Raw genomic sequence first — 57671 nt, 5'->3', positions numbered from 1 at the left:
TCTACGAGGTGCAAAAGAACCTGATGCAGGGCATCCCGTTCAGTGTGCGACTGAGCGAACTGGAGGCTCGAAAAGCGTCGCAGGAGCCTATTACAGCCGCCGAGCTGAAAGGAATAGAGAGTGACTTGCAAGCCCTCAATATTCGGCTTTACCAACTACAGCATGGGTTACCTGATAGTTGATTACTCTGTGTTACGCAATATTTTGCGCACGATATGGAGTGTTTAACTATAGGTGCAACATTTGGCAGGGAAATTGCTAAGTTTGCGCAATTCCTTGCTAACAGCCCACCCTGTTGTTTATCGAAAAATGGTAACTGGCTGATTTTATTTGGTTAATTTTACCGATGCTGAATGGCATAGCCTGTGCTGTGGCCTGTTCTGTTTATTCGTTGTTTATCAAAAGTCCCTGTGCCCGGAGCGTTTCACCGGCTGTCACAGGGGCAGAGGGAGGATGCCGTTGCGTCTCCCCGCTCATATGGAGAATGACTATGTGTCCCGCTATCGCACTGCTCGGTGACATTGGCACCGACCACGATGGCTTTCCACCGACCCCGGTGATAGCTGCCAGTCCTGACGTGTTCCTCGATGGCAAGCCTGTGGCCCGTCAGGGTGATCCACTGGCACCCCACGACAAGCCCAACAATCCACCTCACCCGCGCAGCATCGCCGGAGGCGTAGGGTCTGTGCTGGTCAATGGCAAACCTATCGCTATAACCGGCACCGCGGTGGATTGTGGTGGCGTAGTGATTGGTTCCGGTAGCGGACAGGCCGGTTAGAGAGTGCTGTCACTGTTTTGATCGGTTATGAGGTAAGGCCGTCAATGATGGCTTTATCTCATCATCGAACCACCAAGTAGCGCGCCGCGGGCGTGCGGTAGCTATGGAGAAGGCACAAGATGGCCAATAGCACAGGATTACAATTTACCGCCAAGGTGGGGGCGCTGCCCGAGAGCACCTTCGTGGTGGCCAGTTTCCAGCTGGATGAGGGGCTGAACCGGCCGTTCAATCTGCAGCTGGAGGTGGCCAGCAGCCAGCCTGATGTCGACTTTGGCGCCGTGCTGGACCAGCCGAGCGAGCTGATGGTGTGGTACAACGGCGAGTTGCAGCGTCGGGTGTGCGGGGTGGTCAGTGACTTCGCGCAGGGTGACAGCGGCTTTCGCCGTACCCGTTACAGCCTGCAAGTCAAACCGGCCCTGTGGCGACTGGGGCTGCGCCAGAACTCCCGCATTTTTCAGGCGCAGAAGCCTGACGAAATCCTCAGTATCCTGCTGCAAGAGCACGGCATCACCGATTACGCCTTTGCCCTGAAAAACGAGCATGCCCAGCGGGAATACTGCGTCCAGTACCGCGAAACAGACCTCGATTTCGTGAACCGCCTCGCTGCTGAAGAGGGCTTGTTCTACTTCCACGAATTTGAAGCGGGCAAACACCGTATCGTCTTTGCCGATGACGCGGCAGCCCTGACTGCTGGCCCCGAGCTCTTTTTCAACCTTGGCAACCGCTCGCTGGAACAAGGGCCTTACGTGCGCCAGTTCCACTACCGCGAGGCGGTGCGCCCCTCGGATGTGGAGCTGAAAGATTACAGCTTCAAGACGCCGGCTTATGGCCTCTCCCACAAAAAGCAGGGTAGCGATCTCGAGCATCAGCGCGATACCTATCAGCATTTTGACTACCCGGGTCGCTACAAGCAGGACGGCAGCGGCAAGGCCTTTGCCCAGCACCGGCTCGATGCCCTGCGCAACGATGCGGTGGCGGGCAGTGGCAAATCCAACAGCGCCGCATTGCTGCCGGGTCAGCACTTCTCGCTGACCGAACACCCCAACGGCAGCCTCAACACCGACTGGCAAATCGTCCATATTCGCCACACCGGTGAGCAACCGCAGGCGCTGGAGGAAGAGGGCGGCAGTGGCCCGACCGTCTACCACAACGAATTTGGCGTAGTGAAGGCGAGCACCACCTGGCGCGCCCGTATCGGCAGTCCCGAGGCACCCCACAAGCCGATGGTGGACGGCCCGCAAATCGCTATCGTGGTTGGCCCCGAGGGCGAAGAGATTTACTGCGACGAGCATGGCCGGGTCAAGCTGCAATTCCCGTGGGACAGATATGGCAGCTCCAACGGCCAGAGCTCCTGCTGGGTGCGAGTGAGTCAGGGCTGGGCCGGTGGCCAATATGGCATGATGGCCATCCCGCGCATCGGCCACGAGGTGATTGTCTCGTTTTTGGAAGGGGACCCCGACCAGCCCATCGTGACGGGTCGCACCTTCCATGCCACCAACCGGCCACCTTACGACTTACCGGCCAACAAGACCCGCACCGTGCTGCGTACCGAAACCCACAAGGGCAAGGGCTTCAACGAGCTGCGTTTTGAAGACCAGGCTGGGCAGGAAGAGATTTATATCCACGGTCAGAAAGACCTGAACGTCCTTATCGAAAATGATGCGGCCTGGCACATCAAGCACGACGAGCACCGCGATATCGACAACGAGCGGGTGACCCGTATCAAGGCCAACGACCACCTGACGGTGGAGGGTGAGAAGCGTGACCAGATCAAGGCGGACTATTCGCTGACGGTGGATGCCTCCATGCATCAGAAGCTGGGTCAATCCCTGCTGGTTGATGCAGGTCAGGAGGTGCATCACAAGGCTGGTATGAAGATCGTGATGGAGGCCGGCGCCGAGTTGACCCTCAAGGTGGGCGGCAGCTTTGTGAAGCTCGATGCCGGTGGCGTCACGCTAAGCGGTGGATCCATCAAGATGAACTCCGGCGGTAGCCCGGGCTCTGGCTCCGGTTGGGCTGGGCAGATGCCGATCCAGCCCGGTGCGGTTGAGGTTGTTGCTCCCCCTGTGCCTATGGATCCGGTGCGCCAGATTGCAACGCTCAAATCGGCAGAGCCGGTCTGCGAGATTTGTGAACAACTGGCCAAGGGGGAGAGCCAGTAATGGTTTTGCCAGAGCTTGATTTGGCCAAAGGGGTGCATCTCTATCTGTTGCTAGATGGCGGGCAGATCCCCGAGCTTGAACGGCAGTTGTTTGAGTTAACCGATAGCCCTGTTTACCAGCCAATTTATCTCTACGCCCCATGGGATAGTCTGCGGGAGGTCTCGCCCTGTCTGGTTGAGGCCAGCGAGCTCTTGCTCGGCTGGTTCAAGAGCCTGCCCGCCAATGCCGGATGGCTGCTTGCCTCGCCTTTGACGTTATTGCCGCTGGCTGACCAGTTGCGCCAGCTTATCGAGGTCGAAAGTCCCTATGGCAGCCGCATTTTGCTCAAACTGGCAGCGCCAGAAACCATGGCATGTCTATTGGTGGATGCGGATCCTTGGTATTGGCGAGGGATCACACAGGTCTGGCTGCCAACCCGTACAGGTTGGCTCCATTGGCAGGTCAAAGAGGCACTTGCCGAGCCGATTGGCGATACATGCAGACTGACCGATGCACAGTGGGCACGTTTGAGTGACGTGAGCTGGCAAAACCAGCTGGATGCAACTTATCACCACATGGCGCACTGGTTTCCTGCCCGATTGGAGCAGCAGCCCGATCCGCAGAACTGGATTGCCCGCTGGGCCGAGCAGGCCTATCAACTTGGATTTCAGACCGAACGCGACCTGCTGCTGTTTTTCAATGTGCTCGGATTTATCGGCGAGGAATGGTGGCAGGGGGATGGCTATCCGACGCTGACCAAACTGCTGACAGCGCCTTCGGCACAGACCCCGTCACAACGTGTTGAACAAGCTGCCAGCTGGGCAGAGCAGCACGTCATTGCACAGGAAAGAACCTCATGAGCACCCCGAATCAAGCAGCTGGCGCTGCCGGCAACAAGGATTGCAAAAGCCCGGTTGGCACTTGCCCTTTTAAAAACAAAGAAATTGCTCTGGTGCCGGTGCGTTATGCCCTGGATGAGCTCTTTGACGCGCCAGCTAAACAACCTCATCCCTTGCCATCGAAAGGGTTTAAAGGTGCTCTGGCTCTAAAGGCAACTCCCTACACTTTGCGCCAACTGCGCGATGGCTGGCTCTATGTCTTTGATGAAAAAACAAAAATGCTCGATGAGTATGAGGTCAAAGGCAGCCAATTTATTCACGAGAGCAAGGGAAGCAAGGGGCATCTGCTTTATCCGGCCAACCACAAGGTGGCGATGGCCTTCTCCCATCAGCGCTGGACCGAGCGGCTGAAAAAGGCGTATCGCAAAGAGAGCGGCCTGCGCAGCAAAGGGATGCGCTCTTTCAATCTGCTCTCGCTGGCCAGCAAGATGGGGGGCGAGCATGCGGGATTGCTCGATCTGCTCTCTACTCACGTAGCCGACATGGGCTTGCCTAACAAGGGATTCGTTAACAGCTGTGCCCCCCTCAAGGCTCCCGCGGGTGTTGAACCCGGCAAGCTGTGGCACGACAAACCCGCAGGCTCACCGGAGGCTAGCAAGGCTGGCATACCAGATTTGAAGAGTGCTCTGGTAGTGGCACTCGATGACCACATCTCGGATATGCACGATGTGACCGAGCGCCTGAGCGACATCATCCTTCGCTATGAACATCCCTTTAATGACGACAACACCCGCCACCGCTGGACCATGGCCGGTATCACCGAGATGCTGGCTCTGCCACAGCTTGATGAGAGCAGTTTGCCGGTCTCAGCCAGGGGCGACCGTCTGGCGACCTTCAAGCTCAAGAAGCAGTTGCAGTCATATCTGGTTGCCAAACATGACTACAAAGAGCGTCAAGGGAGTGGTAATCACTACATTGACCTCGGTGCCGAGCAGCGCCTGATGGCGCAGCATGCTGAACTCAAGCTGCTGGGCCTCAACCCCGACAAGTGGGCCAGCTGGCCCGGGGTGCGTTTTGATGATGAGGTGAACTGGTCTGGGTTGGAAGGGATTATCCAGCAATACGCGCAAGGGGTGGATGCTCTGCGTCCGCGCTGGTTGGCGACCTATGACGATGCCCTGCAGCTATTGCAGGCGTTACCGACCTCCCCTTTGCTGTTGGGGTTTGATAGCCAGACGGAGGATGCCCAGACCTTCTTGCTGGCCAGCAGTAGTCAATGGCTCTTTAGCCTGTTTTTTGTCCCCGATACCCAACGGGGGGCCGCATTGACCAAGGCATTGAAAAAGGGGGCGCTGCCCGCGCTGGCACACTACGGCTTTGATATCGAAGTTAAAAAAGAGCTCGAGAACAATCCCGGTTGGATTGGGGTGGGCAATATTACCGGTGTCGCCAATGCGCTGGCGGCGATGGAAGCGATAGCCAGTAACCATCTTCTGAGCGATAGCAAGCTGTTTGGCGGGTTCCATGAGGCGGCCAAGGCGACCATGAGCGCACTCAAAGCGGCCATCGCCGGGGCGGCCATCAAGCCATGGCAACAGCTCAGCGAGTTGCTGCATCCCCATCTGCTCAGCGGTGAAAAACTTGGCCGCACTCTGAGTCTGGTGGTACTCGAATCCATTCACACCGGCCAGCAGGTGCGCATCAACTCCGCGTTTGTGGCCGAGAGCAAAGCCTTTGTGGCTCAGGTGCAGGGCAACCTGCTCGGCAAGTTGGCAACGCCCGGCAAGATAACAGAGGGCCACCTTGGCCGGATGAAGGCAGCAGGCGCCGAGTGGTCGCAGCTGAAATGGCCCCGCCTGCTATTGCTGGAAGGTGGTTTGCAGCAGGATTTTGAGCGCAAGATGGCAAGCTACCTCAATTTGCAGCGGCAAGGGGCGAAAGGGGCGCAAGCGGCTGTCAAGGTGTGGCAAGAGTGGGGCAACTTTGGCGGGTTGGCGGCCCTGCTCAATATCGCCAACCTGACGGTGGCGCTGCAAGGGTATGACGAGAGCGCGCGCAAACTGCAGGGCAACCCTGCCGCCCAGCTGGAGCTGAACCGCAATCTGGCCTATACCGCCGCCTGGACTGGCAGCGCCATGGTGGCCATCAAGCAGGGGCAGGTGGTGGTGCCTTCACACTTACTTAATCAACCCTTGGCGGATGCAAGAGCAACAAACCCCGCTCTGGTGCGTCGCTTTACCCTTACCACCGGCTGGATGACCGGGCTGGGGCTGCTGGCGGCGGGGCTGGAAGCGTGGGAGACCGGCATCAAGCTACTGGATGATACCAACTCCGATATTGAAAAGGTTGGTTACGGGTTAAAGCTGGGTGGCTTGGGGGCGCAGGGGTTTGCTATGGGACGCTCTCTTATGCTGTTGGGTCGAGGTGCATCACTAGGTGCAATCTGGGCCCCTTGGATGGTTGCCGCTATCGGTATCGGCAGCCTGCTCTATCTGGCCGCCACCGTGATATTGGCCCGCTACAGTCGCCTGCCTATTGAGCGCTGGCTGTTGCAATCCACCTGGGGTACCAAACCGGCCGGGTGGCCAGCGGCTGAAGAGCTGCTTCAGTATGAACGGGTTGCCTGTCAGCCGACGGTGGAGCTCAAGGAGGGGATGTTAACCGTTGCGCTGCCGCCGCACCTGCGCACTATCACCTTACAGTTGTCGATAAAGCAGCTTGGCTATCAACTTGCCAAGCAGAGCTATCCTGCCTCCGTGCTAACTCCGGTGCTGGGCCCTGCGCAAGAGGCCGCCATCAAGGTGACCAGCCAAGAGGCAGGACAGGTGACACTGGCGGTCGCCGCCAATCAGGGAGATGAACTGCGGTTGCAGATAGGTTACCCGGCAGCGGAGAGTTTAAGTGGCCAGCCCTTGCGCTTTATGGCCCGTGGCACCCTGGCCAAAGGGGTGGTTTTGACCGCTGAAATCGATGATAAACTGCCCGCCCAGGGCACCTTGATAGAGTTGAAATAAGATGAGTGACACCACAGAGCACAAGCAGAACGCAGAGAGTGCAGAAGCTGATGGCGCCAACCACTACTACAGCGAGCAATACCTTGAATTGCAAAAGGAGCCTGTTTTATATGAGTGGCATATTGACCATGCCCCGCGAGCAGCATGGTCATCGTCACTGTTAATGGGTGGTGTGTGTTGGCTAATTGCATTAATGGTTTTTATTAATAGCGATAGTCAGAACCCCTGGCCGTTAATTTGGGTGCTTTTAATACTGGGTGTGTGGGGTGTTATTTTTTCGCGGTACTTAACTGACCCCAACCAGCTCTATCACTACCGAATGACTGCCAAGGGGATCTACTACACCCAGCAGGACAAGATCCCGGAAGTGGCTTACACCATTGCACGCGGGATTGGTGGCTTGTTGATTGTGGGTAGCATCATTGCTGTCGGCTTGGTGGGGCCGCTGGCATTGGCCGGTGCAGGTGCGGGTGCATTTCTGGCCTTTAAAATTACCAATATGAAACCAAGAGTGTTTCATAGTGGCTGTCAGTTCAAAGGTTTTGGTGGTCTTTCCATATTTAGAGATGTTTATGGGATCAAAATTATAGAGATGCCAAGAGAGACGGGGCAGTACGGCATTGTGTTAACACACAAGGAAGATTATGAACGCGTGCTAAATGATTTAGCTCGTTCACTCCCTGACTATCAAATTACCGAAGCCAAGTCGCGCAAAGAGTTCGGTTATTAAGCCATGGGGCAGAGAGGCTGCAATTCAGCTTATCTGCCCTTTGATTGACCAATAATGGTGCCACCTGCAGGCGCAGCGCTTTGTGGCAAGAGCAACCTTTACCAGTGGAGTGGTCTTGACCGTAGAATCTGATATCACACTGCCAGTGAAAGGCACCATCATAAGGTTGCAATAACATGAGTGAAACAACAGAACAGTCTCAGAACGCAGAGGCTGATGGCGCCAACCACTACTACAGCGAGCAATACCTTGAATTGCAAAAGGAGCCTGTTTTATATGAGTGGCAGATTGACCATACCCCGCGAGCTGCATGGTCATCGTCACTGTTAATGGGGGGCGTGTTTTGGCTTATTGCGTTAGTGACTTTCATCAATGGCAATAGTCATAATGCGTGGTCTTCACTTTGGTTTTTTTTTGGTCTTTGGGGTTATATCTGTTTTTTACTGTCGATATTTAACTGACCCCAATCAACTCTATCACTACCGAATGACAGCCAAGGGGATCTACTACACCCAGCAGGACAAGATCCCGGAAGTGGCTTACACCATTGCACGCGGGATTGGTGGCTTGCTGATTGTGGGTAGCATCATCGCAGTAGGCTTGGTTGGCCCGCTGGCGCTTGCCGGTGCAGGTGCAGGTGCATTTCTGGCTTTTAAAATCACCAATATGAGGCCGGAAATAAAGTATTTAGGTGCACTTTATACCGCAGAAGGAACATTGAAGTCATATAGAAAGGATAATGCGTTCATTATTGAAAGTTCACCTTTTAAATTAATTAATCACATAGTGATTAACTGCAATGATGGTGATTTTGACAATGTTTACAAAATAGCCAGGCAGTTCACCCCGAATCATAATGAAAGAGAAGTCTTTACGTATCGTGAGTTCAGAGGGTGAACAGGTAGAGAGGCTGTGTTGATACGGCCTCTCTACCTGCTCAGAGGCCAAATAAAGAGTTGAAATAAGATGTGCGACGCCACAGAACGGCAGAGCGTAGAGAGTGCAGAGGCTGATGGCGCCAACCACTACTACAGCGAGCAATACCTTGAGTTGCAAAAGGAGCCGGTTTTATATGAGTGGCAGATTGATCATCGGCAGAGGTTGGTGAGAGAGATGGCTGCGGGTTTATGCGGTTTACTTTGGTTTAATGATTTTTATTAACGGTGATAATGAGCATGACTGGCAAATAACCCTCATGTTTCTGGTGTTTGGTGTATTAGGAGCACTTCAAGGACGTTATATTTTTTCACCTAATCAACTCTATCACTACCGAATGACCGCCAAGGGGATCTACTACACCCAGCAGGACAATATCCCGGAAGTGGCTTATACCATTTCTCGCGGCATTGGTGGTTTGTTGATTGTGGGCAGCATCATCGCTGTGGGTCTGGTGGGGCCGCTGGCACTGGCCGGTGCAGGTGTCGGTGCATTTCTGGCCTTTAAAATAACCAATATGAAACCTCAAATAAATCATTATGGTTGTAAGTTTTCCAAAAAAGCTGACATCACCATTTATAGAGGTGTATATGGCATTGATATATTTGGTCGGCCATTTGACTCTGAGGGGCATGCAACCATATTCACTAACGCGCAAAAATACGAAAACGTATTGAATGATATTATTGGTTTCTTACCTGAACATAAATTGATAGAGGTTTCGACGCGCAAAGAGTTCGGTTATTAATTCAGGGCGAAGAGGCTGTAATTCAGCTTCTTTGCCCTTTGATTGACCAATAACGGTGCAATTTGCAATAGCGCCTGTTTTATTCTCATTTTTTCACTCTGCGAAGGATTTCCCATGACATATCGAGTCTTATGCCTGGCAGTGGCAGTCAGTGTGCTTGCAGCCTGTTCTTCCACTGCCCCACGTACTGACGCCGAGCTATCCCAAGCTGCAAAGCAGGGGGATGGCCGCGCCCAATATGAGCTGGCCAGACGGCTGGCAACCCAACCCGATTACCCCAATGCCATGCACTGGATGCAGCAAGCGGCTGAGCAGTCGGGCCCCTTGGCTGCCGATCAGCAGATCCGCGCCAACGCTGCGTGGCAAGTGGGTGACTGGTATCAGGCCGGGCTCGGTGAGCCCAAAAATCCGGCGCTCGCTACCCAGTGGTGGCAACGCTCTGCGCGGCTTGGCAACACCCATGCCAGTTATCGACTGGGCGTGATGTGCCAGGAGCAGCATCAAGGCAAACTGGTGAGTTACTGCCTCGACTGGTTCGAGCAGGCCGCCAAGCGGGATCATGCTGACGCTCAGCTGGTACTGGCCCGCTGGTACAGCACCCAACCGGGGGCCGATACGGATGCCGTCAAGTGGCTTGAACGGTCCGCAGAGCTTGGCAACCGTGATGCCCAGTACCTGCTGGGCGAGCGCTATGCGCAAGGTAAAGGGGTCGCCAAACGGCCGGATCTTGCGCAGCGCTGGAACGACAAGGCAGCAGCCCAGCAGCAACCGGACGCTTTGCTAAAGCAAGCCAGACAGGCCGCCCCTATCCATGGGTTCGCTGCCTATCAACGGGCTGCCAATGCCGGTTCTGCTGAAGCCGAGCTCTGGCTTGGCCAGGCTTATCTAGCCGGGGAGTTGGTATCAGCAGACCCTGCTTTGGGCCGTTACTGGCTGGAGCTGGCCGCTGCACACGGTTCCCATGAGGCCGAATATCAATTGAGTTTGCAGCAGGTAGACCGGGAGCAGCAGATCCACTGGTTAATGCGTGCTGCTGACGGTGGTGTGACCAGGGCATGGTTCGATCTGGCAGCACTGCAGCAGGAGCAAGGTGAACTGGAGCAGGCCAGAGCCAGCTATGCCAAGGCCGCCCGGAAAGGGAATAGGGCTGCACTCTATGCCTACGGTGAAATGCTGCGTTTGGGGCAAGGGGGTAAAGAAGATTACGCGTTGGCACTCAAGCAGTATCGGCAGGCGGCCCAACAGGGTGATCGTATGGCGCAATACCGGATGGGAACCATGCGTGAAGAGGGACTGGGGGCTCCGCGTAACCGGGTACATGCCTATGCCTGGCTGTCATTGGCAGCAACAGAAGGGATGCCGGAGGCGGTGCAGGCTCGCGACGAGCTGGAAGCAGCGATGACCAAGCCGGAGGTCAAACAGGCGCAGAAACTGTCGGAGCACTGGTTTGGCAAGATGCCATCACCGGTGGGGAAAAGCTAAACAGCGTAGCTGCGGGCTCCGGCCTGTTTCTGAATCGAGGTCAGAACGATACGATTGCGGCCCCTCTTCAGCGGGAAGAGGGGCCGCAATAGTGTTCCCAGGCGGGCCGAGTTAGCCGAGGCTGGCCCAGGCCAACCGCAGTTTCAGTCCCGGGCCCGAGCTCCAGCCAGTGGTGGTGCTCACCACTTTACCCTGCTTGATGATGAGGAAGCTGGGGGTGACGCTCACCTGCCAGCGGGCGGCAAGGTCGCCATGCTCATCATTGTGGGTCGGGAAGGTCAGCCCCTTCCTGGCTATCCCCTGCTGCAACCTGGCTGGGTCGCCGGAGCGCAGCGCCACTGTCAGCACGTTTTCGCCGTCTCGCCATAGCTGCTCCACTGTCGGTGTGGTAACACGGCAGACTGCACACCAGCTGGCCCAGTAATAGATCAGCAGTGGTCTGTCCCGGCTCATTGTCTGCAGGTCGGCCAGAGTGCCATCTTGCAGCAGCAGTTTAGGCAGCGGGCTTCCCTCTGGCAGCGCTGGACTGCGCCAGAGGTCCAGCGCTGTCGAGATAATCACCGCCAACAGCAGCAGCCAGAGGGCTTCCTTGCTCCAGCGGCGCAGACGGAGGATCCGGGATGATGTTGCTGTCATGACTGCCCCTTGATGACCAGTGCGTTTTTGACGTTGCCCCCGAGCGCTATATGAGGGAGAGCAGCCGATTGCCGATAATTTCCCCCTTGCGCTGCGGGTATGCCCCGCTCTTCCGGCTGGGTCTGTATGAGCAGGAGATACCTCATCTTGTTTCTCCTTGAACAGGGGCGTGCGCAGCTTGCTCCAGAGTGGCCAGCAGAGTTGCACGATCCAGCAGCGGAGAGAGGATCGCGCCACCTGGTAGCCCGGGGCCATAGATTTGGTTGAAAGGAATGGCCACACTGCCGCGTTGGCGCAAGAAGCCGGCGATGCTGTCGGAGGGACGGCTCCAGTCCCCGCGCAAGGCCACCACATCGGGGGCACTCAGGGCTCGTTGCACATCATCGCGCAGCAGCACGTTGAATTTGTTGGCTTTGCAGGTGATGCACCAGTCGGCGGTCACATCGACGAAGACCCGCTTGTGTTGTGCCAGGGCGTCCTGGATGGCCAGCTCCGAGAGAGGCTGCCAGTTGACGTTATCCTGTGGTGGTTTGCCCTCCATGGTGAAGGCGCTGCCGAGCAGCAGGGCGGCGACCAGCAAGCAGCCCAGCGCCAGCCCCAGGGTTACACCGCGAATACCGTGGCGCCATACGACCGCCAGCAGCAGGGCCACCAATATCAGCACCATCAGGATCACTACCCTGTTATGACCGATATGGTTGCCAAGCAGGCTGAGCAGCCAGAGGCTGGAGCACAGCATCATCAGGCCGAGCAGGATGCGCAGGCGCCCCATCCAGCGTCCCGGTTTTGGCAGCCAAAGCGCGAGACGGGGCAGGGCGGCGATGAGCAGCCATGGCAGGCTCATGCCAATCCCCAGTGCGGTAAAGACAAGCCAGAGTTGACCGGATGGTGCCCCGAGCGCAAAGGCGACTGCGGTGCCAAGGAAAGGGGCGGAGCAGGGTGTTGCCAGCAGAGTGGCAAAGCAGCCCTGCAGAAAGTGACCGGCCATGCCGTTGCCACCTGCGGTTGCCAGGCGGGTGTTGACATTGCTGGATAACCTGATCTCGAACAGCCCCAGCAGGTTGGCACAGAACAGCAAGGTCACCACGACCATGAAGCCGATAAACCAGACGCTCTGGAACTGGATACCCCAGCCGACGGCCCCCTGGGTGGCGCGCAGCAGGGTGCTCATCAGTGCCAGCGTCCAAAAGGAGACCAGGATACCTGCGCTTGCCGCCAGGAACTGCAAGCGAACCGGGCGACGCTCACGGGTCTCCAGTTGCAGTACTGATCCCAGCTTGAGGGCCAGCACCGGCAACACACAGGGCATCAGGTTGAGAATAAGCCCACCAAGCAGTGCAGCCCCCAGGATCCAGCGCAGCGAGTGGCCACCAGCGGGTAGTGGCAGGGGATCACCTATGGTGACCTGGCGCTGCCAGGCTTCATCACCATTGACCAGTACCACGCCCAATTGCTGATGACGGATATCCGGTGCATCCCCTTGCCAGCCATCGCTGACCGGAATGCGGGCAATCAGGGTATTGCCCTGCACCTCCAGGCTGGGCTCGCCAAACTCGACCCCCTCCAGCTGCTGGAGGAAAATCTGCGGAGCCCGCCACCCCTCTTGCTGCTTAGCGCTCAGCTGTAGCCGGTTTTGCTGGTAGCCAGCCTGGAGGTTGACGCTCTTGGGCATGGCTTGTGGCAGCTTGCTCATCGCCTGTGCATAGGTAAGATCGAACCCGTCCGGTGCCGTACCATCCAGAGCAAGGGCAAAAGGGTAGTCGGTCAGGATGCAGACGTTGCTGCAGGTTGAAAGGCGTAATGTGCCGGTCAACTCTTTGCGGTTGCCATGCCCAAGGCTGATGGGAAAGGTGACGGCCTGCTGATACCCCTGGGTCGACATGCCGCTGACCGCGAATCGCTCTGGCACTGGCCAGTGCCATTGTTGAGTGAGTTGGGGGTCATCCCAAAGAATTTCAGGGGCAATCCCCCCTTCACCCGGGTTTTGCCAATAGGTTTTCCAGCCGGACTCGAGTGCCAGACTGAGCAGCACCCGGGGCTGTGCCGGATCCCGGCTATCTGCTTGCAGCCGGATTTGTGCGTGATCGTTGCGGGGGCTGGTGAGCCAGCCGGTATCGCTGGCCAATCCGATGGATTGCCACAGCAGGCTGCCCAGCAAGAGGGCAGTCTTGAAGATGTTTGACATGGTGTTGTCTCTTGAAAATGAAAGTCAGGGTTGTTTAAGCCGCGACTGACTCATTCTCGCCAGACACAAAGGGTGAGATGAAGCCGCCGTTCTGGCGGAGAGATATTTCTGGGTGGGGGGAGGGGGGGCGAGCAACGGGGCAGTGGTGCCAGCAGGCCGATCAGGAATGCGATGGCAAAGAAGATCTGTTCGGCGCATTGCAGGCTGGCGGCACTGAGCCACTTGCCGTTGAGCTGGCAACTGCCGGGTTGCGGCGTTGCGACGCGGCCATCCTCATCGACATCGATGGCGGAGGATGGGGCGGTCAGCATATGGCAGCCAGCGGCTATCTCCAGCTGAGCCAGCCTGGTCAGCGGCTGGAGTGCACAATTGAGCAGCAGAATGCAGACCAGCAGCAGGAGTCTTGTCGCCACGCGTTGTCGCAAAATCATGTTGCTCCTGCCTTCTTGGAATGGGGCACATCCTATCGATCAATCACAGTCCGGGCAAGCCGGTCGGATGGAACCCCGTTTCTTGCAACCGGTGAGTTGCCACGCAGCCCTCGTAACTGGCCGAGAACCGAGCGTGCTGGCCAGATCAGTCTGCCAATGCTCCGGACAAGGGCAATCGCTCAGCTACCAACAGTCAGTGATGTGCCGCGCATGCAGGCAGTCAGTGTAAAGAGAACCCGTCGAGTACTGAATGGACATTGGGATATGGGGATCCATGCCGAGACGAGAGAAAGGCCAGGCTGAAGATGGTTCATTTGGCGCAAAATAATCTCTTTTGGTCGCCAAATATTGAAAGCGTTTTCAGAAATCCTTTTCAATTGTGATCCGCTTCAAAGCTTTTTAATACGTCAACCTCTAGCATTGGCCCCACGAATTAGGGGCTAGCGCTCCGATTTTCCCGCTGTGGGAGGTAACCGGATGATCCGGCTATTTCCTTCGTTACTTTCGACGGTCATCACGGATGGCCGTTTTTTTTTTGAGTTATTTCACGGTAAAGGGTCGAGTGGCTGACGCTTTCCCGTTAAAATTCCGCTTTTGCATCTGCCCGTGAGTCTTGATGTCTGCCTCCACCCTCTCCCCGGATAGTTATCTGCTGCTCAGTGCCTTGCAACTGCAGCGTGTCGCCAGTACCCGTCTGTTACAAGATACGCTGGGGGCGGGCCATGAGCTCGCCAGCCACCTGACCCGGCTCCATGACGCCGGCCTTGTCAGATTGCGCGGGGAGCAGCAGTGGAGCCTGACTGCAGAGGGGACGCTTGCGCTGATCCTGGGGGTGCGGGCTGGGCTTTGTGCTGCCCCTGACTGGAGCCGGGTCTCCTCGGTGACCGGCCAGGATCTGGTTCACGGGCTGGTGCGCGAGCTTTGCAGGGGCAAGGCGGGCGAGATCCCGGCTTTCTTCTCTCCCGGTGATCTGCTCACACTGCTCGATACCGCAGATGCCCATCTGCTGCTGGCGGGTTCCAGCCCCGCCTGGCAGCAACTGTTGCTGGAGCACTTCTCGCTGCAGCTGCTGCTCGATGCCCCTTATGAAGAGCGCTGGCCGCTGGCCAATGCGCTAGTGCGCTGTGCCCCCGAGGTGCAGGCGCAAGGTAAGGCGTTTGAGGCGGAGTGGCGCTGGCTCTGTGGGGATGGCGAAAGCACCGATTCCAGCCTGTTGTGGCCTGCCCTGCAGGCGGTTGCCTCGCAGGGGGAGTGTGGCCCTCTGGGTGAGCGGTTGCTCACAGCTCTGGGCCAGTGGCAGGCCGAGGGTCATGAGGGGCAGTGGCCGCGTGCCTTCAGTGCTTTGCTCTGGCTCGGCTGGTTGCAGCAGGCAGACCCCGTCATTGCCAGCGAGCAGCGCAAGAAGTGGCAGCGCAGCCTTGGCGGACAATTTCCGCTGCTGGCCGATCTGCTCAGCCAGTGGGCCGGTGAGCGGCATGGGCAGGCGGTCGGGCTGTTCGATACCCTGCAACTGCCGGTGGAGGAGCTGCACTGGGGCTATCTCTGGCTCGATCTCTGCGCGCTGGCCCGTCACGGCGCCCAGAGCGCGCAGGTGGCCATGCTGCACAAGTGGGATCTCTCCCACCTGCTTGACGCCGAACCCCATCATCGGCTGATGGCGTTTTGTCAGGATCTGCTGCGCCTGCTGCTGGGAGAGGGGGCCAAAGGGGCGCCACTCTGCCAGCTGCGCAACAGCGAGGCCGAAGACGAAGAGCCAGAAGAGGAAGGCGGCGAGGAGAAGGGGGCTGCCTCCGCCAGCTGGCTCAACTGGCTGCAGGGGCTGGGACGTGCCAGCGGTGTGCGCAAGCCGCAGGAGCGGCTGGTGTGGCTGCTTCACGCCGATGGCCCCGAGCTGGAGTGCAAGATCCAGAAACTCAGCACCAAGGGGGAGTGGACGGCGGGCCGCCGGGTCGATCCCACCCTGCTCTCCACCCAGTATGCGGCGCTGCTCGATGAGCACGACTGGGCTGTGGTGCGCACCCTGCCGCGGGTGATGGGACGCTTGCCCCGGGATGTCTGGGCGCCGCTGGCCGATCACCCCCGCCTGTTCAACGCCAAGGGGCAGAAGCTGCAGCTCGCCATCACGGCGCCGCTGCTGCAGATTATCGCGACCGAAGAGGGGATGAGTGCCTTGCTGATCCCAGATGCAGCCGCCCGCGGGGCCCATATCATGCCGCTGGCGCAGGATCTGTGGCAGCTCATCCTCACCCCGCAGCCGCTGCTCGACCGCTTGCCAGCGCTCGAATCCATCCCGCTGCTGCCCGCCGAGGGGATGAGCGAGTTGCAGCGCACTCTGGACGGGATCGCCGATCTGCCTTGGCACAGCCAGGTTGAGGGATTGCACGGCAATGCCGAACTGGCCCCCTGGCCGGGCATTCCTTCGGTGCAGCTCGATTGGCAGGATGGCCAGCTGGCGGTCAAGCTGGTGACCCGTTTTGACGAGTTGCCTCCCCTGCCTCTGGGCAAGGGGGAGAGCATCATCCGTCAAGGGATCAAGGGTAACCACTATTGGCAGCGGGATCTCGGGGCCGAGAAGGGGCAGGCCCAACTGCTGCGCAATCAGCTTCCCATCGATCTGCCCGGCAGCGAGTGGCGCCTTGAAGGAGAGCAGGCACTGGCATTGGTCAATGCCCTGCCGGAGCTGGTGGATACCGGTGTGGTCATTCACTGGCATCAGGACAGCACCCGCCTCAAGAGCCTCGATGAAGCGGCACTGAGCCTGCGCATCGAGCGGCGGCAGGACTGGTTCCAGGTCGAAGGGGCGCTGGCCCTCGATGAGCATCAGATCCTCGATTTGCGCCTGATCCTGCGTCAGCTGACCCCGGGTCAGCGCACCGTCCAGCTCGACGAAAAGACCAGCCTGATGCTGAGCGACAAGCTGGTGGAGCGGCTTTCCATGCTGGGGGCCATGCTCGACTACGAGCAGCGGATCAACCACAAGCTGGCCTATCCGCTTACCCGTCTGCTCTCGGTCATCACCACCGAGGGGGATACGGCATGGCAATCTCTGCAGCAGGAGTGGCAGCAGGAGGTATCCTGCCCGCCGGAGCTGCTCACCGCGCTGCGGGATTACCAGAAGGAGGGGGTGCGCTGGATGGCGACCCTGGCCCATCACGGTTTTGGCGCCTGTCTGGCCGATGACATGGGTCTTGGCAAGACGTTGCAGGCGCTTATCGTGCTGCGCATGCGCCAGCACCTTGGCCCTGCGCTGGTAGTGGTGCCCAAGTCGGTAGTCACCAACTGGCAGGAGGAGGTGGCCCGTTTCGCCCCCGAGCTGGAGGTGGTGATCTTTGACAATCCCGCCGAGCGCGAGCGCATTATTCGCGATGCCAAAGCGGGGCAGGTGATCATCATCAACTACGGTATGCTCGGCAGTCTGGCGGAGGCGCTCAAGGGGCGTCGCTGGCCCTCCATGGTGCTCGATGAGGCACAACAGATCAAAAACGCCGGTACCCAGCGCGCCAAGTTGTTGTTCCAGCTGGAAGGGGATTTTCGCCTCGCCCTCTCCGGCACGCCCATCGAGAACCATCTGGGGGAGTTGTGGAGCCTCTTTACCTTTATCAACCCGGGGTTGCTCGGCAGCCTTGGCGAGTTCAAGCGCCGCTTTGGCAAGGCGGTCAAGGATCCCCAGCATATGGCGTTGCTGCGGGCGGTGATCAGCCCCTTCATCCTCCGTCGTCTCAAGCAGGAGGTGTTGACCGAGCTGCCAGACAAGACCGAGATCATTCACCACATCAGCCTCTCCCCCGAAGAGCGTCAGCTCTACGAGGCGACCCGGCGTGAAGTGGTGCAGCAGGTGCAAAGTGCCGATGGTCGTGCCCTGATGCACGTGTTGAGCGGGTTAACCCGACTGCGCCGGCTCTGCTGTTCGCCGGAGCTGGTGATGCCCGAGTGGTCGCAGACCAGCAGCAAGCTGGATGAGGCGATGGCGCTGCTGGAGGAGGCGATCGATGGCGGCCATCGGGTGCTGGTGTTCAGCCAGTTTGTCGATCTGCTGAGCCTGCTGCGGGCCCGCATCGAGCAGAAGTCCTGGGACTACTGCTATCTGGATGGCGGCTGTTCGGCCAAGGCGCGGCAGGACTCCATCCTGCGTTTTCGCCACGAGGCGGTGCCGCTGTTTCTCATCAGCCTCAAGGCGGGGGGCACCGGTCTCAACCTCACCCAGGCTGATACCGTGCTGCACCTCGATCCCTGGTGGAACCCGGCGGTGGAAGATCAGGCGAGCGATCGTGCGCACCGGATGGGCCAGACCCAGCCAGTGACCGTCTATCGCCTGGTGTGCGAGCAGACGGTGGAGGAGAAGATTGTCGCCCTGCACGACGAGAAGCGGGCGCTGGCCGATGGTCTGCTGAGCGGCCAGTCCGAGGTGCGCGGGCTGGATGTGGAGAGCTTGCGGGCCCTGCTGATGAGCTGATCCGCTGTAGCACCAGCGACATGGCCATGCCATATGAAAGAGGGGAGCACATCTTGCCGATGTGCTCCCCTCTGTCGTTTCTGCGTGCCGGTTTTAGCTGGCTCGTCGCGTTAGCCCTGATAGAGGTAGAGATGCAGCCGCTCGATGATGGGCTCGCCACCAATCTTGCGATCTCGCCGCGCCTGCCGGCTCTTGGGGGGATAGTTGCCCAGATGGGTGACTGCAGGCGGGGTATCCGAGCAGAGCAGCAGCGGCAGGCTCGCCTTGATCTGCTGCTTGCGCGGGGTGCGCTCCAGCCAGAGCAGGTTGATCATCGGGTGGGTCTTGACCGGGCGGCGGATCCGCAGCTCGGCATCGGCGGGCAGACGGCGAATGTCGTACACCTCCTGATCCACCATCTTGCTCCACTCCTCGTTGTTGGAGAGGGCCGGTATGTAGCGGCGGCTGCGCTCCAGCATCTCCAGCACCTGCTCGCGACTGAGGCGATTGATGGTCTGCTTGTCAGCCCAGGTAAAGCCGAGGGATTGCAGCTCCCCCGCCAACAGGGTCAGCTTGCGGTAGACCTGCAGGGTGATCACCCCGGGCAGGGCGGTATGTACCAGCTCGAACTTCTCATCCCGTCCCCCCGCCTGCTGCACCAGCCCCTTGAAATCAAGCTTGCGCTGGTTTATCTCCTCAACCAGCGGCTGGATCTGCGGGGCGGCGGCGGCAGGAAAGCGCAACCAGCCAGGCAGCCGGTGAGTCGCCTTGGTGGAGCAGCCGGGGCGGGCGCTGTGGTCCCGATAAGCGGCGAGGGTGGCCGCCAGTGCGGCTTCACCGTTGAGATAGCCCACCTCAATTTGCTCGATCGGGTCGTGCTCTTCTCCCTGCGCCACCGGGGGGAGGGGATAGACATGGGCCTCCTGCAGCTCGAGCTGGTCAAGCAGATCGGCCAGCTGGTTGAGAGAGGTTTCAATGGCGGCCATCTGTTGACGCAGGGCGGCGGTAGGGGTAAAGGTATCCATCGATGATCCTGTGGTCTGACCCGCTGTTGACGACATCAGGTATGACATCTGCTGCGGGTAGCAAAACTACTGTATAAATAAACATACCAGCATGCGGTTGGAGTGCCAAGAGGCACTTTGGGGAGGAGGCAATGTGCGCCTCTGAATGGGGATGCAGTAAGGGTTTTATTTATGTTTCAGTATGTTAAATAAAGATCGCCGCAAGATCATTGAATTAACAATCATGTGTAACTCCGCTGTTGCCCGCTGTTCACACCTTGTCCATCCCTGCATATGTAAAGCAGTAAAATGCATATATAGATGGGGGCCATGCAGCACAATATGCTGTGCGACTCTGCTGGCCAACCATGAAGATAATTAGTTGTTTAAAATCAGGGTGTTAAAATTAAATCCTGCCGTTTTTAGACATTAGATTTACTAATGCAACGTATCAAAATTCGTCAATTGAGTCGGTCTGACTCCCTGACTAAGCTTTGCGCATCAAATTGAAGCCCAGTGCGTAAACAAATATTCAGAGGAGCCACATCATGGCCAACATGACTTATACCGAAACCGGTTACCAGCATTCCAGCCAATTGAATCTGGTTGCTCGCGTTAAAATGACTGTTCTGACCTGGCTGGAGCGCAGCCGCAGCCGTCGCCAGCTCTCCGAGCTGCCCGAGTACCTGCTCAAAGACATCGGCCTGAATGAAGCTGACCGTTATCAAGAGACCACCAAGCCGTTTTGGCGTGGTTGATCAGCCGGGCATGGATGCCTCGTTTATCTGCTGATACTTGTATGCTGACTGCCGGGTGACATCAGGTCACCCCGTCAACCCTGCTGTTGTTTGCACCGTTATTGCTCTCTCATCCCCGCTTTCATATCCCTTTGTTGCTCCGCCCATTGCTGCCGTTTTACCTTGCCGCTGTTTGTATCGTTAATGTTTGAATTTGTTTAAAAATCGGTTTTAAGCCGCAACGCCTTGCGTATAATCCGGCCATAGTATTCCAGCGCAAGAGGGTGAGACGGATGATTCCCCAGCACGATTTTTTGGCCATGACCCGCAGCCACGAGTGGCAGCTCGATCCCTTTGATTTTGCGCTGCCGGGTGGCACGCAAGTCAGCGTCTGGGATACCGGTGTCATCTGTCTGGAGCCTGCCAGCGGAGCGAGCGGCCAGCCGGGGGGGCGCAAGGATATCGTCCTCTCCTGCGGTATTCACGGCAACGAGACCGCCCCCATCGAGATCTGCAACCAGCTGCTGAGCCGTCTGCTCTCTGGCGAGCTGAGCGCCCGCCATCGGGTGCTGTTCCTGTTTGGCAATCCGGCGGCGATGAACCTCGGGCTGCGGGAGGTGGAGGAGAACATGAACCGGCTCTTCTCTGGCGCCCACAGCAAGGGGGAGGGGCTCTGCAATCGGGAGCGGATCCGCGCCATGCGTCTCGAGCAGTATGTGAGCCGCTTCTTTGCCGATCCGGCTCGTCCGCGTTACCACTACGATCTGCACACCGCCATTCGCGGTTCGCGCCACGAGAAGTTCGCCGTCTACCCCTTTCCCCACGAGCGGCCCCACTGCCGCGAGCAGGTGCAGTTCCTCGGCGCCTGCGGGGTGCGCACCATTCTACTCTCCGCCAGCCCGACCACTACTTTCAGCTACTACAGCTCACGCCAGCATGGGGCCCACGCCTTTACGGTGGAGCTGGGCAAGGTCCGGCCATTTGGTGAGAACGACATGACCCGCTTTATCGAAACCCGCCAAGCGCTGCAGGAGCTGGTCACTCAGGATGAGGTGGTGCTGGAGCCGTGGCGGGCGGATGATTTCACTCTGTTTGTTATCGATCGGGTGATCACCAAAAAATCAGCGGACTTTCGCTTCCTGTTCGCCAGCGATGTGGACAATTTCACCGAATTCCCCCAAGGGTTCGTGCTGGCCGAGGATGGTGAGCTGCGCTACACGGTGGAAAAGCCGCGTGAGGCGGTGGTCTTCCCCAATGCCAATGTGGCGATCGGCCAGCGCACTGTGTTGCTGGTTGTGCCGACAAGGCTCTGGGAATAGCGGTGATAGTTTTGCCTGCAGAGTGATGATGCATCCGCAGGCGGCGCCAAGTCATTGTTTTAGTCGGTGGCTCAGACACAGCAGCGGTTAGCCGCAGTAATAAAAAACGGGGCCAGTCATCTGACTGGCCCCGTTTTTTATCGGGTTCAAGCGGTGAGGCTTAGCTGTTGTTCTTCACAAACAGGGTCAGCTCCTGGCCGGGCTTAAGGTAATCCCCTTTATCCAGCTGGTTCCAGCGCATCACATCGTTGATGGCCACCTGGAAGCGAGCCGCGATGGAGGAGATGGAGTCGCCACGGCGAACCTGATACACCATCGATTTGTCGCTCTTCTTCCCTTGCTTGGGATAGACCACCAGCTTCATGCCTGGCTTGAGCGCCGACTTGGCATTCAGACCATTCCACTTGGCGAGCTCTTCGTGGGAGACGCCGTGTGCCTGGCTGATACTCCACAGGTTGTCACCCGAGCGCACCTTGTAACTGACCTTGGCCTTCTGGCTGCTGCCACGGCTTGCCAGCTGCTGCGGTTTGCTGGCGGAACTGGCCTTGCTGCTGACCTGACCGTGGGTCGGGATCACCAGTTGCTGACCGCGACGCAGGTTGTTGCTGCGCAGATTGTTGGCCAGCTTCAGCTCACTCACGCTGACGCCATGATTCTGGGCGATGCGTGACAGGGTATCGCCACTGGTGACCTGATAGGAGCGGGTACGAATACGCTCGCTCTTGGGCAGATCGGCCAGTGCCAGCTCCAGGGTATCGGCATATTCTACCGGTACCAGCAGGCGGTAAGGGCCACGGGGCGACATCACGCCACGGCTCAGGGCTGGATTAACCTCCTTGAGCTGTGACGTGCGCAGACCTGCCAGTTGGGCGGCCACGTTCAGATCGATCTGGCTGCCGGTCTCCACCACTCGCAGCTTCGGCTCGTTGGCGAGCACCGGCAACTGGATATTGTACTTGTCCGCATTGCTGATCATGTCAGCCATGGCGAGGATCTTGGGCACATACATCCGGGTTTCGCGGGGCAGATCGAGTGACCAGTAGTCGGTCGGTTTGCCTGCGCGCTGGTTACGCTGGATGGCGTTGCGCACCCGTCCTTCACCGGCATTGTAGGCGGCCAGCGTTTGCAGCCAGTCGCCGTCAAAGAAGCGGTTCAGGTATTCCAGATAGTCGAGCGCCGCATTGGTGGAGGCCAGCACATCACGCCGTCCGTCATACCAGTTGTCGTGGCGCAGACCGAAGTTTCTGCCTGTCGCTGGCACAAACTGCCACAGACCGACGGCATTGCTGCGGGATCGGGCATGGGGATCAAACATGCTCTCGATCATCGGGACAGTAATAAGCTCCATTGGCAGCTCACGCCGTTCAATCTCCTCTACCATCAGATAGAGGTAGGGTTCAGCCCGGCTGGCAATGGTCGCCAGATGCTTATCATTGCGCAACAGCCACTCACGTTGCTGGCGGATGCGCGGGTTGTCCGGAGTTTCCAGTTGCATATCATCGCTGATACGCACCCACAGATTGTCCGTCTCTTCCATTTCATCCAGCTGTTCATCGCCAAACAGGAAATGGGCAGAGTGTTTTTTATGCGCTTTTTTCTTGACCTGGGGGGACTTGATCGGCTCGATTGCCGTTAGCGCCCGGTCATCCTGATGGCTCAGGTTTTGGCAGCCGCTGAGCAACAGCGCTGCCAATAAGGCCGTTCGTACCTTCATCTCGTTCCGGTCATTTTTAAGAAAAACAGCCGGCATCATAAGGGGCAATCCCCTCCTGATCAAGGTTTGTTCAAAAAACATCCTTCCATTGACGCAAGATCGTAAAGGTATCTACCGGATTTTCCACGCATTTTAGCCCCTTCTTTTCAGCAGAAAATTTTACCGAATCGAGCTCGCAGCGCAGAAAAACATTAAACTTGCGCTCATCCTCCAGCCGGGTGGGCAGGCTTGGCAGCCCTTGTTGCCGCAGTTTGCTGATCAGTCCGATCTGATCACGGATCGCCGGATTGTCCGGTTCAACTGCATAGGCAAAGCGCAGGTTGGAGAGTGTGTACTCATGGGCGCAGTAGATCAGGGTCTCGTCGGGCAGGGCGGCAAGGCGCTGTAACGAGTGGTACATCTGTTCCGGTGTCCCTTCGAACAGACGGCCACAACCGGCCGAGAAGAGGGTGTCACCACAAAAAAGCATGCCGTTGCCATGGTAAGCGATATGGCCACGGGTGTGGCCGGGCACATGGATCACCTCGAGGGCGAGGCCGTGCCAGTTAATCTGATCGCCATCTTCCAGCCACTGACCGTGATGATCCGGCATGGGGTCAAGTTTGGGGCCATATAGCCGGGCATGGGGAAAGTGGCTGAGCAGGCCGGTGACGCCCCCGACATGGTCGTGATGGTGATGGGTGAGCAGGATGGCGTCGAGCACCAGACCCAATGCCTCGAGCCGCTCCAGCACGGGGGCGGCATCACCCGGATCGACCACCAGACAGTGATTTTCGTGGCGGATCAACCAGATGTAGTTGTCATTAAAGGCTGGAACTGTGATCACTGGATACATGAGTCTGCTTCTCTTTAGGGAGGGTATCTTATATAACAGGATGGCGTTCGAAACCGCGAGTTGAACCCTATTATGCAGGTGGCACGTACCGAACAACAAATCGAGATCCCGACCAGCTGGTCAGCGCTGCCTATGGGTGACTGGGTGGCGGCCGAAATTCAGGAGCGGCTCGACAGCTGGTGCCCCAACTTGTTCGGATATCACTTGCTCAAGGTAGGAGCTCTGAGCGCGGAGCTCTCCTGCAAATGTTCATCCATTCGTCATCAGGTGGGCGTCTCGCCCGAGGGGCGACTGCTGGACATTTATGGCGATCCCCTCGAGCTGCCGGTGCGAACCGGTAGCGTCGATGCCTGTCTGCTGGCTCACTGCCTCGATTTTTCAGCCGATCCCCATCAGGTATTGCGTGAAGCCGAAAGGGTACTGACCGATGATGGCTGGCTGATTATCAGTGGTTACAATCCGGTGAGTTTGGTGGGGATTGGCCACTGTATCCCTTTTTTACGGCGCAAGTTGCCCTGGTCGGCGCGGATGTTTACCCCCGGGCGAGTCATCGACTGGCTCCATTTACTAGGGTGTGAAGTGATGTTCGACGAGCGTTTCGGTTACTCGTTTATGGGTAAACAGAGCTGGCACAGCTGGTGGCGGGAGAGTATCGGGCGGGACTATTGCAGAGCGTTTGCATCGGTATACGTTATTGCTGCCCGCAAACGGCGCTTTCCACTGATCCCGGTGCGGCGTCGCTGGCAACTGCCCAAATCTCTCGCCACACCGGGCATGGCCCGTCAGGGCTGGTAGCCGGTATCTTCGGCCAGATCCTTGCCGCATGCGGCATCTCTGGCCAGCTCGTCGCACCGTTCGTTCTCCGGGTGGCCGGAATGCCCTTTGACCCATAGCCACTCGATCTGATGACGACCCACTTCCGCATCCAGCGCTTTCCAGAGGTCGACATTTTTGACCGGTTGACGATTGGCGGTCATCCACCCCTTCTTTTTCCAGCCGATGATCCACTGGGTGATCCCCTGGCGCACATATTGGCTATCAGTGGTGAGGCGCACCTTGCACGGTTCGTTGAGGGTTCGAAGCCCCATGATGGCGGCCATCAGCTCCATCCGGTTATTGGTGGTCAGTTTGAAGCCGGCTGAAATTTCCTTGCGGTGTTTGCCATAAACCATGACTGCGCCATAGCCACCCGGGCCCGGGTTGCCAAGGCAGGAGCCATCCGTGAATAAATCAATCTGTTTTAACATGAGCAATCAATCTGTTTTAGCCAGAGGCTTGGGGTAAACTAGCGAGTAAAGCCGAAGTTTGACATAGATTGGATCATGAACACACCCCAACTGAATCGCCAGATCATTCTGGATACCGAAACCACAGGTATGAATACCGGTGGTGGCCCCGTTTACCTTGGCCATCGCATCATCGAAATCGGCTGTGTGGAGGTGATCAACCGCAAGCTGACCGGTAACCACTATCACGTTTATATAAAACCTGATCGTCCGGTCGACCCGGAAGCGGTACAGGTGCATGGTATCACCGACGAGTTTCTGCGGGACAAGCCGTCGTTTAGCCAGATTGCCGACGAGTTCCTCGAGTTTATCCGGGGCGCCGAACTGATCGCCCATAACGCACCGTTTGACGTGAGCTTTATGGACTACGAGTTCAGCAAGCTCGGACTCAACTTCAAGACGGCGGATATCTGTACTATCACAGATACCCTGGCGATGGCCCGGGATCTCTTCCCCGGAAAGCGCAACAACCTGGATGTGCTGTGTGATCGCTACGGTATCGACAACTCTCACCGTACTCTGCACGGGGCCTTGCTTGATGCGGAGATCCTGGCTGACGTCTATCTGTTGATGACCGGTGGCCAGACCAAACTCAATCTGGCTACAGAAAGCAGTGAAAACGAGAGCAATCAGGACACCAGCATTCGCCGGCTGGAGAGCAACCGGCCTGCGCTCAAGGTGATCCGTGCCAGTGCCGAGGTTCAGGCCCAGCACGAGGCTCGACTCGACCTGGTACAGAAGAAGGGAGGGAGCTGTCTGTGGCGGCAATGAGCAAGTGGTGGGCTTCCCTGTTGTTGTTGATGTCGCTTGGGGCTATGGCGACCGAGGTGTTCGCACCTTCTGACATTCCCATGCTCGATAACCGCTTTCGCATCGATTACGGTGTGAAGGAGATCACCTTCATTATCAAACGCAAAGCGGGCACTCCTTCGGTGATCCTGGTGCGTCCCGATGGCAGCAAGCTTTACGTGGGAAAGGCCAAACCCGCCGATGTGGGTTGGCTGGCCCTGCCGGAACATGATCTTATTACCCTGCGCAATCCGATGCCGGGCCCCTGGCAGGCGATTGGGGAGGTAGATCCCGACAATCGGGTTCGTATCCTCTCCGATATCCGGCTCGATATCGCCGCCTTGCCGATGCAGCTCTATCAGGGAGAGGTGGTCAAGCTCAAGTCATGGTTGCTGATCAATGGCCAGCCACCGCAAGATAAATACTACCTCTCTGACCTGGGGATGACGGTCAAGCTGCAATCATTCAGTGATGCTGCTCAGCAACAGGTGGTGCTGGATCAGGAGCTTGGCCGTTACCACGATGATGGAAAGGGGCTCGATGAGGTGCCGGGTGACGGTATCATGACTGCAGAGGCGACGCTGCAAGATATTCCCGCTGGCAAATACCGCGCCATGTTCAGCACCGGTAATCAGGTGTTTGTCCGTGCCCGCTATCAGGATGTGCTGCTTTATCCCTATCCGTTCAGCTATAACCTGGCGCCGCCTTCGGAAGAGCTGGGTGCCAAGCTCTCACTGCTAATCGACCGTGATGAGCTGGATCCCGCCTCCGTGGTGATCAAGGGGAGTGTGACCAGCAATGTGGGCGGCCTCTACGAGTTCAGCGAGACCGCCAGCGCCCCCAAGCTTGATATTGATCTCTCTGTCATCAAAGAGGTGGGGCAACATGAGGTGAAAGCGACCCTCTATGGCACCACTCGCCTGGGGCGCGAGCTGAAAATCGAATTACCGGTAAAGACCTTCAATATCTTCCCGCCTCCACCGCCTCCCGCAGAGGTGGCGTCGGCAGCTGCTCCGATTTCCAGCGCCGAGTCAGTCGAGGCTTTGCCTGAAGAGGGAATGGGATGGCTGCTTTGGCTACTGGTTGGGGGCGGGGTTCTACTGGTGTTGCTGGGGGGCGCCGGTTTTGTGGTGATGCAAAAACGGCGTGCCTTTAAACGTGCGCTGGCAGCCGCTCAGGCTGAAAATCAACAAAATGGCCAACCGACAGCCAAGCTGGATCTCAACTTGCCAGAGCAGTAGCCCGGACTCGGGAAAAACAATACACCAAATAAAAGAAACCGCCCTTGATATGCAGGGCGGTTTTTTTAGCTCGAACCCTTGGGATAAGGGGCCTGACGCCCTCAGTGATCGCCGATATAGACATCCTTGTTCTGCTCACGGATTTCGAGGAACCTGTCCAGATTGGCCATCATCAACTCGACCAGTTGGGGATCAAAATGTTGTCCCTTCTCCTCCTCAATCAGCCCAAGCACCTTGTCCAGCGGCCAGGCTTTTTTGTAGCAACGATCCGAACCAAGTGCATCGAACACATCGGCCAGTGCAACAATCCGTCCTTCCAGTGGAATATCGGCTCCTTTCAAACCTCGGGGATAACCGCTGCCATTCCACTTCTCATGGTGATTGCCTGCAATGGTGGCGCCAATCTGGAACAGCGCCAGATCGCTGCCGGAGAGCATATCCTGACCGAGTTGGGCATGGGTTTTCATGATCTCCCACTCTTCCGGGGTCAGCTTGCCCGGTTTGTGCAAAATGGCATCGGGAATACCTACCTTGCCAATGTCGTGCAGTGGTGAGGCGCGTTTAACCAGCTCGCTCTGCTCTTCGCTCATCCCCAGCAGGTGGCAGAAAAGCTCGGTATAGAGGGCTACCCGTTTGACGTGTAAACCCGACTCCTTGGAGCGGGTTTCGACCAGTTCGCCGATGCGATAGATGATCTCCCGCTGGTTGTCGGCGATCACCTCGTTGAGCCGGATATTTTCCAGCGCCACTATGATGTTTTCGGTAAACAGGGTAAGCAGGCTGGTATCGATCTGACTGAGCTGGCGAGTGGTCTCGATATGAAACAGCAGGTGGTGGCGCTGATTTTGGCAGTAGAGCGCCATCTGGTTGGTGTTGTAGATATTGCAGCCCCTGGTCATGGCTTGACGCAGTATCTCGGGCGCCTCTGTCAACCGCACGGGAGGATGACCTGGCAGCAGGGGCTCCAGCAGTTGATCCTTCACCTCGTAGGCATATTGTTTTACATCGTAAATCTGGGTCTCTCCCAGATGGAGCAGGGCGCTCAGCTGCTCCTGGGCACCTTCGACAAACTGACGCAGTGCCCGTTTCTCAAAGATCCCCTTGGAGGCCTCAATGACTTTTTCCAGTCCTTGCCGATTGCTCTCCAGAGTACGGATATCGCGATAGGAGCGCAGGCTGGCACGTAGCAGGGTGCGCAGCTTCTGGGAGGTGAGCTCGGTTTTATCCTTGTAGTCGTTGATGTCGTAGTTGGTGACCACGTCATCTTCCGGTGCCTGGCCGGGTTGGCCGGTACGCAGCACGATGCGTACCATCTTGTTTTGCAGCTCTTCCCGGACATATTTGACGACATCGAGGCCAGCGTGATCGACCTCCATCACCACGTCCAGCAGCAGTAGTGCAATGTCCGGGGTGGTGGCCAGCAATTTTTTTGCCTCTGCTGCCGAATAGGCATGCAGAAACTCGATGGGACGATTGTCAAACTCGAATTTGTTCAAGGTGATCTTGGTGATGCGATGTACTTCGGGTTCATCGTCAACGATCATTACCTTCCAGCCCGCTTGCTGTGCGTCGGGGAGGGAGAGCTCGTCATCATCAATAATCAGGATCTGGTCATCCATCATACAATCCTGTTTGGCATCCTGTGCTTACATTAACTGCTTCACTAAGGATAGGAAACTTATTGAGAAATAAAATTTGATCTCGAAAAACTATGGTCGAAATAGGCAAATGGAACCCTTCGAGACAGTGTTGTTGTCCGGCTGCTTTCTTTGCCCAATCATGGGGCTAGCGTGCATAAAGCCCGTTTTTCTGTTCGGGCATTGGTGGTAGTGGCAGGGGATGCTTGAATCCGGCTAACACCTATTAGGCGAGAAATAATCTTATTTGATAGTGATTCCTATTTACGTGTAGCATGGGCGACACACTCAACGAGGAGCCCCATCGTGTCCCCATCTCTGCCTCCCAATCGTCCCCGTCTACTGACCGTCAAAGCCATTACCCGGATCACCCCCCATTTGCGTCGCATCACCTTTGGTGGCAGCGAGTTGGCTGATTATCCCTTTACCTGCGGCGGGGCCCATATCAAGGTGATGTTGGCACAGCCTCATCAGGTAGAGCCGGTGCTGCCTGCCATGACCCCGAGTGGCCCGCGCTGGAGTGACCCGGCTGACAAGCCGGTGATCCGCACCTACACCATCCGCGCGTTTCGCCGTGATGAGCAGGAAATTGATATCGACTTTGTGCTGCACGGTGATAGTGGGCCCGCCAGCGCCTTTGCTACCCATGCCAAGCCGGGAGAGAAGGTGATCCTCTCCGGGCCGGGGGGGCCCAACCCCATGCTGCAACCGGCCGAGCATTACTGCCTGGTAGGGGATCTCACCGCCTTACCCGCCATCATGGCGATGTGTGAGGTGATGCCTGCCGAGGCCAGAGGGGAAATTGCGATTCTGGTGCCGGATCAGGCCGATGCCCAGCCGTTGACGCTGCCGGTCGGGGTGCGCTGTCACTGGTTTGTCGGCGAGCCCGAGTCCAGCGGTCTGCTGGAGCACGTGATTACTCTGCCGCTGGTGCGCGATGGCGGCTTCTTCTGGCTGGGTGGGGAAGAGGCGCTGGTGCTGCCGCTGCGCCGTCATTTTCGCTCTGTGCTCGAGGTGGATCGCCAGTCGCTCTACGCCGTGCCGTACTGGCGGCGGGGCAAGAGTGAAGAGGTCTATCATCAGGCCCGTCACGATGTGATGGATAATTAAGCGGATACGAAAGAATACCTGATTTACGCTTGCAAATAAAAATGATTTGCATTTAGTATTGCGCCGTCCCGATGTCAGTCGGTACGGCGCTTTTGTTATTGATGGCTGCGCGTGGCATAGCACAACGCAGGGCCTGCCGTAATCCACTGATGTTCGGGGTGATGGGGCATGGACGACTGTTCATGCCAATGAACTCCATCACTTTGCACCGGGTCTGGCGAGGTCAGACAGGGATGTCGGTGGGGTTGGCCTTGGTTGTTTTATCTGGAGTGTTGATGATGCGTACATCATCCCGACGATTTGCAGTGCATCCGCTGGTGTTGTCCCTTTTTGCCCTGCCAGTTCTGGCCCAGGGGACTGCGCCTGCCGCCGCTCATGAAACCATGGTCGTGACGGCGACCAAAACCCGGCACAGCGAGCTGACCGCCCCGGCCAGCGTCTCTGTGGTGACTCGGGCCGAGCTCGACAAGCTCAATGTCAATGATCTGACCGGCGCCCTGAAACAGCTGCCGGGGGTCAATATCAGCCCTGCTACCAGTTATGGCCGCAGCGAGATCAAGTTGCGCGGGCTGGAGGGGGATTACACCCTGTTGCTGGTCAATGGCCGGCGTATCAGCTCCCGCGACGCCCTTACCTCCGGTTATGGCAATGATTTCGATCTCTCCGCCATCCCCATGGCGGCCATCGAGCGTATCGAAGTGATCCGTGGCCCCATCTCCTCCCTCTACGGCGCAGATGCGCTGGGCGGGGTGGTCAACGTCATCTTGCGTCAACCCGCGGAGAAGACCGAAGCGGCGGCCACCTATACCTTCAGTGACCCCACCGACGGTCAGGGGGGGACTATCAACAAGGCGAGCGCCTATGTGGGCGGGGCACTGATCGACAACAAACTGCTGGCCAACCTGGTGGTGGAAGGGAACCACAGAGATGCCTGGCAGAGCGAGCAGAGCATCAACCCCAAGGCTGATGCTATCGAGCAGCGTGAAAAGCTGGGGGTCCTCTCCAACGTCAAATGGCTGATCGACGATCGTCAGGATCTGGATGTGGGGATGAACTACGCCAAAGACGATCGGGAGGCCCACTGGAACAACTACGGCCAGACGCCGCGCAATATCCAGCAGATGGAGCGACTGGGGCTCAATGCCACCCACGTCGGCCGTTGGGATCAGTTCGACAGCCGGGTCGGCTATGCCTTCGAGCAGGTTGACCTGTTTGATGACTCCGAACTGATGACGGCGCTGAGCAAGACCAGCGGCGATGTTAGCCAGACCAACCACACCTTCGATGGCCAGCTGAGCGGTAATCTGGGCAGCCACCTGCTGACCAGCGGTGCCGAGTACCGCATCACCGAACTCAAGCATAACGTCAACCTCAAGGGGGGCGATGTCAGCGTCAACCAGAGCGCGCTCTATCTGCAGGATGAGTTTGGCTTTGGCGATCTGGCGTGGACCCTGAGTGGCCGGGTCGATCACCACGAGACCTATGGCACCGAGTTCAGCCCCCGCGGTTATGCCCTCTACAGCCTGACTGACAACTGGGTGGTCAAGGGCGGCATTGGCAAGGCGTTCAAGGCGCCGACTATTGCCCAGTCCAATCCTGATTATGCGGTAGCCGCCTGTCGCGGTCGCTGCGCCGTAGTGGGCAACCCGGATCTGAAACCGGAAACCGCCGTCAGCTACGAGCTGGGCACCGCCTATGATGGTTCGTTCTGGGGCGCCGGGGTTACCGCCTTCCACAACGATATCAAGGACAAGATCCAGAGCGAGGCATGGACCTCCACCTGGCGTCCGGCGGTGATGACCTATCAGAACGTCAGCAAGGCCCGCATCAAGGGGGTGGAGCTGAGTGGTTGGTTTGATATTACCTATGATCTGACCCTCTCCAGCAACGTCACCCTGATCGACGCGGAGGACGAGACCAGCGGCAAGGATCTCTATCGGACGCCGGAGCATACCGCCAACGCCAAGCTGGAGTGGCAGGTCATCGAGAGCCTGAGTACCCAGCTGGGCTGGAACTACACCGGCAGCCAGATCCTCCCGGTTCCGCGCATGAGCGGCACCACCTATGAGACCACCGCCGGATTCCACACACTGGATGTTGGGGCTGTCTGGAATGCCACCCGGGCACTGGATCTGAAGTTCGGACTCAACAACCTGACCAATACCAAGCGTGACTGGGTTGCCACCGAGGCCGATCAGATCCTCGACGGGCGCACTGTCTATGCCGGTGTGGCCTACAAGCTGTAATGGCTGAACGGGAGCCCGCATTGGCGGGCTTCCGCTGTTGTCAGGGGATCACCTCGGGTGACGGCTTTTATTTCAACCACATGTATTTCAACAACATGCGCATTGCCACCATAAGGAGTTAAAGGGTGTTTAGAGACCAGACCTCGCTGTTCTGGCTGGGATTGTTCCTCCTGTTTGTACTGCTTTCTCTTTCGCTCGCCACCGGTGCGGGCGTCTATGGTGCCCGCGAGGTACTCTGCTACCTGATGGGGGATGCCCGCTGGGCTGGCGACGAGAAGCTCGCCATGGTGCTCAATACCTTGCGACTGCCGCGCACCCTCTGCGCCATGGTGGTCGGCGCCTCTTTATCTCTGGCGGCCTCCTTGTTGCAGAGCGCGACCCGCAATCCGCTGGCGGAGCCCGGTCTGCTAGGGGTCAACGCCGGGGCCGTCTTTGCGCTGGTGGTGGGGCTTACCTGGTTCGGGGTGGAGTCCGCCTACGGCTATCTGCTCTGGGCCGGACTAGGCGCGCTGCTTGGCAACGTGATTGTGCTGGGGCTCGGCATGATGATTGGCCGCTCCACCCCCCTCAAGCTGATTCTGGTCGGAGTGGCGCTCTCGGCCACCTTCGGCGGTCTCTCCAGCTTTTTGCTGCTCTCCAACAAGATGGTGCTGGAGCAGTACCGCTTCTGGAACCTCGGCTCCCTGTCGGCGGCCAATCTCGATGCCATCATTGCCGTGCTGCCCTTCGTGCTGGCGGCGTTTGTCATCACCCTGCTGCTCTGTCGCCAGCTGACCCTGATGCAGATGGGGGACAGTCAGGCCCAGGCGCTGGGGATCCGCCCCAACCGGGTGCGAATTGGCGTGCTGCTGGCCGCCACCCTGTTTACCGCCAGTGCCATCGCCATCGCCGGTCCCATCGGCTTTGTCGGCTTTCTGGCCGCCTACTGTGGCCGATTGGTGGAGCCGGTGAAGCTGTCGGTGCAGGTCTGTTTCTCCGCTCTGTTCGGCATGCTGTTTCTGCTGTTGGCCGACATTCTGGCGCGCTGGCTGATCCAGCCGTTCGAGCTGCCAAACGGGGTCATTCTGGCCCTGATCGGTGCACCTGTGCTGATCGCCATCGTCAACCGCGGGGGCTTTCGTACCCTGCTGACCGTCAAGTGAGGGGCTGATGCGCACACCTACCGATATGCTCTGCCTGCGGGCCGGCAACCGCTCTTTGCTGCTCCATCTGCCCAGCTGGCGCTGGCTGGTACTGCTTGCCGTGGCGCTGCTGGCGCTTGCTCTGCTGGCCTTGAGTGTTGGCGGCGGCAAACTCGGCTTTGCCGGAGTGGTCAACACCCTGCTGGGGGAGGGGACCCGCCTTGAGCAGCTCACCCTGTTCAAGATCCGGCTGCCGCGCATCCTTGGGGTCGTGGTGGCGGGGGCGGCCATGGGGCTCTCGGGCTGTCTGGTGCAAACATTGGTTCGCAACCGGCTGGCCACACCCGACATGGTGGGGGTCAACAACGGCGCCTCTCTGGCCATCATCGTCTTCTCCCTCTACTTGACGGTAGGCAGCTGGCCCTGGTGGGCCGCGCCCATCGGCGCCATCTTCGCGGCGCTGGTGCTCTATACCCTCTGCCGCAAACCGGGTGAACAGGGCTATCTGTTCGTGGTGATCGGTATCGGCCTCTCCGAGCTGTTCGAGGCGCTCGGCCAGTTTGTGATGTCCACCCAGGCCCTGCTGCACCTGAGTTCCCTCTATCTGTGGAACATGGGCAGCTTTATTGCCGTGGGTTACAGCACCATCACCCCGATTGCCATCCTGTTGCTGCTGCTCTGCCCGTGGATTGTCTATCTCTCCCGCTCGCTGGCGGTGCTGCGCTTTGGCCCCGAGATGGCCAGAGGGCTTGGCGTCAACGGCGATCGGGTGCAACTGGGTATTCTGGCCCAGGCCATTCTGGTGGCGGCGCTCGGCACCGCCATCGGCGGCCCCGTGGTCTTTATCGCCATGGCGGCCCCCATTCTAGCCTCCTGGCTGGTGAAAGACCGGGTGGTGCCGCTCTGGCTGGCGGCACTCAGCGGCGCCCTGCTGCTGCTTGCCAGCGATACCCTGGTCCGGGTGCTGGCCAGCCCCCACGAGGTGGCGACCGGTATCATGACCCGCATTCTCGGCGGCCTGTTGCTGCTTTTTCTTCTTGTTAACGATCGCCAGAGGGCTGACTGATGACGCTCACCGTAAATCGCCTCCACTTCGCCTATCAGCAGACCCCCATTTTGCGGGACATCTCTTTCAGCGTGCCGAGGGGCAAGCTGGTGGGGATCGTCGGCCCCAACGGCTGCGGCAAATCGACCCTGCTCAAGCTGCTATCCGGCCAGATGAAAGCCCAACGCGGCGAGATCCTGCTCAAAGGCAAGCCGCTTGCCAGCTACCCCATGAAGGGGCTGGCGCGGGAGCTCGCCTATCTGCCCCAGCGGCCCACCCTGCCTGCCGGCATTCTGGTGGAGCAGCTGGTGCAGTATGGCCGTCACCCTCATCAGGGCTGGTTCAATCAGTGGGGTGAGGAGGATGCCCGCATGGTGCGTATTGCCTGCGAGCGAATGCAGCTTGAGGGGATCTGGCAGCAGAGCGCTGCGTCCCTCTCCGGCGGGCAGGCACAGCGGGCGTGGCTGGCGATGATCCTGGCGCAGGACAGCGACATGGTGCTGCTCGACGAGCCCACCAGCGCCCTCGATATCGGTCACCAGACCGAGGTGATGGAGGCGATCCATCGCATCACCGCCGAGGGCAAAACCGTGCTGCTGGTGATCCACGATCTGGCGATGGCGGCCCGCTACTGTGACGAGCTGATCGCCATCGGCGAGGGGACCATTGCCGCCATGGGCCCGGCCCGGGAGGTGGTGACCAAGTCCTTGATCGACCGGCTCTACCAGACCAGTGTCGACATTCTGCATGCCCCCGGCGACGGGGCGCCCATTATCGTGCCCCGTCGCCACGAACATGGCCGTGCCCTGCGTTCGGCGAGTTGAGTCATATGGGCCTGCTCTGTGGGCCCACCGAGTGTATTCACGCGGCCGATTATCCGGGCCGTGCAACGAGAAGGAGTGAAATGATGAAGCGTTTTGCCGCCCTGGCAGCAGCCATCCTGATGCTGGCCGCGCCGCAGGTTCAGGCGCAGGAGATGCGTGAAGTGACCGATGCGTTTGGCCAGAAGGTGCAGGTGCCAGTCCAGCCAACGCGGGTGGTGGTGCTGAGCGAGCTCGAACTCGACAGCACCCTGACCCTGGGGCTGACCCCCATCGGCGCCGTCAATGGCCGTGGTCAACCCACCTTGCCTCGCTATTTGCTGAACAAGGCGGGCATGGGGATCCAGGTGATCGGCGATCTCGACAGCCCCAATCTGGAGTCGCTGATTGCGCTGGAGCCCGATCTTATCCTGACAGGCCAGACCCGTCCCGAGCTGCTGACTTTGCTGGGGGAGATCGCGCCGACCGTGGTGACCAGCAAGTGGGGGGAGCCGTGGCAGGATAGCTTCCGCCGCACCGCTCACACCCTCAACCGCGACCAGCAAGGAGATACTTTCTTGCTGCAGTATGCCGAGCGGTTGACTCAGGCTCGCAGCAAGCTGGCCAAGCATCAGGGGGAGAGCATCAGCATAGTGCGCTGGAACCCCAAGGGGCCGAGCTTTATGTATCAGGGCACCTTTGCCAGCAGCGTAGTGGAGTCGATGGGGCTGGTACGCCCAAGCAAGCAGCAGGGTACTGGCGCACCCCACTCACCGGCGCTGAGTCTGGAGTCCCTCAACCTGCTGGATGCTGACTGGCTGGTGGTCGGTACCCTGAGCGCCAGCGGTGATGCGGTGGATGCCATGCGTCAGGCGGAGCAGACTCCGGCGTTCCAGCAGTTGCCGGTGATCAAGGCCAAGCGCTTTGGCGCTGTGGACGGGTCGCTCTGGACTTCGAGCGGCGGCCCACAGGCGGCTCTCAAGGTGATCGAGGATGTGGAGCGGTTGCTGGCAACCCGCAGCTGAACGAGCGCGTTATCTGAGGGATGAAATCTGTGCGAATGAACCACAGATAGAGTATCTATCTATCAGTGGTTCATTAATGTGGATGTTAATTTCTTTTATTGGCTCATTCGCAAAAGAGTGCTTTCGTTTATTGATTAATGTGTGAATTGCTGCACGTTCTGGGTACGAGCCTCGCGGTATGGCTTTTGTCGCCCCCGTTTTTCCGTATGGTATGAGCGTTTATTGGGTCAAGGGTTAATTGCTGCTTGTTCCCGTTAAGTGCTTGCTACCAAAGAGGAATCTAAATGAACGAGAGTCGACGTAGAGTCACCCTGGGGCTGTTGAGTACCCCCCTGGTCGCCACCCTCACCGGCTGCAACAGCGGCAATGACAGCCAGGGGAGTGCGGCGGATTTTCGCACCACCCTGACCGACCGGCTGAGCGCCGAGCTGCACGACGAGCAGACGGCCCGCCAGCTGGCCCCCTTCATCGAGGAGGCCTGCTTCAACATGACCCCGTTCCGGGTCGCCATCGACCAGGCCCACTGCGTCATCGCCTTTGCCTTCGGCAACCGCCCCAACGCCTCGGGCAACCCGGATGAACTGGCCGAGCCCGGCCCCATGAACGAGGCTCTGGCTGCCTGCTGTGCGGCCCTCTATCGGCAAAAGCCGGTGCCCATGTACGTGCAATGGGAGATTGCCCGCTTCCTCGACTCGGCCCGCTATTCGGACATTCCAGCCCGGGATGTCATCTCCATCGAGCCTTACTGGGATAATGAAGGCAAGCTGGTCTACCTCAGCACGGACGGCGTGGTGGAGGCCATCGTCAGGGATTATGCCGGCGGAGATGCCGCCGCCCTTGGCACGGCGGCCGTTATCGGTCACCGCGACCACGTCAAGCGCTGCATCATCACCTGCCGTGCCCGCAAGGTGGCGAGCCATGCCCCGGAGGGGATCGAACTGCCCGTCTGGTACGACGAGCAATCCGATCAACCCTGGACCCGTCGCCGCGACCTCTATGTGCTGCAGGATATCTCGGTTCAGTTGATGGGGGTGGCGCAGGCCAACATAGCCCAAGCCTATCCGAACGGCTGAGGAGGCCGCTCGGCGGATGGTGCAATAACAGAAAACGGCGGGATGATCCCGCCGTTTTTTTTTGAAATGACTCTGATTACTGTTTCTGGATAGTGGTTACGGTTAGCTTGCCGTCCGGGTTCTCGGCGTGAAAGCGCACCGCATCCCCCACCTTCAGATCCTTGAGCAGGGCCGGATCGGCCACCCGAAAGACCATGGTCATCGCCGGCATCTTGAGGTTGTCGATCGCCTCGTGCTTGATGCCGACTTTGCCGCGCCCCTCATCGAGGCGGGTAATGACCCCCTTGGTCATCACCATTGCGGCCTGTTCGCTCATCTCACCCGTCTGACTCATATCGTGCCCTTCATGGTGCATCATCTCTTCGGCTTGCAGGTTGGTCTGGGTGGCAAGGCCAAGCAGCAGGGTCAGGGTCAGCGTTTTGTAGTTCATGATGGTTTCCTTATCGTTCAGTCAATATGGATCGTGAAATCGGGTTACTCGGATTGCGGGTACGCGCTCTTGCCAAGGCTGCGACTGCGCCACAGGTAGTAGGCGGCGGGCAGCACCAGTAGGGTCAGCACCAGCGCGCTCACCATGCCGCCGATCATGGGGGCGGCGATGCGCTGCATCACCTCGGAGCCGGTGCCCTGGCTCCACATGATGGGCAACAGGCCGGCGATAATGGTCACCACCGTCATCATCTTGGGGCGCAGGCGCAGGGCGGCGCCGTGGATCACCGCCCGGTGCAGCCCCGCCTTGTCCGGCTTGCCGCTGGTCACGAGGTCATCCCAGGCATGGTTGAGGTAGACCAGCATCAAGACGCCGGTCTCCACCGCCACCCCAGCCAGGGCAATAAAGCCCACCCCGACCGCCACCGAGAGGTTGAAGTCGAGCAGCCAGAGGGTCCAGATCCCCCCCACCACCGCCAGCGGCAAGGTGGTGAGAATGAGCAGTACCTCCTGAACGCGGCGAAAAGCCAGATAGAGCAGCAGCACGATAATGGCGACGGTTAATGGCACCACGTAGGCGAGGCGCGCCTTGGCCCGCTCCATGTACTCGTATTGGCCAGACCAGGTGAGGGCGTAGCCTGCCGGCAGCACCAACTGCTTGCCCACCTCGGCTTTGGCCTCATCGACGAAGGAGCCAATGTCGCGGCCGCGAATGTCAATGTAGACCCAGCCGTTGAGGCGCGCGTTTTCACTGCGCAGCATGGGGGCCTCGTCGCTGATATAGACCCGGGCTACATCCGCCAGCGCGATGCGTGCGCCACTTGGAGTGACCACCGGCAGCAGCTCCAGACTGGCCACCGAGTTGCGATAGCTCTGGGGATAGCGCAGGTTGATGGGATAGCGCTCGCGCCCCTCGATGGTCTGGCCCACCTCCATGCCGCCCACCGCGGTGGCGAGCACCGCCTGCACGTCGGCGATGTTGAGGCCGTAGCGGGCCGCCTTGAGCCGGTCGATGTCCACCTTGATGTAGCGGCCACCCGCCACCCGCTCGGCGTAGACCGATGAGGCCCCCTCCACCTTGCCAACGATCTGCTCAAGCTGTTGGCCGAGTTGCTGGATCACCTTGAGATCCGGCCCCGCTATCTTGATGCCGACCGGGGTCTTGATACCGGTGGCCAGCATGTCGATGCGGGTCTTGATGGGGGGCACCCAGGCGTTGGTGAGGCCGGGGAAGCGGATTAGGGCGTCGAGCTCCTCTTTGAGCTTCTCCGGGGTCATACCGGGGCGCCACTGATCGCGGGGCTTGAGCTGGATGCTGGTCTCCATCATCACCAGATCGGCAGGGTCGGTGGCCGATTCGGCGCGTCCCGCCTTGCCGAACACGTTCTGCACCTCGGGCACGGTACGAATCAGCTTGTCGGTCTGCTGCAAAATCTCTCGCGCCTTGCCCACCGAGATATTGGCCGCTGTGGTGGGCATATACATGATGTCCCCCTCATCGAGCGGCGGAATGAACTCGGAGCCGAGGTACTTGAGCGGCCAGAAGCCCGCCACCGTCACTACGGCGGCGACAGCCAGGGTGGTTTTCGGACGGGCCAGCACGGCTTTGAGCAGCGGCACATATGCCTGGCTTAAGCCACGGTTCAGCGGGTTGGCCTGCTCCGCCAGCACCTTGCCACGGATAAAGTAACCCATGATCACCGGCACCAGCGTGATGGCGAGCGCGGCAGCGGCGGCCATGGCGTAGGTCTTGGTGAAGGCGAGGGGGTGGAACATCCGCCCCTCCTGCGCCTCCAGCGCAAACACCGGCAGGAAGCTGATGGTGATGATCAGCAGGGAGAAGAAGATGGCAGGCCCCACCTCGATGCTCGCCTCGGTGATGATGCGCCAGCGGTTCTTGTCGGTGAGCGCCTCCCGCTCCATATGTTTGTGGACGTTCTCGATCATCACGATGGCGCCATCCACCATGGCGCCGATGGCAATGGCGATGCCCCCCAACGACATGATGTTGGCGTTGATCCCCTGCAGATGCATCACGATAAAGGCCACCAGAATGGCGATGGGCAGGGTGATGACCACCACCAGGGACGAGCGCAGGTGGAACAGGAAGGCGAGGCAGACCAGCACCACCACCGCGAACTCCTCCACCAGCTTGCCGGAGAGGTTGTCGATGGCGCGCTGGATAAGGTCGGAGCGATCGTAGACGGTGACGATCTCCACCCCCTCTGGCAGGCTGCTTTTTAGCTCCGCCAGCCGTGCCTTGACCCCGTCGATGGTGTGCTGGGCATTCTCGCCGTAGCGCATGACGATGATGCCACCGACCACTTCCCCTTCACCGTTGAGCTCGGCGATGCCGCGCCGCATCTGGGGGCCGGTGAGCACATCTGCCACATCCCCCAGCAGCAGCGGGGCACCGCGCACATTGGTACCGAGCGGGATCTGCTTCAGATCCTCGACGCTTTTCAGATAGCCATTGGAGCGCACCATGTACTCCGCTTCCGCCATCTCGATGACGGAGGCGCCGGTCTCCTGATTGCCCTGCTTGATGGCGGTCTCGATAAGGGAGAGCGGGATGCCGTAGGCGCGCAGCTTGTCCGGATCGACCCGCACCTGATACTGGCGCACCATGCCGCCGACGGTGGCGACCTCTGAGACCCCTTCCACCGTCTGCAGCTCGTACTTGAGGAACCAGTTTTGCAGAGAGGTGAGCTGGCTGAGGTCATGCTTGCCGGTTTTGTCCACCAGCGCGTACTGGTAGACCCAGCCCACCCCGGTGGCATCGGGGCCGAGTTGGGGGCGGGCGGAGGCGGGCAGGTTGGGCGCAACCTGGCTCAAATACTCCAGCACCCGGGCGCGAGCCCAGTAGAGGTCGGTGTTGTCGTCAAACAGCACATAGACGAAGGAGTCGCCGAAGAAGGAGTAGCCGCGCACCGTGGTGGCCCCCGGCACCGCCAGCATGGCGGTGGTGAGCGGGTAGGTCACCTGATCCTCCACCACCTGGGGCGCCTGGCCTGGATAGGAGGTCTTGATGATCACCTGCACGTCGGAGAGATCCGGCAGGGCGTCCACCGGGGTTTGCTTGACCGACCAGAGCCCCCAGGCGGTGAGCATGAGGGTCAATAGCAGCACCAGAAAGCGGTTGCCCACGGACCAGCGAATAATCGAGGGGATCATGGTTGGGCTCCTTGCTCATTGGGTGCAGAGAGCGGAGAGCGGTTGCCTGTCAGGCAGCGAATGATGGCAGGGATCATGATTTCTTCTCCACCTCGGGCATCGCCATCTGATGCTGGCTATGGTCCATGTCTTCCATCTTCTCCATCTCATCTGCCGCAGGCTTGGCGGTGTCACCGCTTGCCGGCGTTTGCTGCTGATGGATGGTGGTGATGCGGTACTCATCCCCCTCCCGCATCACCTGCAGATGGAGGGGCTGTCCCTCGACCAGCTTGCTGATGTCGACTCCTTCGGCGACGGTGAATTCCATCTCCATGGCGGGCCACTGCCACTCGGGGATGGGCTGGTGGGAGACCATCAGGGTACGTTTGGCCAGATCGATGCTTTCAACCTCGCCCTGGGTCCACACCTGAGCGGGGCGTACCGCCGTCATACGCTGGAAGTCCGAATCGATGGCCGATTCCGAGTCGAGCAGGAACTGGGCCGAGCTGACTATGCTGTCACCCGCTTCCACCCCCGCCTTGATGGCGACCTTGTCGCCAAACTGGGGGCCGAGAGTGACGGCCACCGACTTGAAGCTGCCATCCCCCAGCGCCAGCACCAGCCGATCCTGACTGCCGGTGCGGATCACCGCTTCGCTCGGTACCACCAGTTGCGGCTCTCCCTTGCCCGCCTGAATCGTCACCTTGGCGAACATGTTGGGTTTCAGAAACTCGTCCGGGTTGGCGAAGCGCAGCCGCACCTTGAGAGTGCGGGTGGCAGCATCCAGAGTCGGGTAGAGGTAATCCACCTTACCTTGCCAACTGCGACCGGGGGCATAGTCGAGGGTCATGGTGACCAGATCGCCCACCTTCAGCTGGGCCGCCTGGCGCTCGAACACCTCTGCACTCACCCACACCTGTTTGAGGGTGCTGATGTTAAAGAGCGCCGCAGCGGGCTCAACATACTGGCCTTCGCGCACCTTCAGCTCGGAGACATAGCCGCTGCTGGGGGCATAGATACGCACCGTCTCCTGCACCTGACGGGTGCGCTTGAGGGCCGCAATCTGATCCGCCGGCACCTGCAGGGACTTGAGCTTGCCCTCGGCGGCGCGCAGCAGCAGCGGGTTGGCGGTGTTGAGTGCCAGCAGGTACTCGTGCTGGGCGTTGACCAGATCCGGGGCGTAGAGCTCGTAAATCAGGCTCCCCTTGCTCACCTGCTGCCCCTCGCTCTTGATAGCGAGGGTGCGGATCCAGCCTGCCATGCGGGCGTTGACCGCCTCCAGCCTGTCCTCGTCATAGCCGACGTAGCCCACCGTCTCGATCTGCTGGTGGATGGGGAGCTTCTCCACCTTGGCGAGCCGTACCCCCAGGTTCTGCTGGATCTCGGGGCTGATGGTGACTGTGCCCGGTGAGCCGCCCTGTTTTTCCTCATAGACGGGGATAAAGTCCATCCCCATGTTGTCCTTGGCTGGGGCATCTCGCTTGTCGCGCGGATCCATGGGGTTGACCCAGTAGAGCGGCGTCTTCTCCTTGGCTGCAGTGCCAGTTGTGGTCTGTTTGGCGGCCCAGTAGCCGCCACCGGCGCTGAGGGCGAGCAGCAGGGCCGATACCAGCAGTTTCTGGCTCATCGCACACCTCCACTTAATGGCTGGGGGGCAAGGTTTTTGGCGGCGATAAGGCCGGTAACAGGGACAAGTGACATCATATCTCTTCTCTTGTGCAGGCCGCCTGATGGGAGATGGACAAGGCATCACCCGAGGTATTGGCGGCAAACGGGGCGCAGCTGTATCAGCGCGCACGGCTCCCTGTGAGCGGGCCGGTTTGGCCGGGGCACAGGGTCAGGCAAGGCGGCAGGAAACGGGCAAGCCGAGGCTTGCCACTGCCGCAAGAGAAGCGCTTTCTAGTGGCGCAGCACCGACAGCATCAGGTGTCGGCGTGGCCAGGAGGGGGGATGGGTACCACGGGAGCGCAGGAAGGGATCCCGCAACCAGTTATCAAGCAGTGACGCTGAGAAGTTGTTGCCAAGCAGCAGGGGGAAGATCAGCAGGGCGACCAGTACCCCCAGCAGAGCCATCGCGCCGAAGGAGAGGGCATTGACGCCAGTTTGCATCTGGCACTCATCACCCATGACTGACCCATCTTTTCCCTGATGGCAGGAGAAGGTCATGCCATCGCCTGGGTGATCCATGGCGGGCATCGCATGAGAGATCTCGTCATCCGCCATCACCATCGATGAATCGAACATCACCATTGGCAGGGCCCTGTTTGGGCTCGTTTCGGAGGAGAGGGGAGAACCATGCCAGCTGATGCAGAGGGTCAGATTGCACACGAGCAGCAGCGCCAGCAATAGCCGGGCTAGCAGGGCAGAGGGCAATCTTGTCGCAAGCTGGGTGAGTGACAATCCGGTCATCCTTCAGGATCTGGTATCCAGACTCTAAACCTTGCTTCTAGGAGAAGGTCAAGGCGAGGGCTGGCGCTGTTGTTGCAGATAGATGTCGCTGTATTTCTCCAGCAGCTGATCTATCCACTGCCTCATGCCCGGTGCTTGCAGCATGGGTTCCAGCTGTTCGAGGGTGCCAAGATGGGGAGATTGTAGTGAAACAGAAATATAGAGCTCACCGCGCTGCAGTGGCCACTGCAGATCAGTCATTCCGCTGCTCGGGTAATTTTCGCTCAAAAACAGGCGGCCGGAAGAGCGGCCATAGGGAACGAAGTCGACCCGGTCACTGGCCAGCAGGCCAAATACCTGCTTGAGGGAGTTGACCCTGTAGATGCGGGTATTTGCTTGCAAAAAATCATCCATTTCGCTGCCAAGGCTGACGCCTATCATCATGGCTCCCCGCAGTCCGGTCAGATCCTCCCGTCGCTGCAGCAAGCGGCTGCCGGGTTGGCGCACGAACACCGCCATGTCATTGATGGCCATGGGCGTTCGGGTAAAGCGGGAGTAGTGTGCTCTCTCTTCGTTGCGCAGCGCACAGATATTGATGTCTACCTCTCCTTTCGCCACTTTCTGCTGACAGCGGGCCCAGGGGCCCACATAGGAGAGATCCACATTGAAACCCAACCGTTGATAGAGGGTACTGACTACTTCGGCACAAACGCCGATGATCTTGCCATCGCTCAGCCAGTTCCAGGGGGGATAATCGTGATGACCACAGGCGGAGAGGGTAGTGGTCGTCAAGGTCGTCGCGAGCCAGAGCTGAGCCAGCATATCCGGATCCTGTGCAAAAAAGTCTCGATGTGTGTCATTGAAGCACACCGCAGACAAAAAAATACCCCCGCACGGGCGGGGGTAGTTTGTTATCGGTGGCACGCCCGTGGAGAGCGTTACGGCTTGGCGCGTTTTTCCGACCCTTTCATGATGAGGCGGAAGAAGAGCGGGATAAAGAAGATGGCGATAAAGGTGGCCGCCAGCATGCCGCCGATGACCGGCCAGCCGAGAGCGTGACGGCTTGCGGCACCGGCGCCGCTGGAGGTGACCAGCGGCACACAGCCGAGGATGAAGGCCAGCGAGGTCATCACGATGGGGCGAAAACGCAGGCGCGCCGCCTCCAGTGCCGACTCGATGAGGCTCATCCCCTCCTCGTGCTTCATCACCGCGAATTCCACAATCAGTATGGCGTTCTTGGCGGCAAGGCCCACCAGGGTCACCAGCCCGATCTGGAAGTAGACGTTGTTGGTGAGTCCTACCAGCCAGGTGGCCAGCAGGGCGCCGAACAGGGCGAACGGTACGGCTGTGATCACCGCAAACGGCAGGCTCCAGCGTTCGTACTGGGCTGCCAGGATGAGGAAGATCATCACAATACCGAAGCCGAACGCCATGCCTGCGTTACCGGCAGAGGCCTTCTCCTGATAGGCGGAACCGGTCCACTCCAGCTTGGCATCGTTGCCAAGGGTGCTGTTGGCCACCTCTTCCAGTGCGGCGATCGCCTGACCCGAACTGTAGCCGGGTGCCGGCTGTGCCATGATCTTGGCTGCCTGGAAGATGTTTAAACGCTCTACCAGCTCGGGGCCAGTGGCATCACGGACCGTCACTAGGCTGCTGAGCGGGATCATCTCGCCGGTGTTGGAGCGCACGTAGACGTTGCGGATATCGCTCTTCTTGGCGCGGTAGTCCGCTTCGGACTGCAACTGTACCCGGTAGGTTCGGCCAAACTGGTTGAAGTCGTTGACATAGACCTGACCGAAGGTGGCCTGCATGGTGTCGAACACCGCATTGATCGGCAGCCCCAGCGCCTTGGCTTTCTCGCGATCCAGGTCGAGATAGACCTGCGGCACATTGGCACGGAATGTGGATGTGACACTGGCAAACTCGGGGCGCTCCTTGGCGGCGGCGAGGAAGCGCTGTACTTCGCCCGAAAACTCCTGGGCACTGCCGGAACCCCGGTTTTGCAGGTAGCCTTCCAGTCCGCCGGTGGTGGACATCCCCTGGATCGGGGGCGGGTTGAAGGAGGCAACGAAGCCGTCAGCCAGCCCCATCAGGCTCATCCCCTGCAAGGTTTTGGCCAGTTCGAAAGAGTCCTGACCAGACCCCTTGCGCTCGCTCCAGTCCTTCAGGGTAATGAAGGTGAGGCCACTGTTGCTGATGATGGCATTGGAGAGGATGTCGAAGCCCGAGAAGGTGATGACATCCTTCACATTGGGATTGGCCATGGCGATCTTGTCGAACTGATCCGCCACCGCCTGAGTCCGGCTCATGGCGGCGGCATCCGGCAGCATGACAGCGGAGATGAGGTAGCCCTGATCTTCGTTTGGTACCAGCTCGCCCGGCACTTTCAGGAAGAGACCGTAGATGGAGAGGATCAGCACGGCGATGATGGCAAAGGCGACCCCCACCCGGCGGTTCAGGAAGGCAACACCCCGTACATAGCCGCGAGTCAGCTGGTCAAATTTTTCGTTGAACCAGACGAAGAAACGGGCCGGTTTGTGGTGTCCTTCTTTCAGCAACACGGCGCACAGGGCCGGCGACAGGGTCAGTGCCACCAGACCCGAGATAGCTACCGAGACCGCAACCGTGATGGCGAACTGCTTGTACATCACACCCGTCATACCACCCATAAAGGCGACCGGCAGAAACACGGCGCAGAGCACCAGCACGATGGCGACCACCGGGCCGGAGACCTCCTGCATGGCGAGGATGGCCGCTTCCTTGGCGGAGCACTTCTTCTCGCTCATGATCCGCTCGACGTTCTCGAGCACCACGATGGCGTCATCCACCACAATACCGATGGCGAGCACCATGCCGAACAGGGTCAGCAGGTTGATGGAGAAGCCGAGCAGCAGCATGCCGGCGAAGGTGCCGATGAGCGACACTGGCACCGCGATACAGGGGATCAGGGTGGCGCGGAAGTTCTGCAGGAACAGGTAGACTACCACGAACACCAGCACGATCGCCTCGAACAGGGTGTGTACCACCTCTTCGATGGAGATCTTCACAAACTCTGTGGTGTCGTAAGGGATCTGGTACTCGATATCCTGCGGAAAGCGCTCCTTGAGCCGCTCCATGGTGGTGTGCACCGCATCGGCGACTGCTACGGCGTTGGCACCGGGCTGCAGATAGGTAGCGATACCGATGGCCGGTTTGCCGTTGGCGCGGGCCACCAGATCATAATCCTTGCCCCCCAGCTCGACCCGGGCGACATCGCGGACCCGGATCTTGGAGCCATCGGGCATGGAGCGGACGATGATGTTCTGGAACTCTTTCACATCTTCAAGGCGACCCTTGGTCTGCACCGTGTAGGTGAAGTCGATGGGGGTCGAGGTGGGCTGAGCGCCGATCTTGCCTGCCGCAAACTGGGTGTTCTGCTCGCGGATGGCGCTAATCACATCGCTCGGGGTGAGTTCGAGCTGTGCCAGCCGATCCGGCCGCAGCCAGATACGCATGGCATAGTCGGTACCGCCAAACAAGGTGGTATCACCGATGCCGGGAATCCGCTTGAGCTCGTCGATGATGTTGAGCAGGGCATAGTTCGACAGATAGGTGGTATCAAACGAGCCGTTCGGCGACTGGAGGGTGACCACCTGCAGGATGGAGGTCGATTTCTTCTTGACTGTGACCCCCTGCTTTTTCACCTCTTCCGGCAACTGGGCCATGGCGGCCGAGACCCGGTTGTTGACGTTGATAGTGGCCTGATCCGGATCGGTGCCGATCTCGAAGTAGACGTTGAGGTTCATCTGGCCGTTGGAGGCCGATCCCGACTGCATATAGATCATCCGCTCGACGCCGTTGATCTGCTGCTCCAGCGGTGCGGCGACAGTCTGGGAGATCACCTCGGGGGTGGCGCCCGGATAGAAGGCTGTCACCGAGACCACCGGCGGGGTGATCTGGGGGTACTGCTCAATGGGGAGCGATCGCATTGCCGCCAATCCACCCAGCACGATAATGATGGAAATCACGCTGGCGAAGATGGGACGCTCGATAAAAAACCTGGAAAACATACGAGCTCCTTACTTGGCCGCTGAGTGGCTGACCATCTTGGCGGTGATGGCTTTCATCTCGTCGGCAGAGACAGGTTTCACCACGGCACCGGGGCGGGCCTTCATCAACCCTTCGACGATGTAACGATCACCGGCATTGAGGCCACTGTCGATCAGTACCCCCTCGGCGACCACCGGGCCCAGCTTGACCGGGCGGGGCATCACCTTGTTCTCTGCATCCACCACCATCACCATGCGGTCAGCCTGAGACTGGATGATGGCACGGGGCGGTACCACGATGGCGTTTTTGCGCAGGCCAAGATCGATGGTCATGCGGACAAACTGGCCGGGCAGCAGCACGCCATCCTTGTTGTCGAAGATGGCACGGGCCCGGATGGTGCCGGTCTGGGGATCGACCCGGTTGTCGGAGAAGTTGAGCTTGCCCGCTTCAGGGTAGACAGAGCCATCGGCCAGACGAATATGGGTGCGCCAGGTGGTGGCATCCTTCGCCTCAATCACCCCTTTCTTTACCGAGTTTTCGAAGTTGAGGCGATCCTGCTCCGAGTAGGAGAAGTTGACATAGAGCGGATCAAACTGGGTGATGGTAGTGAGCAGGCCGTTGTCGCCGCTGGTGGAGATAAGGCTCCCCTCGGACTGGGAGCTCTTGCTCGCCATGCCGTTGATGGGGGCGGTGACCTTGGTATAGCTGAGATTCAGCTCGGCCTCCTTCACCTTGGCCTGGGCGGCCTGGTGACTGGCGATGGCAGCCTCGTAGTTGGCAATAGTATCGTCATAGTCCTTGCGACTCACTACTTGGCGTTTGAACAGCGGGATGATGCGATCCCGATCGGCGCGGGCCTTGTTGAGGCGAGCCTGCTCCTGAGCCAGGGTCCCTTTGGCCTGCTCCAGCGCCACCTTGTAGGGCTCGGGGTCGATCAGAAACAGCTCCTGGCCGGCGGTAACCGGCTGACCTTCGATGTAGGTGCGCTTGAGCAGGATGCCACTGACTCGTGATCGCACATCGATCTCGCGAAAACCGGCGGTTTCACCCACCATCTCGGTGGTGAGCGGCACATCGGTCAGCTTGACCTCTGCCACCACTACGGGGACCGGCGGCAGCGCCTGAGCTCCGGCAGTTGGTTTATCACCACAGGCGGTCAGGGCACTGGCTAGAGCCAGAGCGATCCAGCCGCGTTTTAACATCTCTTCCCTGACGGATTGCACCTTCATCATCATACTCCTGTGGGATGGTGCACGATTGCCGCGCCCACCCTTTCTCTTCATGAACATGGTTAACTGCATGGTTACAAATTTAACTTATTGGATTACTGATAGTTTTTAATGATAGAGCACGAATATTGAACCCAAGCTGCTCGACAGTGAAAGTTGTCAGAACATGACGGCAGGTTGTAGACGGGGCAGCGACAGGCGATAACAGGCCAGCAGGTATCTTTCGGCGTTGTCATGGCTGGATGCGGGGCCCAAAGGAATTATAAGAAGGAAAAAGCGAGGGAAGTGGGGGCTGGGTCACAGTGGGGGCGTCAAATGCCCCCACTATCAGGTCTGTCAGGCAAAGCAGGCCCAGATGGGGGCGTGATCTGAGGGTTTCTCGATGCCGCGCAGCTCATAATCGATGCCGGTCTCGGTCACGCTGTCCTTGAGAGCATCGGAGGCCATGATGAGGTCGATGCGCAGGCCACGGTTCTCGTCAAAGCCCTTGGAGCGGTAGTCAAACCAGGAGAATCGCTCGCACTCGGTGGGGTTGGCGGCGCGGAAGGTGTCGGTGAGACCGAACCCTTTCAGCCGTTCCATCCACTCCCGCTCGATGGGCAGGAAGGAGCACTTGCCATCCCGCAGCCAGCGCTTGCGGTTCGCTTCGCCGATACCGATGTCGAGATCGGTGGGGGAGATATTCATATCTCCGATCAGCACCAGCTGGTCGTCCGGGGTGTGGTTGGTCTCGAGATAGTGCTGCAGATCCTCGTAGAACTTCTGCTTGGCCGGGAACTTGGTCTCGTGATCCTGGCTTTCACCCTGCGGGAAGTAGCCGTTCATTACCTTGATGAGAGAGCCGTCTTCGCGCTCGAAGGTGGCCATGATCATCCGGCGCTGGGCCTCTTCGTCATCGGTGGGGAAGCCTTTCTCCACCTTGACCGGTTTCTGCTTGCTCATGATGGCGACCCCGTAGTGAGCCTTCTGGCCGTGAAACGCTACGTGATAGCCCATGGCCTCCACATCGGCCAGCGGGAAGGCCTCGTCATGGACCTTGATTTCCTGCAGGCCGATCACATCGGGCTGGTGCTTGTCGATGATGGCTTGCAACTGGTGCAGACGGGCGCGCAGGCCGTTGATATTGAAAGAGATGATCTTCATGTCCGGGATGCTCATGTCATTTTTATAAGTCGCTATTGGACTAGGAATCGGCGGTGGATGCAAGTTTGGCCGCGGGCCTGCATCAGTGGCAGGCACCGCGGGGTGGGCAGAGGTGTCAGCGGGTCATCTTTTTGACGAATACCACCACAAACAGCGCCAGTGTGAAGCTGCCGGTAAAGGCTTCAAAGGCGGCAAAGATCCTGGAAAGCCCGACCGGAGTGAAGTCGCCATAACCCAGGGTGGTGAAGGTGACCACGCTGTAGTAGAGGCACTCCAGCAGGAAGATGGCGTTCTCTTCAAGAGAGGCTTCTGGTCGGTATATAAGATGATTGCCCGCGAAGTTAAGGCCGCAGAAGAAGTAAAAAATGCTGCAGATGAAGATGAGCAGCAACGAGAAGAGCACCACCCGCATCGGAGCCTCGCCATAGCCACAGAAGAGATCGACCACCCAGGAGGTGAAGCGCTGGGTCGACCAGAACGGCAGTTGCAGGCGGCGCATGGTGAGCTCTTGCTGGATATAGTTGCCGGACATGGTGAAGATCCCCTGCGCCTCGGAGGCTTTGCGTAGATCCCGGTAGGTCTCTTCCGCCTCCTTGAACCAGATGCGCGCCTGTTTGGGATCCCGTTCACGGCGCCCCTTGCGATCCTGCATCACCCGTTTGCCGGTCTGCATGTTGTCGAGCCGGGTGTTGTGCCAGCGGATGCCGAGCAGATTGACGTCATCGAGGGTGGCGCACTGGAGGTTGGCATCACTGAGATCGGCCTTCATCAGGCTGCCCCCTTTCATGCGCAGGCCGTAGAGGTGACCCCCGCGCAGGTTGGCGCGATAGAGGTTGCACTGCTCTAGCAAGAATCCCTGATCGGACTCCTTGTTGACCAGATTGAGGCCAGCCAGATTGGCCCGTGACAGCTGCAGGCCGTGACATAGACCGCCAGCGCGAACGTATTGTTCGAGCGCCTCGGCGGTGCGGGCTTCCTGATGAGGTCCATGGGGATCATGCCACTTGCAAAGATCGTGCTCGCCAGCTTCTTCACTGCAGTGGCGGCCATCGGCCACCAGATAACGACACATCGCCATCTTCGCTTCCCTCGCATTACCGTACTGGTTTCAGCATAGGCGGGAAAAGGGGGCGTGACGGCGTCTTAGTTGAACTGGTTAAACTCCTGACGCAGCTTGCGAAAACGCTCCTGCTGAGCCGGGTTGAGGGGGATGCCGTCGAGCACGTCCAGGGTGTCTTTGCACTCGATACCAAACTCCGGGCTTTTGCGGTTTTTCTGCATCAGTTGCAGCAACACCTGGATCTTGTTGAGGGCGGCACCGGTATTGGCGGGGGCCCGGCGCAGCGCCTCGCGAAAGTGACCGAGCGCCTGTTCCAGCTCGCCGCTCTGATAGGCCTTGATCCCCAGATCGTTGAGCTGCTGGTAGCGCTGACGCCGCTCCAGCACCGTTTTATCATCACGGGTTGCCTGAATGCAGGTAGTAAGCAGCCGGTCTTCATCCTTTGCCAGCAGTCCCTGCAGGCTCTCGGCATATTCGAACTCGCCGAGCTGATAGAGGGCGAGGATGGTTTCGCCAAGCAGGGCAGGGGGCATGGTGGCCGGTTCATCAAGCCAGTTCTGGTTGGCGCGATAGAGCATCTTCTTGCCCTTGAGCAGCTCCCCCAGCGCAATTTGCACTCGGGCCTGACAGATTTGCTCGAATACCGGGTAGTTGAACTCCGACATCATCAGCGAATCGCGGATGCGCGACAGGGCCGAGTTGACCTGCTTTTGCAGGTTGGCGATATGATAGCTGTCGTTGCTGTTGAGGGCGTAGAGGGTCAGGGTCTGGATATAGGCACCCAGATAGTGGGGGGTTCGGTGGATCGAGTTACGCGACAGATCGATCAGCGACAGCAGCACATCCTTGGCCTGAGCGTAGTCGTGGCGTAGCAGGCACACTTCCGCCAGCCGACGGGAGAGCTGCACCGACTGGGGGGAGATATCCACCGCTCGTCTAAGTTCTTGTTGTGCCAGTTCATCGTTGCCGAGGGCGAGTTGGGATTCCGCCAGCCAGAGGTGTGCTTCCACCATCAGCGGGGTATTTTTGAGGGTCGCCTGCAGATGGCTGACCGCTTCTTCATGAAGTCCCAGAGTATTGCACGCCTTGCCCAGCGTCAGGCGGGCCCAGCTGTTCTCCTGCCCGGCCAGCAGCTGGCGCATCAGGGCGCGTGCTTCTTGTGCCTGACCCAGCTTGAGGTGGGTATCAGCTTGCAGGCAGCGGCAGTAGTTGGCAAAACGGGGGACAGCATCAGCCCGCTCGGCACAGGCGGTAATGAGGGTCGCCAGATTGTTATCAGCCAGCGCAGTAAAGACGCTGGCCAGGGCGTTGCGCCGGGCGAGGGCCCGCTTGAGGCGAAACGAGAACTGCTCCTGGGAGAAGGGCTTCATCAGGTATTCGTCGGGCTCGGCTTCCAGCGCGCTCAGCACCATGGCGCGAGAGCTGTCGCCACTCACCATGATCACCACGCTCTGGGGCGGAATGAGCTTCTGATCCCGCAGGCTCTCCAGCAGCTGCCGCCCGTTCTCGCCAATCCCCAGATCGTAATCAATGAGATAGATATCGAAGCTGCCCTTCTGGCAGCGGCGTCGCGCATCCTCGGCGGTATTGGAGTAGGTGATGTTGCTGATACCCAGATTGAGCAGCATCGCCTTCATCATCACCTGAAACGAGCGCTGCTCATTGACCATCAGAATGCGTTGTGGCTTGGCAGGGCTCTTCTTTTCTGACGCGTTTTCCGGTGTCTGCATTGTTCTGGGTCGAGGCGCTACGGGTTGGTGGGAGAAAGTGTGCCACCAAAGCGTGTCAAGTGGCAATCAATGTGCTTTTGTCACGCAACTTTCAGTTTCCATGTCACGCTCTGTGCCTGGTGGCCAGGGCGATGTGGTTGATCCATATCAAATAAAGCTCAGATGGGGTGGCAGCACGCGGCACACTTTTTAGACTGATAGAGGGGGCAACGACAAGCCCCGGTCACATATAGGCCCCATCAGGCAGGTATCAGGGCCTGCCTCTGTTAGTCCATGAATCACGGAGGGATCAGAGATGAGTTTGCTACCAAGCCGTACCAGTCTGTTCGATGACCTGTTTCGCGATATGGCGTCCGGCTTCTATATTCGCCCCTTGCACGGGGACCCCTTGCCGAGCCAGATCAGGCTGGATTTGAAGGAGAGTGATGGCAACTATGTGCTGCAAGCCGAGTTGCCGGGGGTTGCCAAAGAGGACATCCATGTGGATATCCATGGTAAACAGGTGACGCTGAAAGCGGAGATCCGCCAGTTTGACAGCCAGAACAAGGATGAGCGAACACTGCGCAGTGAACGCTATTTTGGCAGTGTTTCACGCACTCTGGAGTTGCCGGTCGAGGTGGCGCTGGACAAGGTCAGCGCCAGGTTCGAGAACGGTATCCTCACGTTGCAACTGCCCAAGCAGGTGGAAACGCCAGCCCCTCACCGGGTGACCATCGAATAGCCCGTGACAAGTTCATCATCAACCGTAATGAGAAGGCCCCGTTATCGGGGCCTTCTGTTTATCAGTGCTTTTCTGTCGGTTGCTTCGCCAGATAGTGGGCGAATTGGGGCGTGTACTTGGCCTTGAACCCCTGTTCGGTCTTGATGATGAGATAGACCGCCAGCTTGTGCTGTTTGGCAAATGCCATACCCGCTTCGGGCCCCATCACCATCAGCGCGGTATCGAGGGCGTCAGCCTCAAGCGCGGTCGGGGTGATCACGCTGGCGGAGACCAGCTTGTGGGTGACCGGCTGGCCGGTGGCGGGGTCGATGATATGGGAGTAACGCTGTCCATCTATCTCGTAGTAGTTGCGATAGCTGCCTGCGGTGCTGAGCGCCATACCGTTGGGGATGACGATATCGGAAAACGCTCCCGGCTGATCGGAAGGTTCGACGATGGCCACTCTCCACGGTGAACCCTTGCTGTTGTTGCCCTTGCTGCGCACCGCACCGGCCACTTCGATCAGGTAGTTGTGTACCCCCTTGCCCTCGAGCAGGGCGGCGATTTCATCCGATGCAGCCCCTTCGCCCAGGGTGGAGAGGTCGAGATAGAGATCCGGGATCGTTTTTTCGAGCAGGAAGTGATCCCCTTGCGGGGTCAGGGTCAGCTTGTCGATGCCCACCTTGTGGCGGGCGGCGGCGATGGCCGCCTCATCGGGTCGCTTGACCGGGCGTTTGTCCGGGCCAAATCCCCACAGATTGACCAGCGGCCCCACGGTCACATCCAGCTTGCCATCGGTCAGCTTACCGGCATCAATCCCCTGCTGGACTATGATGGCCATGGCGGGCGGGATGGCAAACGGGGTATTGGCGGGCCCCTGATTGAATCGGGAGATGAGGGAGTCGGGATCGTAGGTGGAGATCTCCTTGTTCATCCGGGCCAGCAGACTCTCTACATCGCTTTTGAGGGAGGGCTCCCCACCGGGGTAGCTATCGCTCAGGGTCACCACATAGTAGGTGCCCATGGTCTTGCCCTGAATACGGGTCTGGGCTGGCGGGGTCGGCTGGCAGCCGGTCAGCGCCAGCAGCAGGGTTAGCAGCAGGCCGCGCAGGGCCGCCACGGGGGTCATCGCAATCATCCGGCGCTCTCATCTGGAGAAGGTTCATATCGGGGCGCTAGCTTAGCCAAGGGGCGCTCGCCGGGCGAGCCCTGATAGGGGCAATCGGGGGGAAAAGAGCAGAAAAAATTAAACAGTTTTGAACCTGTTGCTGTAGCGGGTCGTATCGTCCATCCGTGATGGGAGATAGTGGCGAGTACAGCACCGTCTGGTGACCTGGCCCGCAGCTTTGGCCAAAACCCATCGCCGATTGAAAACAATTGAGTAAAATGAAGGTCGATTTAGACGGCATCTTTGCGAAGCATATACGCCACGCTGTTGCCATCCATTGCCAATCAAAGGAGAAGATGATGAAAAAGGCGATTACCCTGCTGTTTCTGAGTACTCTGGCTGCCCCGGTTCTGGCCGATGAGTGCGCACTGGTCATCGAAGGCAATGATGCCATGCAGTACAACCTCAAAGAGATGAGCGTTCCGGCCACCTGCAAGGAGGTGACGGTTACTCTGAACCATACCGGGAAGCTGCCTGTGACCGCCATGGGCCATAACTGGGTGCTGGCCAGCACCGCAGACTATCAGACTGTGGCGACGGCGGGGATGAGCGCCGGGGCCGAGAACGGCTATCTGCCCAAGGATGATCCCCGCGTGCTGGCGCATACCAAGCTGATCGGCGGTGGCGAGAGCAGCAGCGTCACCTTCAAGACCGACGGTCTGGCGGGCAAGGATCTCACCTTCTTCTGCTCCTTCCCCGGCCACTTCGCCATGATGAAGGGCTCATTCAAGGTCAACTAAGGTGCTGACCGGCATCGAGCCGGTCGCCTCAATAGAAAAAGCCGGGATTTCCCGGCTTTTTCATATCTGTCGCTTGTTGTGGCGTGGCATGACTGCGCACAGCCGACTTTCGCGCTATTTGGCCTGCAGGGTAAAGAAGGCGATGGAGCTCTTCTTCTGGCATTCGAAGTGAATGCTCTCTTCACCGGTCACCACCAGCGTCTCGTTGATGGCCACCTCTTTGCCCTGCACGGTCAGCTGGCCGCTCAGCAGGTGACAGAGGTAGGTCTTCCCTGGCTCGAGGGTCAGGGTCAGCGGGAAGGGGAGGTTCAGCACCCGCACGTTGGCGCTGATGCGATCCGGATGGTAGATAAGCCCCAGATCGGTCACCTCTTTTTTCAGCAACTCGCAGTGGGTCTCCTCGTCGCCGCTAAAGTGCGCCGCCTCGAAGGTGGCGTAGGGGTGGCCGTTGAGCACAAAGCCAGCCCCGCTTACCGGCAGCAAAATGCGTTGATAGCCGGGAAAGGGGGAGAAGGGGCCCGCACTCTTGATGGGGGCCGAGCTCAGCCGATAGTCAAAGTCGAGTTTGGCAAGGCTGCTCCCCTTGGGGGAGATGAGGATCTGGCTGGTGGTGCCCTGCTGGTTCTTCCAGGGCATCTTCTGGTGGTCAGACTCTTTAATCAGGGTGATCACGGGCACTTCCTCACGATAAAAAACGCAGGGAGCCGGTGACATCAACCCCGGCTCCCTGATAGAGATGGGCGATGGTAAGGGCGATCAGCCCTGACCATCCAGTGCAGCCAGTCGTGCTTCTATGGCGGCGAGACGGCTCTTGAGCTCGCTTACTTCCTGCTCCAGCTCGCTCAGGCGGTCGGCGGCCGGGGAGGCATAGGCAGCCGCAGGGGTGGCATCCATCATCGCCTGGATATCCACCTCACCGCTGAACAGGTGGGCGTAGCGGGATTCGCGCTTGCCCGGCTCACGTGGCAGTTTGACCACGTAAGGGCCACGTTCGATGAGGCGATTGAGTACGGCATCTACCTCGGTCACGTCATCAAAACTGCAGAGGCGATTGGTGCGAGAACGCAGCTCCCCCGGGGTTTGCGGGCCGCGCAGCAGCAACTCGCAGATGATGCCGAGTTCCTGCGCATCGAATTTCAGTTCACCAAACTCGGTGTTGCAGAATCTGTGCTGGTAGCGGGGTACCCGGGCATTGAAACCTGCCGTGTTGACTACCAGGCGTCGGCGGATCAGCTCGTCCACCACGGCGCGGATATCGAGTTCGGCCAGATCCAGTACCGGCTCACGGTTACTCTTCTGGTTGCAAGCATTGACCAGTGCATTAAGGGAGAGGGGATATTGATCCGGGGTGCAGATCTCTTTTTCAATCAGACACCCGATGACACGGGCCTCCAGCGGTCCAAGTACTAACTCCATTTCCTACTCCCTAGCAAATCGCGATATCAAGAGCCCCCTATCTTAGTCATGGTCTGCGCCGCGTCTAGCGTTGCGCACCATTTTTGCGAGCTAATCAGGGGGTTGGCGAAAGGCTCGCCAACGCCGGAGGTCACCGCTTTTAGCGTTGCCCCTGATAGAAGCGGGCTTTGTCGGCATACATGGCGTCGTCCGCCACCCGGCTCAGCTCTGCCAACGGGGTCTGGTCGCTACTGCTCCAGCCGATGGCGAAACGCAGCGGGAATCTGTGCTCCCCATGTTGCACGATGGCGTGCTGCTGGCTTGCCTCCAGTCTGCCTGCCAGCTGTTGGCAGGCAAGGTGATCCGCCTCCGCCAGTAGCACGAATTCGTCTCCTCCCATTCTGAATATGCTCTCATTCTGTCGGCACAGCGTGCGCAGTAGTCGTGCCATCTGGATCAGCAGGGCGTCGCCCGCCTCGTGCCCATACTGGTCGTTGGTGCGTTTGAGGCCGTTAAGGTCGAGCATGAAGAGCGCGAGGTGACGTTCCGGATGGCGCGCCAGCACCGTCTGATAGTGATGAAACGCCTCTTCGAACGCCTGTCGGTTGGGGAGGCCGGTGAGGTTATCAGTGCGAGCGACCCGCGCCAGCTCGTCGGTGAAGAGGCGCCCCTCGATGCCTACCGCCAGCTGTTTGGCAAACAACCGCAAGATGGCCCTGTCTTCGGACTCCAGCCCCTCGGCGCTCACCATGAGATAACCAAACAGCACACCACTCTGGCTGCCGGGTAGGGTCATGATCTTCCAGGAGGCATTATCCCACTGGCATTCGGAGTGTTTGACCTCCTCATCCATCAGTTGGGTCAGTTTCTCCAGCAGGGGATCACGCAAGGGGGCATCGACCCCCTGGGTCAGGGAGTAGTGGGGCTCGCCATCGCGGCGGATCACCAGCCCCCAGCGGTGGCCGGGATAGAGCTGGGAGAGCTGCAACAGGGCGGAGCTGGCCAGCTCGGCAATATCGATATCCAGCTGCTGGTGCAGACCGAACTGCAACCATGATTGCAGGATATGGCGGCTGCGCTCCTCCCGGCTCAGGGCCGAGCGCAGGGCGGTCGTTTGCGAGGCGACCTCTTGCTCCAGTTCATCGTTGAAGCCGAGCAGCCGCTGATTGAAGG

The 57671-nt window shown here is 59.1% G+C and carries 48 protein-coding genes (2 of these 48 cut by a window edge); 26 read left to right on the top strand and 22 right to left on the bottom strand.

The genetic code is table 11. The annotated features are described in order from the left end of the window. The 11 genes from G5149_RS05105 to G5149_RS05055 all read left to right on the top strand — a co-directional run. Positions 1 to 182 carry the final stretch of a VasL domain-containing protein gene (locus G5149_RS05105; RefSeq protein ID WP_216978378.1) on the top strand. The gene continues 1249 nt to the left of window position 1, outside the view, so 182 of the gene's 1431 nt are visible here — the last part of the coding sequence; its start codon lies beyond the left edge, outside the window; it ends in the stop codon at positions 180 to 182. A 308-nt stretch (positions 183 to 490) separates the two neighbouring features. Continuing rightward, positions 491 to 778, top strand: coding sequence for a type VI secretion system PAAR protein (locus G5149_RS05100; RefSeq protein ID WP_005347295.1), 288 nt, complete (start codon positions 491 to 493; stop codon positions 776 to 778). Between the two features lie 119 nt (positions 779 to 897). After that, positions 898 to 2940: a type VI secretion system tip protein VgrG gene (locus tag G5149_RS05095; RefSeq protein WP_421211884.1), complete on the top strand. Its 2043-nt coding sequence runs from the start codon at positions 898 to 900 to the stop codon at positions 2938 to 2940. A 20-nt stretch (positions 2941 to 2960) separates the two neighbouring features. Continuing rightward, a complete protein-coding gene (locus G5149_RS05090; protein ID WP_421211882.1) occupies positions 2961 to 3779 on the top strand; it encodes a DUF4123 domain-containing protein in 819 nt (272 codons plus the stop codon). Next, a complete protein-coding gene (locus G5149_RS05085) occupies positions 3776 to 6772 on the top strand; it encodes a toxin VasX (protein ID WP_421211881.1) in 2997 nt (998 codons plus the stop codon). Before G5149_RS05090 ends, G5149_RS05085 begins: the two co-directional genes overlap by 4 nt. A gap of 1 nt (position 6773) precedes the next feature. Next, entirely contained in the window at positions 6774 to 7502 is a 729-nt protein-coding gene (locus G5149_RS05080; protein WP_421211879.1) for a hypothetical protein, read from the top strand. A gap of 176 nt (positions 7503 to 7678) precedes the next feature. Continuing rightward, positions 7679 to 7963, top strand: coding sequence for a hypothetical protein (locus tag G5149_RS05075; RefSeq protein WP_421211877.1), 285 nt, complete (start codon positions 7679 to 7681; stop codon positions 7961 to 7963). A gap of 25 nt (positions 7964 to 7988) precedes the next feature. Beyond that, positions 7989 to 8399, top strand: coding sequence for a hypothetical protein (locus G5149_RS05070; protein WP_421211875.1), 411 nt, complete (start codon positions 7989 to 7991; stop codon positions 8397 to 8399). 69 nt (positions 8400 to 8468) lie between these two features. Continuing rightward, complete coding sequence (locus tag G5149_RS05065; RefSeq protein WP_421211874.1) at positions 8469 to 8663, top strand: hypothetical protein; 195 nt, start codon at positions 8469 to 8471, stop codon at positions 8661 to 8663. Then, positions 8650 to 9186, top strand: a complete 537-nt coding sequence (locus G5149_RS05060) for a hypothetical protein (protein WP_421211872.1) — start codon at positions 8650 to 8652, stop codon at positions 9184 to 9186. The genes G5149_RS05065 and G5149_RS05060 overlap by 14 nt, the downstream gene beginning before the upstream one ends. 114 nt (positions 9187 to 9300) lie before the next feature. Further along, entirely contained in the window at positions 9301 to 10668 is a 1368-nt protein-coding gene (locus G5149_RS05055; protein WP_421211870.1) for a tetratricopeptide repeat protein, read from the top strand. A 111-nt stretch (positions 10669 to 10779) separates the two neighbouring features. Here G5149_RS05055 and G5149_RS05050 read toward each other — a convergent pair whose 3' ends face one another. The 3 genes from G5149_RS05050 to G5149_RS05040 form a co-directional block, all read right to left on the bottom strand. Then, entirely contained in the window at positions 10780 to 11304 is a 525-nt protein-coding gene (locus G5149_RS05050) for a protein disulfide oxidoreductase (RefSeq protein WP_421211868.1), read from the bottom strand. Positions 11305 to 11446: 142 nt separating this feature from the next. After that, complete coding sequence (locus G5149_RS05045; protein WP_421211866.1) at positions 11447 to 13489, bottom strand: protein-disulfide reductase DsbD family protein; 2043 nt, start codon at positions 13487 to 13489, stop codon at positions 11447 to 11449. Between the two features lie 50 nt (positions 13490 to 13539). Further along, complete coding sequence (locus tag G5149_RS05040; protein ID WP_421211864.1) at positions 13540 to 13920, bottom strand: hypothetical protein; 381 nt, start codon at positions 13918 to 13920, stop codon at positions 13540 to 13542. Positions 13921 to 14536: 616 nt separating this feature from the next. Here G5149_RS05040 and G5149_RS05035 point away from each other — a divergent pair. After that, the gene (locus G5149_RS05035) at positions 14537 to 18373 is read left to right on the top strand and encodes an SNF2-related protein (protein WP_421211862.1); all 3837 of its coding nucleotides are present in this window, start codon (positions 14537 to 14539) and stop codon (positions 18371 to 18373) included. Positions 18374 to 18483: 110 nt separating this feature from the next. Here G5149_RS05035 and G5149_RS05030 read toward each other — a convergent pair whose 3' ends face one another. Further along, the gene (locus G5149_RS05030) at positions 18484 to 19377 is read right to left on the bottom strand and encodes a DNA replication terminus site-binding protein (RefSeq protein ID WP_374844871.1); all 894 of its coding nucleotides are present in this window, start codon (positions 19375 to 19377) and stop codon (positions 18484 to 18486) included. Between the two features lie 527 nt (positions 19378 to 19904). On the opposite strand from G5149_RS05030, the gene G5149_RS05025 reads away from it, so the two are divergent. Both G5149_RS05025 and astE read left to right on the top strand, forming a co-directional pair. Continuing rightward, on the top strand, positions 19905 to 20114 hold the full coding sequence (locus G5149_RS05025) for a DUF1127 domain-containing protein (protein WP_005337823.1): 210 nt from the start codon (positions 19905 to 19907) through the stop codon (positions 20112 to 20114). Between the two features lie 272 nt (positions 20115 to 20386). Further along, entirely contained in the window at positions 20387 to 21412 is a 1026-nt protein-coding gene (gene astE, locus G5149_RS05020; protein WP_421211859.1) for a succinylglutamate desuccinylase, read from the top strand. 160 nt (positions 21413 to 21572) lie between these two features. On the opposite strand, the gene G5149_RS05015 is transcribed toward astE, so the two are convergent. Together G5149_RS05015 and gloB are read right to left on the bottom strand one after the other, a co-directional pair. Beyond that, positions 21573 to 23126: a LysM peptidoglycan-binding domain-containing protein gene (locus G5149_RS05015; protein ID WP_421211857.1), complete on the bottom strand. Its 1554-nt coding sequence runs from the start codon at positions 23124 to 23126 to the stop codon at positions 21573 to 21575. Between the two features lie 70 nt (positions 23127 to 23196). Next, positions 23197 to 23961, bottom strand: coding sequence for a hydroxyacylglutathione hydrolase (gene gloB / locus G5149_RS05010; RefSeq protein WP_421211855.1), 765 nt, complete (start codon positions 23959 to 23961; stop codon positions 23197 to 23199). Between the two features lie 72 nt (positions 23962 to 24033). On the opposite strand from gloB, the gene G5149_RS05005 reads away from it, so the two are divergent. Beyond that, positions 24034 to 24756: a methyltransferase domain-containing protein gene (locus G5149_RS05005; RefSeq protein ID WP_337072813.1), complete on the top strand. Its 723-nt coding sequence runs from the start codon at positions 24034 to 24036 to the stop codon at positions 24754 to 24756. Here G5149_RS05005 and rnhA read toward each other — a convergent pair. Next, the gene (rnhA, locus tag G5149_RS05000) at positions 24744 to 25208 is read right to left on the bottom strand and encodes a ribonuclease HI (RefSeq protein ID WP_288728516.1); all 465 of its coding nucleotides are present in this window, start codon (positions 25206 to 25208) and stop codon (positions 24744 to 24746) included. The genes G5149_RS05005 and rnhA overlap by 13 nt on opposite strands. 75 nt (positions 25209 to 25283) lie before the next feature. On the opposite strand from rnhA, the gene dnaQ reads away from it, so the two are divergent. Continuing rightward, entirely contained in the window at positions 25284 to 26018 is a 735-nt protein-coding gene (dnaQ, locus tag G5149_RS04995) for a DNA polymerase III subunit epsilon (protein ID WP_005347274.1), read from the top strand. Further along, positions 26015 to 27277: a TIGR03503 family protein gene (locus G5149_RS04990; RefSeq protein ID WP_337072861.1), complete on the top strand. Its 1263-nt coding sequence runs from the start codon at positions 26015 to 26017 to the stop codon at positions 27275 to 27277. The genes dnaQ and G5149_RS04990 overlap by 4 nt, the downstream gene beginning before the upstream one ends. A gap of 101 nt (positions 27278 to 27378) precedes the next feature. Here the strand turns inward: G5149_RS04990 and G5149_RS04985 are convergent, their stop codons facing one another. Beyond that, positions 27379 to 28896, bottom strand: a complete 1518-nt coding sequence (locus G5149_RS04985) for an HD domain-containing phosphohydrolase (protein WP_236345551.1) — start codon at positions 28894 to 28896, stop codon at positions 27379 to 27381. Positions 28897 to 29220: 324 nt separating this feature from the next. Here G5149_RS04985 and G5149_RS04980 point away from each other — a divergent pair, with 324 nt between their 5' ends. The 7 genes from G5149_RS04980 (at position 29221) to G5149_RS04950 (ending at position 37334) form a co-directional block, all read left to right on the top strand. Further along, positions 29221 to 30024, top strand: coding sequence for a siderophore-interacting protein (locus G5149_RS04980; RefSeq protein WP_337072812.1), 804 nt, complete (start codon positions 29221 to 29223; stop codon positions 30022 to 30024). Positions 30025 to 30302: 278 nt separating this feature from the next. Continuing rightward, positions 30303 to 32270 (top strand): TonB-dependent receptor domain-containing protein, encoded by a 1968-nt coding sequence (locus G5149_RS04975; RefSeq protein ID WP_337072860.1) that lies wholly within the window; start codon positions 30303 to 30305, stop codon positions 32268 to 32270. 125 nt (positions 32271 to 32395) lie between these two features. Further along, the gene (locus G5149_RS04970; RefSeq protein WP_421211852.1) at positions 32396 to 33412 is read left to right on the top strand and encodes a FecCD family ABC transporter permease; all 1017 of its coding nucleotides are present in this window, start codon (positions 32396 to 32398) and stop codon (positions 33410 to 33412) included. Positions 33413 to 33419: 7 nt separating this feature from the next. Next, on the top strand, positions 33420 to 34457 hold the full coding sequence (locus G5149_RS04965; RefSeq protein ID WP_266135548.1) for a FecCD family ABC transporter permease: 1038 nt from the start codon (positions 33420 to 33422) through the stop codon (positions 34455 to 34457). Further along, a complete protein-coding gene (locus tag G5149_RS04960) occupies positions 34457 to 35260 on the top strand; it encodes an ABC transporter ATP-binding protein (RefSeq protein WP_100645522.1) in 804 nt (267 codons plus the stop codon). Before G5149_RS04965 ends, G5149_RS04960 begins: the two co-directional genes overlap by 1 nt. Before the next feature lie 83 nt (positions 35261 to 35343). Further along, positions 35344 to 36261: an iron-siderophore ABC transporter substrate-binding protein gene (locus tag G5149_RS04955; RefSeq protein ID WP_337072809.1), complete on the top strand. Its 918-nt coding sequence runs from the start codon at positions 35344 to 35346 to the stop codon at positions 36259 to 36261. 284 nt (positions 36262 to 36545) lie between these two features. Then, on the top strand, positions 36546 to 37334 hold the full coding sequence (locus G5149_RS04950; protein ID WP_337072808.1) for a hypothetical protein: 789 nt from the start codon (positions 36546 to 36548) through the stop codon (positions 37332 to 37334). Positions 37335 to 37410: 76 nt separating this feature from the next. Here the strand turns inward: G5149_RS04950 and G5149_RS04945 are convergent, their stop codons facing one another. From G5149_RS04945 to G5149_RS04900, 10 genes are all read right to left on the bottom strand, one after another. After that, entirely contained in the window at positions 37411 to 37764 is a 354-nt protein-coding gene (locus G5149_RS04945; RefSeq protein ID WP_421211849.1) for a copper-binding protein, read from the bottom strand. A 44-nt stretch (positions 37765 to 37808) separates the two neighbouring features. Further along, entirely contained in the window at positions 37809 to 40937 is a 3129-nt protein-coding gene (locus G5149_RS04940) for an efflux RND transporter permease subunit (RefSeq protein ID WP_421211847.1), read from the bottom strand. A gap of 73 nt (positions 40938 to 41010) precedes the next feature. Further along, positions 41011 to 42543 (bottom strand): efflux RND transporter periplasmic adaptor subunit, encoded by a 1533-nt coding sequence (locus tag G5149_RS04935; protein WP_337072805.1) that lies wholly within the window; start codon positions 42541 to 42543, stop codon positions 41011 to 41013. 272 nt (positions 42544 to 42815) lie between these two features. After that, positions 42816 to 43316: a hypothetical protein gene (locus G5149_RS04930; RefSeq protein ID WP_337072804.1), complete on the bottom strand. Its 501-nt coding sequence runs from the start codon at positions 43314 to 43316 to the stop codon at positions 42816 to 42818. A 57-nt stretch (positions 43317 to 43373) separates the two neighbouring features. Continuing rightward, positions 43374 to 44126 (bottom strand): substrate-binding periplasmic protein, encoded by a 753-nt coding sequence (locus G5149_RS04925; protein ID WP_216978400.1) that lies wholly within the window; start codon positions 44124 to 44126, stop codon positions 43374 to 43376. 116 nt (positions 44127 to 44242) lie between these two features. After that, a complete protein-coding gene (locus G5149_RS04920) occupies positions 44243 to 47353 on the bottom strand; it encodes an efflux RND transporter permease subunit (protein ID WP_421211845.1) in 3111 nt (1036 codons plus the stop codon). A 9-nt stretch (positions 47354 to 47362) separates the two neighbouring features. Then, positions 47363 to 48562, bottom strand: coding sequence for an efflux RND transporter periplasmic adaptor subunit (locus G5149_RS04915; protein ID WP_005347258.1), 1200 nt, complete (start codon positions 48560 to 48562; stop codon positions 47363 to 47365). Positions 48563 to 48898: 336 nt separating this feature from the next. After that, positions 48899 to 49705 (bottom strand): exodeoxyribonuclease III, encoded by an 807-nt coding sequence (xthA, locus tag G5149_RS04910; protein ID WP_216978402.1) that lies wholly within the window; start codon positions 49703 to 49705, stop codon positions 48899 to 48901. A 115-nt stretch (positions 49706 to 49820) separates the two neighbouring features. Beyond that, on the bottom strand, positions 49821 to 50783 hold the full coding sequence (locus tag G5149_RS04905; RefSeq protein WP_216978403.1) for an ion channel: 963 nt from the start codon (positions 50781 to 50783) through the stop codon (positions 49821 to 49823). A 65-nt stretch (positions 50784 to 50848) separates the two neighbouring features. Further along, positions 50849 to 52495, bottom strand: a complete 1647-nt coding sequence (locus tag G5149_RS04900; RefSeq protein ID WP_337072802.1) for a tetratricopeptide repeat protein — start codon at positions 52493 to 52495, stop codon at positions 50849 to 50851. 295 nt (positions 52496 to 52790) lie between these two features. Here G5149_RS04900 and G5149_RS04895 point away from each other — a divergent pair, with 295 nt between their 5' ends. Next, positions 52791 to 53216 carry an Hsp20/alpha crystallin family protein gene (locus tag G5149_RS04895; RefSeq protein ID WP_103250619.1) on the top strand — a complete coding sequence of 142 codons (426 nt, stop codon included), beginning with the start codon at positions 52791 to 52793 and terminating at the stop codon, positions 53214 to 53216. Positions 53217 to 53277: 61 nt separating this feature from the next. Here G5149_RS04895 and G5149_RS04890 read toward each other — a convergent pair whose 3' ends face one another. After that, positions 53278 to 54333 carry an FAD:protein FMN transferase gene (locus G5149_RS04890; RefSeq protein WP_216978405.1) on the bottom strand — a complete coding sequence of 352 codons (1056 nt, stop codon included), beginning with the start codon at positions 54331 to 54333 and terminating at the stop codon, positions 53278 to 53280. Positions 54334 to 54662: 329 nt separating this feature from the next. Here G5149_RS04890 and azu point away from each other — a divergent pair, with 329 nt between their 5' ends. Continuing rightward, positions 54663 to 55103, top strand: a complete 441-nt coding sequence (gene azu, locus G5149_RS04885) for an azurin (RefSeq protein ID WP_005337768.1) — start codon at positions 54663 to 54665, stop codon at positions 55101 to 55103. 114 nt (positions 55104 to 55217) lie between these two features. On the opposite strand, the gene G5149_RS04880 is transcribed toward azu, so the two are convergent. From G5149_RS04880 to G5149_RS04870, 3 genes are all read right to left on the bottom strand, one after another. After that, complete coding sequence (locus G5149_RS04880; protein WP_216978406.1) at positions 55218 to 55775, bottom strand: HutD family protein; 558 nt, start codon at positions 55773 to 55775, stop codon at positions 55218 to 55220. Between the two features lie 84 nt (positions 55776 to 55859). Further along, positions 55860 to 56519 carry a YceH family protein gene (locus G5149_RS04875; RefSeq protein ID WP_005347246.1) on the bottom strand — a complete coding sequence of 220 codons (660 nt, stop codon included), beginning with the start codon at positions 56517 to 56519 and terminating at the stop codon, positions 55860 to 55862. 139 nt (positions 56520 to 56658) lie between these two features. Beyond that, positions 56659 to 57671: the final stretch of a diguanylate cyclase domain-containing protein gene (locus tag G5149_RS04870; protein WP_421211842.1), read on the bottom strand. It continues 1126 nt past the right edge of the window; the window shows 1013 of its 2139 coding nt (coding positions 1127-2139); its start codon lies beyond the right edge, outside the window — the gene reads right to left on this strand; it ends in the stop codon at positions 56659 to 56661.

The sequence above is a fragment of the Aeromonas sp. 600479 genome (genome assembly GCF_049175515.1).
Classification (GTDB): domain Bacteria; phylum Pseudomonadota; class Gammaproteobacteria; order Enterobacterales; family Aeromonadaceae; genus Aeromonas; species Aeromonas veronii_A.
Note: the sequence above shows the minus strand (reverse complement) of the source record. Positions and strands in the feature narration are given on the sequence as shown.

What these genes read in the sequence shown, in the direction of transcription:
- G5149_RS05100 (WP_005347295.1), top strand. Translation starts at nt 491, where the DNA reads ATGTGTCCCGCTATCGCACTGCTCGGTGACATTGGCACCGACCACGAT.
- G5149_RS05095 (WP_421211884.1), top strand. Translation starts at nt 898, where the DNA reads ATGGCCAATAGCACAGGATTACAATTTACCGCCAAGGTGGGGGCGCTG.
- G5149_RS05085 (WP_421211881.1), top strand. Translation starts at nt 3,776, where the DNA reads ATGAGCACCCCGAATCAAGCAGCTGGCGCTGCCGGCAACAAGGATTGC.
- G5149_RS05080 (WP_421211879.1), top strand. Translation starts at nt 6,774, where the DNA reads ATGAGTGACACCACAGAGCACAAGCAGAACGCAGAGAGTGCAGAAGCT.
- G5149_RS05075 (WP_421211877.1), top strand. Translation starts at nt 7,679, where the DNA reads ATGAGTGAAACAACAGAACAGTCTCAGAACGCAGAGGCTGATGGCGCC.
- G5149_RS05070 (WP_421211875.1), top strand. Translation starts at nt 7,989, where the DNA reads ATGACAGCCAAGGGGATCTACTACACCCAGCAGGACAAGATCCCGGAA.
- G5149_RS05065 (WP_421211874.1), top strand. Translation starts at nt 8,469, where the DNA reads ATGTGCGACGCCACAGAACGGCAGAGCGTAGAGAGTGCAGAGGCTGAT.
- G5149_RS05060 (WP_421211872.1), top strand. Translation starts at nt 8,650, where the DNA reads ATGATTTTTATTAACGGTGATAATGAGCATGACTGGCAAATAACCCTC.
- G5149_RS05055 (WP_421211870.1), top strand. Translation starts at nt 9,301, where the DNA reads ATGACATATCGAGTCTTATGCCTGGCAGTGGCAGTCAGTGTGCTTGCA.
- G5149_RS05050 (WP_421211868.1), bottom strand. Translation starts at nt 11,304, where the DNA reads ATGACAGCAACATCATCCCGGATCCTCCGTCTGCGCCGCTGGAGCAAG.
- G5149_RS05045 (WP_421211866.1), bottom strand. Translation starts at nt 13,489, where the DNA reads ATGTCAAACATCTTCAAGACTGCCCTCTTGCTGGGCAGCCTGCTGTGG.
- G5149_RS05040 (WP_421211864.1), bottom strand. Translation starts at nt 13,920, where the DNA reads ATGATTTTGCGACAACGCGTGGCGACAAGACTCCTGCTGCTGGTCTGC.
- G5149_RS05035 (WP_421211862.1), top strand. Translation starts at nt 14,537, where the DNA reads ATGTCTGCCTCCACCCTCTCCCCGGATAGTTATCTGCTGCTCAGTGCC.
- G5149_RS05030 (WP_374844871.1), bottom strand. Translation starts at nt 19,377, where the DNA reads ATGGATACCTTTACCCCTACCGCCGCCCTGCGTCAACAGATGGCCGCC.
- G5149_RS05025 (WP_005337823.1), top strand. Translation starts at nt 19,905, where the DNA reads ATGGCCAACATGACTTATACCGAAACCGGTTACCAGCATTCCAGCCAA.
- astE (WP_421211859.1), top strand. Translation starts at nt 20,387, where the DNA reads ATGATTCCCCAGCACGATTTTTTGGCCATGACCCGCAGCCACGAGTGG.
- G5149_RS05015 (WP_421211857.1), bottom strand. Translation starts at nt 23,126, where the DNA reads ATGAAGGTACGAACGGCCTTATTGGCAGCGCTGTTGCTCAGCGGCTGC.
- gloB (WP_421211855.1), bottom strand. Translation starts at nt 23,961, where the DNA reads ATGTATCCAGTGATCACAGTTCCAGCCTTTAATGACAACTACATCTGG.
- G5149_RS05005 (WP_337072813.1), top strand. Translation starts at nt 24,034, where the DNA reads ATGCAGGTGGCACGTACCGAACAACAAATCGAGATCCCGACCAGCTGG.
- rnhA (WP_288728516.1), bottom strand. Translation starts at nt 25,208, where the DNA reads ATGTTAAAACAGATTGATTTATTCACGGATGGCTCCTGCCTTGGCAAC.
- dnaQ (WP_005347274.1), top strand. Translation starts at nt 25,284, where the DNA reads ATGAACACACCCCAACTGAATCGCCAGATCATTCTGGATACCGAAACC.
- G5149_RS04990 (WP_337072861.1), top strand. Translation starts at nt 26,015, where the DNA reads ATGAGCAAGTGGTGGGCTTCCCTGTTGTTGTTGATGTCGCTTGGGGCT.
- G5149_RS04985 (WP_236345551.1), bottom strand. Translation starts at nt 28,896, where the DNA reads ATGGATGACCAGATCCTGATTATTGATGATGACGAGCTCTCCCTCCCC.
- G5149_RS04975 (WP_337072860.1), top strand. Translation starts at nt 30,303, where the DNA reads ATGCGTACATCATCCCGACGATTTGCAGTGCATCCGCTGGTGTTGTCC.
- G5149_RS04965 (WP_266135548.1), top strand. Translation starts at nt 33,420, where the DNA reads ATGCGCACACCTACCGATATGCTCTGCCTGCGGGCCGGCAACCGCTCT.
- G5149_RS04960 (WP_100645522.1), top strand. Translation starts at nt 34,457, where the DNA reads ATGACGCTCACCGTAAATCGCCTCCACTTCGCCTATCAGCAGACCCCC.
- G5149_RS04955 (WP_337072809.1), top strand. Translation starts at nt 35,344, where the DNA reads ATGAAGCGTTTTGCCGCCCTGGCAGCAGCCATCCTGATGCTGGCCGCG.
- G5149_RS04950 (WP_337072808.1), top strand. Translation starts at nt 36,546, where the DNA reads ATGAACGAGAGTCGACGTAGAGTCACCCTGGGGCTGTTGAGTACCCCC.
- G5149_RS04945 (WP_421211849.1), bottom strand. Translation starts at nt 37,764, where the DNA reads ATGAACTACAAAACGCTGACCCTGACCCTGCTGCTTGGCCTTGCCACC.
- G5149_RS04940 (WP_421211847.1), bottom strand. Translation starts at nt 40,937, where the DNA reads ATGATCCCCTCGATTATTCGCTGGTCCGTGGGCAACCGCTTTCTGGTG.
- G5149_RS04935 (WP_337072805.1), bottom strand. Translation starts at nt 42,543, where the DNA reads ATGAGCCAGAAACTGCTGGTATCGGCCCTGCTGCTCGCCCTCAGCGCC.
- G5149_RS04925 (WP_216978400.1), bottom strand. Translation starts at nt 44,126, where the DNA reads ATGCTGGCTCAGCTCTGGCTCGCGACGACCTTGACGACCACTACCCTC.
- G5149_RS04920 (WP_421211845.1), bottom strand. Translation starts at nt 47,353, where the DNA reads ATGTTTTCCAGGTTTTTTATCGAGCGTCCCATCTTCGCCAGCGTGATT.
- G5149_RS04915 (WP_005347258.1), bottom strand. Translation starts at nt 48,562, where the DNA reads ATGAAGGTGCAATCCGTCAGGGAAGAGATGTTAAAACGCGGCTGGATC.
- xthA (WP_216978402.1), bottom strand. Translation starts at nt 49,705, where the DNA reads ATGAAGATCATCTCTTTCAATATCAACGGCCTGCGCGCCCGTCTGCAC.
- G5149_RS04905 (WP_216978403.1), bottom strand. Translation starts at nt 50,783, where the DNA reads ATGGCGATGTGTCGTTATCTGGTGGCCGATGGCCGCCACTGCAGTGAA.
- G5149_RS04900 (WP_337072802.1), bottom strand. Translation starts at nt 52,495, where the DNA reads ATGCAGACACCGGAAAACGCGTCAGAAAAGAAGAGCCCTGCCAAGCCA.
- G5149_RS04895 (WP_103250619.1), top strand. Translation starts at nt 52,791, where the DNA reads ATGAGTTTGCTACCAAGCCGTACCAGTCTGTTCGATGACCTGTTTCGC.
- G5149_RS04890 (WP_216978405.1), bottom strand. Translation starts at nt 54,333, where the DNA reads ATGATTGCGATGACCCCCGTGGCGGCCCTGCGCGGCCTGCTGCTAACC.
- azu (WP_005337768.1), top strand. Translation starts at nt 54,663, where the DNA reads ATGAAAAAGGCGATTACCCTGCTGTTTCTGAGTACTCTGGCTGCCCCG.
- G5149_RS04875 (WP_005347246.1), bottom strand. Translation starts at nt 56,519, where the DNA reads ATGGAGTTAGTACTTGGACCGCTGGAGGCCCGTGTCATCGGGTGTCTG.